This is a genomic window from Streptomyces sp. NPDC102360, assembly GCF_044766085.1.
In the GTDB taxonomy this organism is placed as follows: domain Bacteria; phylum Actinomycetota; class Actinomycetes; order Streptomycetales; family Streptomycetaceae; genus Streptomyces.
The window spans coordinates 27,388-69,942 of sequence record NZ_JBIWLG010000023.1 but is presented as its reverse complement, the minus strand read 5'-3'; the positions used below and the strand labels follow the sequence as shown (position 1 = coordinate 69,942).

35 protein-coding genes and 1 pseudogene are annotated in these 42,555 nt (G+C 71.4%); 15 read left to right on the top strand and 21 right to left on the bottom strand.

The window, feature by feature from the left end; translation table 11 throughout:
- Positions 1 to 149: 149 nt before the first annotated feature.
- Positions 150 to 1,064: a 3-methyl-2-oxobutanoate hydroxymethyltransferase gene (panB, locus tag ACIRHA_RS42370; protein WP_403857298.1), complete on the bottom strand. Its 915-nt coding sequence runs from the start codon at positions 1,062 to 1,064 to the stop codon at positions 150 to 152.
- A gap of 181 nt (positions 1,065 to 1,245) precedes the next feature.
- Here panB and ACIRHA_RS42365 point away from each other — a divergent pair, with 181 nt between their 5' ends.
- The 4 genes from ACIRHA_RS42365 (at position 1,246) to ACIRHA_RS42350 (ending at position 6,168) form a co-directional block, all read left to right on the top strand.
- On the top strand, positions 1,246 to 2,823 hold the full coding sequence (locus ACIRHA_RS42365; protein ID WP_403857295.1) for an MFS transporter: 1,578 nt from the start codon (positions 1,246 to 1,248) through the stop codon (positions 2,821 to 2,823).
- A gap of 84 nt (positions 2,824 to 2,907) precedes the next feature.
- Positions 2,908 to 3,588 (top strand): TetR/AcrR family transcriptional regulator, encoded by a 681-nt coding sequence (locus tag ACIRHA_RS42360; protein WP_403857292.1) that lies wholly within the window; start codon positions 2,908 to 2,910, stop codon positions 3,586 to 3,588.
- Between the two features lie 199 nt (positions 3,589 to 3,787).
- The gene (locus ACIRHA_RS42355; protein WP_403857289.1) at positions 3,788 to 4,807 is read left to right on the top strand and encodes an endonuclease/exonuclease/phosphatase family protein; all 1,020 of its coding nucleotides are present in this window, start codon (positions 3,788 to 3,790) and stop codon (positions 4,805 to 4,807) included.
- A 143-nt stretch (positions 4,808 to 4,950) separates the two neighbouring features.
- Entirely contained in the window at positions 4,951 to 6,168 is a 1,218-nt protein-coding gene (locus ACIRHA_RS42350) for an MFS transporter (protein WP_403857286.1), read from the top strand.
- Between the two features lie 52 nt (positions 6,169 to 6,220).
- On the opposite strand, the gene ACIRHA_RS42345 is transcribed toward ACIRHA_RS42350, so the two are convergent.
- On the bottom strand, positions 6,221 to 7,843 hold the full coding sequence (locus ACIRHA_RS42345; protein WP_403857283.1) for a multicopper oxidase family protein: 1,623 nt from the start codon (positions 7,841 to 7,843) through the stop codon (positions 6,221 to 6,223).
- Positions 7,844 to 7,912: 69 nt separating this feature from the next.
- Entirely contained in the window at positions 7,913 to 8,338 is a 426-nt protein-coding gene (locus ACIRHA_RS42340) for a DUF6153 family protein (protein ID WP_403857280.1), read from the bottom strand.
- Positions 8,339 to 8,408: 70 nt separating this feature from the next.
- On the opposite strand from ACIRHA_RS42340, the gene ACIRHA_RS42335 reads away from it, so the two are divergent.
- Positions 8,409 to 9,863, top strand: a complete 1,455-nt coding sequence (locus ACIRHA_RS42335; protein ID WP_403857277.1) for an APC family permease — start codon at positions 8,409 to 8,411, stop codon at positions 9,861 to 9,863.
- A 51-nt stretch (positions 9,864 to 9,914) separates the two neighbouring features.
- Here the strand turns inward: ACIRHA_RS42335 and ACIRHA_RS42330 are convergent, their stop codons facing one another.
- Positions 9,915 to 11,846 carry a protease pro-enzyme activation domain-containing protein gene (locus ACIRHA_RS42330; RefSeq protein WP_403857274.1) on the bottom strand — a complete coding sequence of 644 codons (1,932 nt, stop codon included), beginning with the start codon at positions 11,844 to 11,846 and terminating at the stop codon, positions 9,915 to 9,917.
- Between the two features lie 422 nt (positions 11,847 to 12,268).
- Between ACIRHA_RS42330 and ACIRHA_RS42325 the strand changes: the two genes are divergently transcribed.
- The 3 genes from ACIRHA_RS42325 (at position 12,269) to ACIRHA_RS42315 (ending at position 14,853) form a co-directional block, all read left to right on the top strand.
- The gene (locus ACIRHA_RS42325; RefSeq protein ID WP_403857271.1) at positions 12,269 to 13,630 is read left to right on the top strand and encodes a glutamine synthetase family protein; all 1,362 of its coding nucleotides are present in this window, start codon (positions 12,269 to 12,271) and stop codon (positions 13,628 to 13,630) included.
- Positions 13,631 to 14,034: 404 nt separating this feature from the next.
- On the top strand, positions 14,035 to 14,616 hold the full coding sequence (locus ACIRHA_RS42320; RefSeq protein ID WP_403857268.1) for a restriction endonuclease: 582 nt from the start codon (positions 14,035 to 14,037) through the stop codon (positions 14,614 to 14,616).
- A gap of 21 nt (positions 14,617 to 14,637) precedes the next feature.
- Positions 14,638 to 14,853, top strand: coding sequence for a hypothetical protein (locus ACIRHA_RS42315; protein ID WP_403857265.1), 216 nt, complete (start codon positions 14,638 to 14,640; stop codon positions 14,851 to 14,853).
- A gap of 3 nt (positions 14,854 to 14,856) precedes the next feature.
- Here the strand turns inward: ACIRHA_RS42315 and ACIRHA_RS42310 are convergent, their stop codons facing one another.
- Both ACIRHA_RS42310 and ACIRHA_RS42305 read right to left on the bottom strand, forming a co-directional pair.
- Positions 14,857 to 15,273 carry a VOC family protein gene (locus ACIRHA_RS42310; protein ID WP_403857262.1) on the bottom strand — a complete coding sequence of 139 codons (417 nt, stop codon included), beginning with the start codon at positions 15,271 to 15,273 and terminating at the stop codon, positions 14,857 to 14,859.
- Positions 15,274 to 15,326: 53 nt separating this feature from the next.
- Positions 15,327 to 15,854: a pyridoxamine 5'-phosphate oxidase family protein gene (locus ACIRHA_RS42305; RefSeq protein ID WP_403857259.1), complete on the bottom strand. Its 528-nt coding sequence runs from the start codon at positions 15,852 to 15,854 to the stop codon at positions 15,327 to 15,329.
- Positions 15,855 to 15,984: 130 nt separating this feature from the next.
- On the opposite strand from ACIRHA_RS42305, the gene ACIRHA_RS42300 reads away from it, so the two are divergent.
- Positions 15,985 to 19,005, top strand: a complete 3,021-nt coding sequence (locus ACIRHA_RS42300) for a bifunctional [glutamine synthetase] adenylyltransferase/[glutamine synthetase]-adenylyl-L-tyrosine phosphorylase (protein ID WP_403857256.1) — start codon at positions 15,985 to 15,987, stop codon at positions 19,003 to 19,005.
- Between the two features lie 162 nt (positions 19,006 to 19,167).
- Here the strand turns inward: ACIRHA_RS42300 and ACIRHA_RS42295 are convergent, their stop codons facing one another.
- Positions 19,168 to 19,359, bottom strand: a complete 192-nt coding sequence (locus ACIRHA_RS42295; protein WP_403857253.1) for a hypothetical protein — start codon at positions 19,357 to 19,359, stop codon at positions 19,168 to 19,170.
- A gap of 101 nt (positions 19,360 to 19,460) precedes the next feature.
- Positions 19,461 to 20,069 carry a TetR/AcrR family transcriptional regulator gene (locus ACIRHA_RS42290; RefSeq protein ID WP_403857250.1) on the bottom strand — a complete coding sequence of 203 codons (609 nt, stop codon included), beginning with the start codon at positions 20,067 to 20,069 and terminating at the stop codon, positions 19,461 to 19,463.
- Positions 20,070 to 20,215: 146 nt separating this feature from the next.
- Here ACIRHA_RS42290 and ACIRHA_RS42285 point away from each other — a divergent pair, with 146 nt between their 5' ends.
- Both ACIRHA_RS42285 and ACIRHA_RS42280 read left to right on the top strand, forming a co-directional pair.
- Complete coding sequence (locus tag ACIRHA_RS42285; protein ID WP_403857248.1) at positions 20,216 to 21,703, top strand: APC family permease; 1,488 nt, start codon at positions 20,216 to 20,218, stop codon at positions 21,701 to 21,703.
- A gap of 249 nt (positions 21,704 to 21,952) precedes the next feature.
- Positions 21,953 to 23,527: an amidohydrolase gene (locus ACIRHA_RS42280; RefSeq protein WP_403857245.1), complete on the top strand. Its 1,575-nt coding sequence runs from the start codon at positions 21,953 to 21,955 to the stop codon at positions 23,525 to 23,527.
- A 52-nt stretch (positions 23,528 to 23,579) separates the two neighbouring features.
- On the opposite strand, the gene ACIRHA_RS42275 is transcribed toward ACIRHA_RS42280, so the two are convergent.
- Both ACIRHA_RS42275 and ACIRHA_RS42270 read right to left on the bottom strand, forming a co-directional pair.
- Positions 23,580 to 24,416 (bottom strand): phosphatase PAP2 family protein, encoded by an 837-nt coding sequence (locus ACIRHA_RS42275; protein ID WP_403857242.1) that lies wholly within the window; start codon positions 24,414 to 24,416, stop codon positions 23,580 to 23,582.
- A gap of 75 nt (positions 24,417 to 24,491) precedes the next feature.
- On the bottom strand, positions 24,492 to 25,538 hold the full coding sequence (locus ACIRHA_RS42270; RefSeq protein ID WP_403857239.1) for a LacI family DNA-binding transcriptional regulator: 1,047 nt from the start codon (positions 25,536 to 25,538) through the stop codon (positions 24,492 to 24,494).
- A gap of 202 nt (positions 25,539 to 25,740) precedes the next feature.
- Here ACIRHA_RS42270 and ACIRHA_RS42265 point away from each other — a divergent pair, with 202 nt between their 5' ends.
- Together ACIRHA_RS42265 and ACIRHA_RS42260 are read left to right on the top strand one after the other, a co-directional pair.
- Entirely contained in the window at positions 25,741 to 27,348 is a 1,608-nt protein-coding gene (locus ACIRHA_RS42265) for a SpoIIE family protein phosphatase (protein ID WP_403857236.1), read from the top strand.
- A gap of 128 nt (positions 27,349 to 27,476) precedes the next feature.
- The gene (locus ACIRHA_RS42260; protein WP_403857233.1) at positions 27,477 to 27,824 is read left to right on the top strand and encodes a 5-carboxymethyl-2-hydroxymuconate Delta-isomerase; all 348 of its coding nucleotides are present in this window, start codon (positions 27,477 to 27,479) and stop codon (positions 27,822 to 27,824) included.
- Positions 27,825 to 28,268: 444 nt separating this feature from the next.
- Here ACIRHA_RS42260 and ACIRHA_RS42255 read toward each other — a convergent pair whose 3' ends face one another.
- The 6 genes from ACIRHA_RS42255 to ACIRHA_RS42230 form a co-directional block, all read right to left on the bottom strand.
- Complete coding sequence (locus ACIRHA_RS42255) at positions 28,269 to 28,967, bottom strand: TetR/AcrR family transcriptional regulator (RefSeq protein WP_403857230.1); 699 nt, start codon at positions 28,965 to 28,967, stop codon at positions 28,269 to 28,271.
- A 68-nt stretch (positions 28,968 to 29,035) separates the two neighbouring features.
- Positions 29,036 to 30,115: a PDR/VanB family oxidoreductase gene (locus tag ACIRHA_RS42250; RefSeq protein WP_403857227.1), complete on the bottom strand. Its 1,080-nt coding sequence runs from the start codon at positions 30,113 to 30,115 to the stop codon at positions 29,036 to 29,038.
- Positions 30,112 to 30,993, bottom strand: coding sequence for a metal-dependent hydrolase (locus ACIRHA_RS42245; protein ID WP_403857224.1), 882 nt, complete (start codon positions 30,991 to 30,993; stop codon positions 30,112 to 30,114). Before ACIRHA_RS42245 ends, ACIRHA_RS42250 begins: the two co-directional genes overlap by 4 nt.
- A 145-nt stretch (positions 30,994 to 31,138) precedes the next feature.
- Entirely contained in the window at positions 31,139 to 33,058 is a 1,920-nt protein-coding gene (locus ACIRHA_RS42240) for a hypothetical protein (protein ID WP_403857221.1), read from the bottom strand.
- Positions 33,059 to 33,126: 68 nt separating this feature from the next.
- Positions 33,127 to 33,660, bottom strand: coding sequence for a tetratricopeptide repeat protein (locus ACIRHA_RS42235; RefSeq protein ID WP_403857218.1), 534 nt, complete (start codon positions 33,658 to 33,660; stop codon positions 33,127 to 33,129).
- Between the two features lie 54 nt (positions 33,661 to 33,714).
- A complete protein-coding gene (locus ACIRHA_RS42230; protein ID WP_403857215.1) occupies positions 33,715 to 36,843 on the bottom strand; it encodes an alpha-N-acetylglucosaminidase in 3,129 nt (1,042 codons plus the stop codon).
- A 72-nt stretch (positions 36,844 to 36,915) separates the two neighbouring features.
- Between ACIRHA_RS42230 and ACIRHA_RS42225 the strand changes: the two genes are divergently transcribed.
- Positions 36,916 to 37,350, top strand: a complete 435-nt coding sequence (locus ACIRHA_RS42225) for a hypothetical protein (protein WP_403857212.1) — start codon at positions 36,916 to 36,918, stop codon at positions 37,348 to 37,350.
- Positions 37,351 to 37,411: 61 nt separating this feature from the next.
- Here ACIRHA_RS42225 and ACIRHA_RS42220 read toward each other — a convergent pair whose 3' ends face one another.
- The 5 genes and pseudogenes from ACIRHA_RS42220 to ACIRHA_RS42200 form a co-directional block, all read right to left on the bottom strand.
- Positions 37,412 to 38,947, bottom strand: coding sequence for a DUF1996 domain-containing protein (locus ACIRHA_RS42220; RefSeq protein WP_403857209.1), 1,536 nt, complete (start codon positions 38,945 to 38,947; stop codon positions 37,412 to 37,414).
- A 55-nt stretch (positions 38,948 to 39,002) separates the two neighbouring features.
- A pseudogene (locus ACIRHA_RS42215) lies at positions 39,003 to 39,278 on the bottom strand (winged helix-turn-helix domain-containing protein); the annotation flags it as partial.
- A 362-nt stretch (positions 39,279 to 39,640) separates the two neighbouring features.
- Positions 39,641 to 40,681, bottom strand: a complete 1,041-nt coding sequence (gene glnII, locus ACIRHA_RS42210; RefSeq protein ID WP_403857206.1) for a glutamine synthetase — start codon at positions 40,679 to 40,681, stop codon at positions 39,641 to 39,643.
- A 154-nt stretch (positions 40,682 to 40,835) separates the two neighbouring features.
- Complete coding sequence (locus ACIRHA_RS42205) at positions 40,836 to 41,459, bottom strand: hypothetical protein (protein WP_403857203.1); 624 nt, start codon at positions 41,457 to 41,459, stop codon at positions 40,836 to 40,838.
- 104 nt (positions 41,460 to 41,563) lie between these two features.
- Complete coding sequence (locus ACIRHA_RS42200) at positions 41,564 to 41,926, bottom strand: arsenate reductase family protein (RefSeq protein ID WP_403857200.1); 363 nt, start codon at positions 41,924 to 41,926, stop codon at positions 41,564 to 41,566.
- Between the two features lie 137 nt (positions 41,927 to 42,063).
- Between ACIRHA_RS42200 and ACIRHA_RS42195 the strand changes: the two genes are divergently transcribed.
- Entirely contained in the window at positions 42,064 to 42,345 is a 282-nt protein-coding gene (locus ACIRHA_RS42195; RefSeq protein ID WP_403857197.1) for a hypothetical protein, read from the top strand.
- Positions 42,346 to 42,555 lie beyond the last annotated feature (210 nt).

The window sequence follows — 42,555 nt, the reverse complement described above, 5'->3', positions numbered from 1 at the left end:
AGCCCCGCCGGCGTTTGAGGCGCGGGGTCCGGGGCGGAGCCCCGATCTTTTGAGCCCCGGGGCGCACCCCACCCACCCGTGAACCCGCGGAGCGCAACGCGGCCCGCCGACGGGGGAAGTTCGGCGGGCCGCGGTCGTACCGAATTGGCTCAGTGAACGGAGTGCTCCTCCTGAGGGAACGTTCCGCCGATGACGTCCTCCGCAAACGCCTTCGCCGCGTCGGACATCACGCCCCGCAGATCCGCGTACTGCTTGACGAAGCGTGGCATCTTGCCGCCGGTCAGGCCGAGCGCGTCCGTCCAGACCAGCACCTGCGCGTCCGTACCGGCCCCCGCCCCGATGCCGACGGTCGGGATGTGCAGGGTCCGCGTCACCTCGGCCGCGAGCTCCGCCGGAACCAGCTCCAGGACGACCGCGAACGCCCCCGCGTCCTGCACGGCCTTGGCATCGCGCAGCAACTGCTGCGCCGCCTCCTCGCCGCGCCCCTGGACCCGGTAACCCTGGGTGTTGACCGACTGCGGGGTCAGGCCGATGTGGGCCATGACCGGGATCCCGGCGTCGACGAGCAGCTTGATCTGGTCGTGCGAGCGCTCGCCGCCCTCCAGCTTGACGGCGCCCACCCCCGCTTCCTTCACCAGCCGCATCGCCGAGCGGAGCGCCTGCGTCGGCCCTTCCTGGTAGGACCCGAAGGGCAGATCGCCGACGATCATGGCGCGGGACGTGCCGCGTACCACCGCCGCCGACAGCATCACCATCTGGTCCACCGTCACCGGCACCGTCGTCTCGTACCCGAGGTGGCAGTTGCCCGCCGAGTCGCCGACCAGCATCACGGGGATGCCCGCCTCGTCGAAGACCGACGCCGTCATCGCGTCGTACGCGGTGAGCATGGGCCACTTCTCGCCCCGCTCCTTGGCGAGGCCGATGTCCCGGACCGAGACCCGCCGCGAACCCTTGCCCCCGTACAGCACGGTGGGCTTCTGGGCGTTCCGCGCGCTCTGGTCGCTGGATGCGCTCTGGTCGTTCGGTGTGTTCTGGGCAGCCGAAAGCTCTGTGGGTTGCGTCATCGCAACGGCTCCTTCATGTCGTCTCGAGGCGCCCTGACGGCGTCCCCGGATCGCCTCCATGGTGGCACCGCGTGCCGCTCCCGCGCCAGGCCCCCCGCATCCGGTAAAGCCTCGGCAAGGCTTTCCGTGAGACTTCCGATACGAGACGGTCCCGTATTGAAATGGGTCTAGGGTCGTTCCCATGACCACTCCCGTTCCCGAGTCCGTGCACCGCCGTCGCTGGGTGATCCTCGGCGTGCTCATGCTGAGCCTGCTGATCGTCGTCCTCGACAACTCGATCCTGAACGTCGCGATCAAGACGATCTCGACCCCCGAGCCCATCGGCATCGGGGCCTCGCAGAGCGAGCTCGAGTGGGCCATCAACGCGTACACGCTCGTCTTCGCGGGCCTGCTGTTCACGGCCGGACTGCTCGGCGACCGCATCGGGCGCAAGAAGGTCCTCATCGGCGGTCTCGTCGTCTTCGGCATCGGCTCCGCGCTCGCCGCCGAGTCCGGTACGCCGGTCCAGCTCATCGCGTTCCGCGCGGTGATGGGCCTCGGCGCCGCCTTCGTCATGCCGGCCACGCTCGCCGTCCTGATGAACGTCTTCGAGCGGGACGAGCAGCCGAAGGCCATCGGCATCTGGGCGGGCGGCGTGGGGCTCGCCATCGCGATCGGGCCGATCACCGGCGGACTGCTCCTCGACCACTTCTGGTGGGGCTCGGTCTTCCTCGTGAACGTGCCGATCGTGATCATCGCCGTGGTGCTGATGCTCGCGCTCGTGCCGGACTCCAGGGACCCGAAGCCCGGACGCGTCGACCTCGTCGGCGTCGTGCTGTCCATCGTCGGTCTCGTGCTGCTCGTCTACGGGATCATCAAGGGCGGCGACAAGGGCGACTTCACCAGCCCCCAGGTACTGGCCACCATCGCGGCAGGCCTCGCCGTCCTGGTCGCGTTCGTGCTGTACGAGAAGCGCAGCGACCACCCGTCGTTCGACATCGACTACTTCAAGAACAAGGTGTTCTCGGCGGCCATGGCCGGCATCGCGCTCGTCTTCTTCGCGATGATGGGTGTCACGTTCTTCGCGTCCTTCTACATCCAGAGCGTGCGCGGCTACTCGCCGTTGCAGACCGGTGCGTTCCTGCTGCCGCTCGCCGCCGCCCAGCTGATCTTCGCGCCGCGCGCCCGGCTCGTCGTCGACAGGCTCGGCGTCCGCGTCACCACGACCGGAGGCCTGGTGCTGCTCGCGGCCATGCTCGCCGCGTTCACGCTGCTCGACGAGGACAGCCCGATGTGGATCATGGAGGTCATCTTCTTCTTCATGGGCACGGGCATGGCCCACGTCATGACGCCGACCAGCGTCGTGATCATGCAGTCGCTGCCGCGCGAGAAGGCGGGTTCGGCCTCCGCGCTGAGTAATACGTTCCGCCAGGTCGGCGGCGCGCTCGGCATCGCCGTGCTCGGCTCGGTGCTGTCCACGGCGTACAAGAACGGGATCGAGGACAAGCTGATCCCGCTGCCCGCCGGTCTGCGCGACGCCGCGGGCGCGTCCATCGAGGCCACGCTCGGCGTCGCCGAGAAGCTCGGTTCGCGCGGCGAGGCCCTGGCCGGTGCGGCCAACGACTCCTTCGTGCACGCCATGCACATCACCGCGCTGTGCGGTGCGGGCGTCGCCGTGCTCAGCGCCGTCCTCACCGGCCTGTTCCTGCCGCGCAAGCCCAAGGACCCGCCGGCCGAGCAGAGCGGTGAGCAGCAGGAGAAGGTCGGCGCGGGCCACTGACCCGGCACTGACCTGCTGGTTGAGAGAATGCGCCGGGGTCGGCCACAGCGGCGGGGCCCGGGGCGCGGTGAAAGGCGGAGCGCGGTGGACGCGGGCACGGAACAGGCCGAGGGGCAGACGCGGCGGCGAAGGACTCCCGGTTCCCCGGCGCCCTCCGCCCCCGCGCGCGGTCGTCCGCGCAGCGAGGCCGTCGAGCAGGCGATCATCGAGGGCGTCATCGAACTCCTCGAACAGGGTGTGCCGCTCACCGAGTTGTCCATCGAGCGGATCGCCCGCACCGCCGGCGTCGGCAAGGCCACCATCTACCGGCGCTGGAGCGGCAAGGAAGCGCTCTTCGTCGACGTCGTCGCCTCCATCGAGGAACCGGACTCGGAACTGCCCGGCATCTCGATGCGCGACGACCTCGTCCGGATCCTCGAGCACATGCGCAGGCGCGGCCTCAGCATGCGCACATCCGCCCTGCTGCACAACGTCCTCGCGCAGATGAAGACCCTGCCCAGGCTCTGGGACGCGTACCACGAGCTCGTCGTGGAGCCCAGGCGGCGCGCGACGCACGACGTGGTGCGGCGCGGGGTCGCCGACGGGGAGCTGCCGGCCGGCACGGATGTCGAGTTCGCGGCGGATCTGTTCACCGGGCCGATGCTGCTGCGCACGGTCATGCGCTCCGACGCGCCGCTGGCGGAGGACCTGGCGGAGCGGATCGTCGACACGGTGCTGGCGGGGCTGCGGCCCCCTTCGAGCCACTCAAGCCCCTGCGGCGATTGAGCAGGCGGCTCCCGGGCCGAACCCCGGGGCTCCGCCCCGGACCCCGCTGGCTCTCGTTCGAACGGCGGGGCTTGATCGGGCTTGATCGTGGGAACCTCGGGCACCACTCCGTACGTCTCCGTGAGGAGAAAGCCGCTGCTCATCGCCTAGGGTTTGGGCGGAGGGCAGCGGGCACGGCAGGCAGTGAGGCGACGACGGCATGGCGCAGGCGTACAAGGGCGGCGAGGGCAGCGGAACCGGGACCACGGGACCGGGAGCCGGGCTCCGGCGTCAGGGCGGCCGACCGCTGGGCGACCGCGGTTACTGGCGGCGCGGCATCGTCCTCGCGGTGCTCGCGATCCTGCTCGCGCTCGTCATGCTGCTGCACGCGCAGATCCCCAACACCGTCGGCAACCTCGGCTCCCTGACCGAGACGTTCCTGCCGTGGCTCGGCGTCTTCATTCCGGTGCTGCTCGTCCTGGGCCTCGTACGGAAGTCGGCGACCGCGGTGATCGCGGTGCTGGCCCCGGCGATCGTCTGGTTCAACCTGTTCGGCGGGCTGCTCACCGACAAGACGGGCAGCGGCGGTGATCTGACCGTCGTCACGCACAACGTCAACGCGGAGAACTCCGACCCGGCCGGCACGGCGAAGGACGTCGCCGGGTCTGGCGCGCAGGTCATCGCCCTGGAAGAGGTGACGGCACAGGCGCTGCCGACGTACCGGGAGGCGCTCGCGGACGCCTACCCGTACCACACGGTCCAGGGCACGGTCGGGCTGTGGAGCAAGTACCCGCTCTCGGACGCCAAGGCCGTCGACATCAAGCTGGGCTGGAAGCGGGCGCTGCGCGCGACCGTCGCGACGCCGCAGGGCAAGGTCGCGGTGTACGTCGCCCACCTGCCGTCGGTGCGCGTGAAGCTCGACTCCGGGTTCACCGCCAGCCAGCGCGACAAGAGCGCGGACGCGCTCGGCGAGGCGATCAGCGACGAGCCGCTCGGCAAGGTCGTGCTCCTCGGTGATCTGAACGGCACCATGAACGACCGCGCCCTGAACGGCGTCACCGCGCAGATGCGGTCCACGCAGGGGGCGGCGGGCAGCGGCTTCGGGTTCAGCTGGCCGGCCGCGTTCCCGATGGCGCGCATCGACCAGATCATGGTCAAGGGTGTGGAACCGGTCACGTCGTGGACGCTGCCGAGGACCGGGAGCGACCATCTGCCGATCGCGGCGAAGGTCGACGTGTGACGGCAGACGGTTCACCGCTCGTCACGGAGTCTTAACCTCACGGAACGGTCGCGGAACAGTCGATGGGCGAGACTTTGTTCCGCAAGTAAACTTACGTACTCCACACTTTGCGTTCCTACGCGCCGCTACCCGAAAGTTCCCTCATGCCCCTCGCCCTGCTCGCGCTCGCCGTGGGCGCCTTCGGCATCGGCACGACCGAGTTCGTCATCATGGGCCTGCTGCCCAACGTCGCCGACGACCTGCACATATCGATCCCGGCCGCCGGACATCTGGTCTCCGCGTACGCGCTCGGCGTGGTCATCGGCGCGCCGCTGCTCGCCGCGGTCACGGCGCGGATGCCGCGCCGCCGCGTCCTCATCGGCCTGATGGCGCTGTTCGTCGTCGGCAACGCGGTCTCGGCGGCGGCCCCCGACTACCACTCGCTCATGCTCGCGCGCTTCGTCAGCGGGTTGCCGCACGGAGCGTTCTTCGGCGTCGGCGCGGTGGTGGCGACGTCCCTCGTCGCGCCGGAACGCAAGGCCCGCTCGGTCTCGCTCATGTTCCTCGGCCTGACCATCGCCAACGTCGTCGGCGTGCCCGCCGCGACGGCGATGGGGCAGCAGCTGGGCTGGCGTGCCACCTTCCTCGCGGTCAGCGCGATCGGGCTCGTCGCGATCGCGGCGCTGCTGGCGCTGGTCCCCGCGGACCACGGTCACGGCGAGACGGCCGCGGGTCTGCGGGGCGAACTGCGCGCCCTGAAGTCGCTCCCGGTCTGGCTCGCGCTCGGCACGACGGTCGCCGGTTTCGGCGCGCTCTTCGCCGCGTACAGCTACATCACGCCGATGCTCACCGACGCGGCGGGCTTCGCGGACGCGTCCGTCACCCTGCTCCTCGCCCTCTTCGGCGTCGGCGCCACCATCGGCAACCTCATGGGCGGCCGCCTCGCGGACCACTCCCTGCGCCGCACGCTCTTCGGCGGCCTGACGTCGCTGGCCGTGGTCCTCGCCCTCTTCCCGCTCCTCATGCGCGCGGAGTGGAGTGCGGCCCTCGCCGTCTTCCTCCTCGGCATGGCGGCGTTCACGACGGGCTCCCCGCTCCAGCTGATCGTGATGGAGAAGGCCTCCGCGGCCCCCTCCCTCGCCTCGTCCGCGAACCAGGCGGCCTTCAACCTGGCCAACGCCGGCGGCGCCTGGATCGGCGGCCTCGCGCTCGCCGCGGGCTTCGGAGTGACGTCCCCGGCACTCACGGGCGCGGCCCTGGCCGTACTCGGTGTGGGCGTCGCCTCGGTCGCCTACGCGGTGGACCGGGGCCGCGGCACGGCGACCCCGGGCCGCTTGGTCGCCTCGCACGTCCCGGCGGAACAGGAGACGGTGCGGCGCTGACCCCCTGGACGAGGGCGGGGCACACGCGTGCGCCCCGCCCTCCGCGGTGCGGTCAGCCCCGGTAGCCCAGGACTGTCATCATTCCCGCCTCCGAGTGGTACACGTTGTGGCAGTGGATCATCCACAGGCCGGGGTTGTCCGCGTCGAAGTCGGCCGTCACCGTGGCGTTCGGGAGGACGATCGCGGTGTCCTTGCGGGGGCCGCCCGCCGCGTTCGCCAGGGAGAACGTGTGGCCGTGCAGGTGGACCGGGTGCCACATCGACGTCGAGTTGGCGAAGACCAGGCGGACCCGTTCACCCGCCCGCACCGGATACCGCTGATCCGCGTCGTACGGCTTCTTGTTGAACGCCCAGTCGTACTTGGCCATCCCGCCGGTCAGTTGGAGCTTGATGGTGCGGTCCGGCTTGCGGGACTCCAGCGCGACCGAGTCGTCCGCGCGGAGCCTGTCCGCCGTGAGCAGGCGGCCGTCCAACTCCTTGGGGCGGGCCGAAGCGGTCGGCGCCGCACCCGAACCCGTACGCAGCACCGCCATCCCCGACGCCTTCTTGCCCTCCGCGAGCGCCGTCAGCGGGAACACCCCGTCGCCCGCCGTGACCAGCACGTCGTACCGCTCGCCCATCCCGAGCAGCAGCGCCTCCGTCTTCGCGTGGCGCACCGGGAAGCCGTCCGTGTGCGTCACCGTCATCTCGTGGCCGCCGAGCGCGACGCGGAACGCCGTGTCGCCGCCCGCGTTGATGAAACGGATCCGGATGCGGTCGCCGGGGCGGGCCTTGAACGACGAAGGGGCCTGTGGCGTACGGCCGTTGACCAGGTAGTGCGGGTATTTCACGTCACCAGCGTCGCCGCCCAGCAGATCGCTCTTCGCGCCCATCATCATGCGGGACGGACCAGCCGGTTTCTCCTCCGTACGCATGGACATGCCTTCCATCCCCGGCATGTCGTGGCCGGAGTGACCGCCGTCCGAACCACCGGAACCGCCCCCGTGGTCCATCCCCTTGCGGAGCTCCTTGAGCACCGCGTCCGGCGTCGAACCGGCCACCCCGTCGACCCAGTCGTCGAGGACGACCACCCACTCCTTGTCGTAGGAGAGCGGCTCCTTCGGGTCCTCCACGATCAGCGGCGCGTACAGGCCGCGGTCCTGCTGCGTACCGGAGTGCGGGTGGAACCAGTACGTGCCGGGGTGCGCCACCTTGAAGCGGTACGTGAAGTCGGCGCCCGGCGCGACGGACTTCTGGGTCAGGCCCGGTACGCCGTCCATGTCGTTGCGCAGCGCGATGCCGTGCCAGTGCATCGACGTGGGCTCGGGGAGGTGGTTGGCGAGCGTGAGGCCGAGCGTGTCGCCGGCTGTGACCCGGACCTCCTTGCCGGGCAGGTCGCCGCCGTACGACCAGGACTTGACGGTGCGCCCGCCCAGGTCGAGCCGGGTAGCGGCGGCCGTGAGCCGGACCTCGCGGACCCGGCCGTCGGCGCCGCGCCTCTTCTCGGCGGCGGCGACCTCCTTGCCGGCCGGGTCGATGTAGCCGCCGGGCGCGGCGCCGGAGCCGCCGTGGCCGCCATGGCCCGACGACGAACCGGACGAACCGGAACAGGCGGCCAGCGCTCCCGTACCCGCCACGGCGATCGCCGCGCCGAGCACGGTGCGACGAGTGGTGGCGCGCGGAGTTTCCTTGCGCATGCGTGTGTACCTCGCTGTCGATGAAGCTGCGGTGAAGGTGAATTCAGGCGTGCGAAATCGCGCGCAGGCCTAAATGCGCAGCACTGACAGTCGAGAAAGGAGTCTTCGGGGCGGGGGAGGGTTCGGACGCTGGGCGAACACCAGGCCCCGGGCGCGCGGCCCCGGCGCCACCGCCGTGAGCAACGGGCGCAGCACCGCCGCCGTCAGCAGCACGAGCAACGTGAACGAGCCGAGCACGGCCAGACACACGTTCAGCGGGTCCATGCCGCCGTGGCCGGGGGAGTCGGGGCGCTCGTGAACGGTGGCGGTGGTGCCGTGCGGGGCGCCGTGCCCGGCCATCGCGGCGTGCGCGCTCGGCATCGGCATCGCCCCGTCGTGCCCCGACCCATGCCCCGTCGGATGCCCCAACGTGTGCATCCCCACGACCCCGAGAAGCAGCGCCGCGAACAGCAGCATCCGCTGCCACCGCCCGGTGCCGCTCCGCGTCCTCGCCATGCCCCGCACCTTACCCCCGCCCGGTATCCGGCGACGTGCGGCCTCCCCGCCCTGCGTCGATCATGAGCCCATGACGACTGCGGACAATTCGGGGAGACCAGGGAAAAGAGATCAGATCGCGGGAGACGACGGCAACCGTCGCCAGTTCATTTCCTGGGTCACCCTCGGCCTGATGACCACGGCCTCCGTCGCCAGCCTGCGGCCCTCGCCCTCCATGGCGCTGTACGGACTCGCCGCGATCTTCCTCTACCTCCTCCCGGCCGTCGTCTTCCTGCTGCCGACCGCCCTCGTCGGCGCCGAACTGGCCTCCGGCTGGACCGGCGGCATCTACCGCTGGGTCAGCGAGGCGCTCGGCAAGCCGCTCGGGTTCATCGCCGTGTGGTGCCAGTTCGCCATGACCATCGCGTACTACCCGAGCCTGCTCGCCTACGTGGCGTCCACCTTCGCGTACGTCATCCACCCGAGCCTCGCCGAGAACGGCCTGTACGTCGCGATCTGCATCGTCGTCCTGTACTGGGCGGGTGTGTACGTGAGTTCGCGCGGGACGAAGACCATCGCCGGCCTGTCATCCCTCGGGCTCGTCATCGGCACGCTCATTCCGGGTGTCGTGCTCGTCGTGCTCGGGATCGTCTTCCTCGGGCAGGGCAATCCGTCCGCCGCCCCCATGGACGGGAGCCACTGGCTGCCGCCGTGGACGGGCCTCGCCAGCCTCGTGCTCATCGTCAACAACTTCCTGTCCTACGCGGGCATGGAGATGAACGGTGTGCACGTGTCCTCGCTGCGCAGCCCGCGCGCCGAGTACCCGCGTTCGATCTTCCTCGCCACCGGCCTCGTACTCCTGATCTTCATCCTCCCGGCCCTCGCGATCAGCTGGGTCATGCCGGCGAAGCAACTCAGCTTGACCGCAGGGCTCATGCAGGCGTTCCAGGCGTTCTTCGACCACTTCGGGGTGGGCTGGATGACGCGGATCGTCGGCGTGATGCTGGTGTGCGCGGCGCTCGGCGGGATGCTGACGTGGCTGGCCGGTCCCGCGAAGGGGCTCGTGCTCCTCTCCCGCCAGGAGGGGTATCTGCCGCCGTTCCTGCAGAAGTTCAACAAGTACGGCGTCCCGCAGAACGTGATGATCGCGCAGGGGGTTCTCACCACGCTCATCGGCGTGCTGTACGCCTTCAGCGACAACGTCTCCAGTCAGTACTGGATGTTCTCCGTCATCACGATCCAGATCTATCTGGTCGCGTATCTGCTGATGTTCGTGGCCGTGGTGCGGTTGCGGCGCTCGCAGCCGGACGTGCCGCGCGGCTTCGTCGTCCCGGCGGTCACCGCCGTCGCGGGAGTCGGGTTCGTGGCCTCGGTCCTCGCGCTGGTGATCGGCTTCGTACCGCCGGACCAGTACGACACCGGGCCGCTGTGGCGGTATCTGCTGATCGTCGGCGGCGGGCTGCTCGTGCTCGGCGTCGCGGCGCCGGTCGCGTTCCTCAAGTTCCGCAAGCCGAGCTGGATCCACCCGGACCACCGGGACGCCTGAGGCCCTGGTGGCCCGGGTGAGCGCCCACCCGGGCCACCAGGTGTCATCGGGTCAGCGGCGGTACGAGTTCACGTAACCCGGAGCCGGCGAGCCGACCCCCGTCACGTCGTCGTAGCCCCTGACGGCCTTCAGGGAGGCGTCCTTGCCGAGGCTGCGCACCGAGGTGAGCAGGCCCTCGGAGGAGTCGTAGCTGTTGGCGTAGTCGACGCGGACCACGGCGAGGTCCTTGCCGGTGGGCTTGTCGACCACGTCGTGGTACTTCGCCGAGCCGTACCGCTCGTAGATCGCCGGGTTCGCGAAGCCGAGCGGCTTGCCGCCGCCCGTCTGCTGCGCGAGCGCCTGCACACCCGCGACGACCGGTGCGGCGAGCGAGGTGCCGCCGATGCGGTACTCGTCGTAGCCGAGCGAGCCATCGGGCAGGGTCTGCGTCTGGCCGACCAGGAAGCCGGTGTTCGGGTCCGCGATGGCGGAGATGTCAGGGACGACACGGTTCTTGCCGCCGTTGGCACCGGCCAGCGCGTCCGGCACGACGCCCTTCTGGTAGTCGGGCTGCGCGACCGTCTTGCTGGTGCCGCCGCCCGCGCCCGAGGTGTACGCGCCCGGGAAGTCGGTCCAACTCTTGCTGTCCGCCGCCAAGTTGGACTTCAGGGTGCCCCAGCCGGTCTCCCACTGGTAGCGGTCACCCTTGCCGACGGCGAGGGAGGTGCCGCCCACGGCCGTCACCCACGCCGAGTTGGCAGGCGTGTCGACCTGCTTCGTACCCGTCGACGCGACGTTGTCGCCGTTGTCGCCGGAGGAGAAGTAGAAGCCGATGCCCTCGACGGCGCCCAGCTGGAACACCTGGTCGTAGGCGGCGGCCAGCTCGGGCGTCTGGTTGGCCTCGATGTCGCCCCAGGAGTTGGAGACGATGTCGGCCAGGTGGTTGTCGACGACCTTGCCGAGCGAGTCGAGGAGATCGTCGTCGTAGCAGGAGGCCGCGCCCACGTACGTGATGTCGGCGGCCGGGGCCGTCGCGTGCACGGCTTCGACGTCGAGGGTCTCCTCGCCGTACCAGCCGGCCGCGTCGCACTCCTTGGTCTTCGTGTACTTCTTCGGCAGCACCTGCTTCAGCTGCCCGGTGTTGTAGCCCGCGTCCCCGTGCTTCTTCGCGTACGTCGCCGCGTCCTTGGCGATGGTCGGCGAGGCGTACGCGTCGGTGATCGCGACCTTCGCGCCCTTGCCGGTCGCCTTCCCCGCGCCGTACGCGGCACGCAGCTGCTTGCCGGTGTAGCCCTTCGGGGCGTACGGGACCTTGCCGCCGTACGCGTCCGGGAGCGTGCTCGCGGTCTTGGAGCCGTAGTACGTGGAGAACGGTCCCGCGTTGCGGAACACGGCACTCGGCGGCGGCAGCTGGTCCTGCTTCGCCGCCTTGTGCGGGGCGCTGTCGAGGCCGGTGACCGTGAGCACGGCGCCGTCGAGGGAGGCGGGCACGGAGGCGGCGGCGGACGGGGCGCGGTAGGTGTGCCCGCCCTTGGTGTAGTCGTGCAGCTGCGTGCCGAAGGCCTTCTCGGTGGCGGCCACGTCGCCCGACACGGAGAGGTAGTGCGCGGTGGAGCCGGTCACGGTCAGGCCTGCGGACTTCAGCCAGGCCGTGACCTCGGCTATCTGCTCCTTCGTCGCGCCGAAGCGGCTGCGCGCCTCTTTGGCGCTCAGATACTTCTGGTACGTGGCCGACGACGGGTCGGCCACGGCCTTCGCGTACGCGGCGAGGCCCTTCGCGTCCCGGCCCGCCAGGTAGACGCGCGCGGAGACCTTGCCGCCGTCCGCCGTGTCGCCCTTGTCGGCGGAGCCGGTGGCCCACAGCGGCCTGGTGCCGGAGAGGGTGTCGCGGCTCGGCTGGGCGTGGGCGGGCGCGGCGAGGGCGAGGGCGCCGGCCAGCAGCGGAAGGGTGGCCGCGATGCTCAGGCCTGCCCGGGTGCGGCGTGCGCCGCGGTTGGATCTCATGTGGAACCCCCCTGGATAGAGGTGCTGAGAGCACGGTGCCGGGGGCACGGTGCCGATGTGCATGTGTAATGCACACGCAGAGAGGCCCACTCTTGCCAACAACCATTCACGCGGGGGAAATGAGACGATCAAGAAGGCGTCAAGTCGGCTCAACTCCGGTCGGGATAGGTTGATTTGGGCGCATCGGTGGCGCGGTGGAACCGGTCGTGCGATGCCCGCGTCGGTCATCCGGCGGCACGGCCCGTAGGGCGAGCACTATGACGCCGAGGGCTTCGGCAGGCACTATGAACACATCACCGGCCGAACAGTGACGATCAAGGTCGGCAACGCGTCGGAAACCGGCGTGTGGTGGGATGTGTCCAGGCCCTCTGGACGGCATGGGAGCAGTAGGCCTGACCAGCAAGGATGGGTGGAAGCGAGAGATGGACAAGCAGCAGGAGTTCGTGCTCCGTACCCTGGAGGAGCGCGACATCCGGTTCGTACGTCTGTGGTTCACGGACGTGCTGGGCTTCCTCAAGTCGGTGGCCGTGGCCCCGGCCGAGCTGGAACAGGCGTTTGACGAGGGCATCGGCTTCGACGGCTCGGCGATCGAGGGCTTCGCCCGCGTCTACGAGTCCGACATGATCGCCAAGCCGGACCCGGGCACGTTCCAGGTCCTGCCGTGGCGCGCGGAGGCCCCCGGTACGGCGCGGATGTTCTGCGACATCCTGATGCCCGACGGTTCGCCGTCCTTCGCCGACCCGCGCTACGTCCTGAAGCGGGCCCTGGCCAAGACCTCCGACCTCGGCTTCACCTTCTACACCCACCCCGAGATCGAGTTCTTCCTGCTCAAGGACAAGCCGCTGGACGGCACCCGCCCGGTGCCCGCCGACACCTCCGGCTACTTCGACCACACGCCGCAGAACGTGGGCATGGACTTCCGCCGGCAGGCGATCACGATGCTCGAGTCGATGGGCATCTCGGTCGAGTTCAGCCACCACGAGGGCGCGCCGGGCCAGCAGGAGATCGACCTCCGGTACGCGGACGCGCTCTCCACGGCGGACAACATCATGACGTTCCGCCTGGTCATGAAGCAGGTGGCGCTGGAACAAGGAGTCCAGGCCACCTTCATGCCCAAGCCGTTCTCGGAACACCCGGGCAGCGGCATGCACACGCACCTGTCCCTCTTCGAGGGCGACCGGAACGCGTTCTACGAGTCGGGCGCCGAGTACCAGCTGTCCAAGGTGGGCCGTTCCTTCATCGCGGGCCTGCTGCGCCACGCGGCGGAGATCTCCGCGGTCACCAACCAGTGGGTCAACTCCTACAAGCGCATCTGGGGTGGCTCGGAGCGCACGGCGGGCGCCGGCGGCGAGGCCCCGTCCTACATCTGCTGGGGCCACAACAACCGCTCGGCTCTCATCCGCGTCCCGATGTACAAGCCCGGCAAGACGGGCTCGGCCCGCGTCGAGGTCCGCTCCATCGACTCCGGCGCCAACCCGTACCTCACGTACGCGGTCCTCCTGGCGGCGGGCCTCAAGGGCATCGAAGAGGGCTACGAACTCCCTCCGGGTGCCGACGACGACGTCTGGGCCCTCTCCGACGCGGAACGCCGCGCGATGGGCATCGAGCCCCTCCCGCAGAACCTCGGCGAGGCGATCACCCTGATGGAACGCTCCGAACTGGTCGCGGAAACCCTCGGCGAGCACGTCTACGACTTCTTCCTGCGCAACAAGAAGCAGGAGTGGGAGGAGTACCGCTCGGAGGTCACGGCGTTCGAGCTGAGGAAGAACTTGCCGGTGCTGTAGGCGCAGGTCGGAGCGGTTTCGCACCGCACCAGGCTTCCAGGGCCGCCGGTCTGTGACCGGCGGCCCTGTTGTGCGTGGTGGGGGCTGGGCTGCACGGCATCGTGCTGGCTGAAACGGTGCTGCTCTCAGTGGTTGCACCCTTACGCCGTGTCAGTGGTCCGTGCTGTCATATGACTGGAGCAGGGGCGCGCCAACGCAGCTGACCTGAGGGGGAGTTCGGTCATGGGGGCACGGGGCGAGGGGTATGTGGATGGCGGAGTGAGGGCGCGGCCGGCGGTTGTGTTGCGGTGAGCGGTCGGCGCACGGCTCGGCGACCGGCGCGGCGTACGGCTCGGCGGCGGGTGAGGCGTCGACCCAGGAAGCAGGACGGGCGGATTGCCCTTCTGGGCTGTGGTGTCGTCGGGGTGGTCGCCGCTGTGCGGTGGGTGATCGGGCACTGGTGGCTGCTCGTCCTCATCGCCGTGATCGCCTCGGCCGTGGGCGGCCTCTGGTTCCAGCGGGGCCGGCAGCGGGCCGAGTGGCAACGGGTCCGCGCCCGGTCGCTACGGCTGCGTATCGCGGAGATGGACGCGCTGGATCACCGGGCGTTCGAGTTCGCCGTCCGGGACCTGATGCGTCGGGACGGCTGTACGGCCGAGCGGATCGGTGGCGCCGGCGACGACGCCTGTGACGTACGGGCCACCGATCCGGCCGGTCGTATCTGGGCGGTCCAGTGCAAGCACCGCCGCGACGGGGACCGTGGCCCGGCCGTCGGTGTGGGGGTGCTGCAGCAGGTCAACGGCACGGCCCGGCAGGTCCACGGGGCGGATGTCGCGGTCGTGCTCACCAACGGGCGGTTCTCCTCGAAGGCCGTCCCGTGGGGCCGGGAGCACCGCATTCACCTCGTCGACCGGCGCGTACTGGGCGAGTGGGCCGCAAGCTGCCGCCCGCTCTGGGAGCTACTCGATCGCATCCCGCCATCACGGCGACCGACGGCACGGTCCTGACCAGAAGGGGAGTTGGGCCAAGTGATCTTGACGCTCAACGTGGCGTTGCTGCTGGCCGTGATCATCTACTTCCGCATAGGCCGGTTGGGTCGGTTCCAGAGCAAGGCCAGTCAGTGGACGAACGTGTTCATCGTGCTGGTGCTCGGTGTGCTCATCGCGCCGACCGAGTTCGGACAGGCGATTCTCGCCGTTCTGGGCAACGTCGTGCAGAGCATCTCGGCCTCGGCCGGCCCATGAGGCCTACAACGCGTCCCGCAGCGGCACAGCCGCGCGTTTGCGGTATTCCTGGATGGCCCAGCCGTTGCCGTCCGGGTCCGTGAAGTACATGAAGGTGCCGCCGTCGTCGGGGGCGTACTGGACCGGTTCCGAGACGTCCAGGCCGCGGGCGCGGAGCTCCTCGTGGGCCGCCTTGATGTCGGTGACGACCAGTTGCAGGCCGTGGTACGTGCCGGGGGCCGCCGTGCCCGTCGGGCTCGGGAGGCCGACGGCGAGGGCGATCGAGCAGCCGGAGCCCGGCGGTGTGAGCTGGACGACGCGGGCGCCCGGCATCACCTCGCGGTCGACGTCACAGCGGAAACCGGCCTTGTCGACGTAGAAGGCCTTCGCGCGGTCGATGTCCGAGACCGGGAGGGGGATTACTTCGAGGGTCATCTCCATGGGGAAAAGATAGGGGCGAACGGTCGGTTCCGGGCCCGTGGTGCCGGTGGTGCTCACCCGAATCGCCAGCGCGTCTGCGTGAACTCCTCGCCCTTGCCGAAGCCGAAGACCGTGCGCGGCGGCACCGCGTAGACCAGGGACGGCCCCTCCTGGCCCTGGAACGCCCCGTCGGCGCGGACCTCGAAGTGCCAGGCCGGGCCGTACTTCTCCTCCCAGGCCTTGGCGAGGGCGTGCAGGCGCTCCGAGTCCGTGACCCGCGCCGCCCGCCCCTCGACCACCACGTCGAAGCCCGCCGCCCAGGCGTTCGTGCCGGTGGTGAGGGCGACCTCCGGGTTCTCCGCGAGGTTGAGCGACTTGCGTTCGCGGTCACCGGAGGTGAAGTGCAGGGCTCCGTCCTGCCAGAGGGCGAGGAGAGGGGTGACGTGGGGGCGTCCGTCGGGGCGGACCGTGGAGATCCAGAACAGTTCGGCGCCGGTCAGCAGCCGCTCGGCCGCCGCCCACGGAGTGGGCCCGGCGCCGGGGGAGCTGTAGCGCGGGTCGATCGACGTGTGCGGGGTGTCGGGGTGGTTGTGGTGCGGCATCGAGGGCGTCCCTTCGTCGTACGTGGCCACTCGTACACAGGTGGGGACCTCCCGCGGCCGCACAACTCATCGGTGCGGCCCGGAGCGCAGTAGGCTCAAGGCCACCGTTGATCGAACAGGAGGCCGGGCGATGATGTCGGTGCCGCACGAAGGGGGACGGTGGACGGGCGGCCGCAGGAGCAGCACCTTTACCCGGCTGCTGCGACTCGGCTTCACCGATCCGTCCACCGCCGAGCGACTGCTCGACGACCCCGCCCTGTCCGCCGTGCGCTCCGACCCGCTGCTCCTGGACGCGCTGGGCGCAGCCGCCGACCCGGATCTGGCACTCCTCGGCCTCGTCAGGCTGGTCGAGGCGCAGGAGGACGAGACGGCGCGGCGCGAGCTGCTCGACACGCTCGTCGCGGCGAAGCCCCTGCGCGACCGGCTGCTCGGTGTCCTCGGTTCCTCCGAGGCGCTCGCCGACCACCTCGCCCGGCACTCGAAGGACTGGCGGGCCCTGGTCACGTACGAGTCGAACGATCTGCACCCCGGTGTGGAGGAGTTCGAGCAGGGGCTCGCCGACGCCACCGACGAGTCGTCGCTGCGCGTCGCCTACCGGCGCTGCCTGCTCTCCATCGCCGCCCGCGACGTGTGCGGCACGACCGACATCACCCAGACCGCCGCCGAACTCGCCGACCTGGCGACGGCGACGCTGCGCGCGGCCCTCGCCATCGCCCGCACCGCGTCCCCCGCCGACGCCGCGCTCTGCCGGCTCGCCGTGATCGCGATGGGCAAGTGCGGTGGCCATGAGCTGAATTACATCTCCGACGTCGACGTCATTTTCGTCGGGGAGCCCGCCGACGGATCCGCCGACGAGGGCAAGGCGATCCAGGCAGCCACCCGGCTCGCCTCGCACATGATGCGGATCTGCTCCGATACGACCGTCGAGGGCACCATCTGGCCCGTCGACGCCAATCTGCGTCCCGAGGGGCGCAACGGGCCGCTCGTCCGGACGCTGTCCTCGCACCTCGCCTACTACCAGCGCTGGGCCAAGACCTGGGAGTTCCAGGCGCTGCTCAAGGCCCGCCCGGTCGCGGGCGACCCGGACCTCGGCGAGGAGTACGTCGCGGCCGTGTCGCCGATGGTGTGGCAGGTGTCCGAGCGGGACAACTTCGTGCCCGACGTGCAGAAGATGCGCAAGCGGGTCGTCGCGAACATCCCCGTCGGTGACGTGGACCGCGAGCTGAAGCTCGGACCCGGCGGCCTGCGCGACGTCGAATTCGCCGTGCAGCTGCTGCAGTTGGTGCATGGGCGCTCGGACACCGCGCTGCGCAGCGGGACGACCCTGAAGGCGCTCGCCGCGCTCGCCGACGGCGGATACGTGGGCCGCGTCGACTCCGTGCAGCTCGACGACGCCTACCGGTTCCTGCGCACGCTCGAACACCGCATCCAGCTCTACAAGTTGAGGCGCACCCACATGGTGCCCGAGGACGATGCCGACCTGCGCCGCATCGGCCGCTCGATGGGCATGCGCACGGAACCCATCACGGACCTCAAGCGGGCCTGGCGGCGGCACACGTCCGTCGTCCGCCGCCTGCACGAGAAGCTGTTCTACCGGCCGCTGCTCGACGCCGTCGCCCAACTGGCCCCCGGCGAGACCAGGTTGCGTGCCGACGCGGCCCGCGAGCGGCTCGTCGCGCTCGGCTACGCCGACCCGAGCGCCGCGATGCGCCACCTGGAGGCGCTGGCCTCCGGGGTCAGCCGCAAGGCCGCCATCCAGCGGACGCTGCTCCCGGTGCTGCTCGGCTGGTTCGCGGACTCCGCCGACCCGGACGCGGGGCTCCTCAACTTCCGCAAGGTGTCCGACGCGTTGGGCAAGACGCCCTGGTACCTGCGGCTACTGCGCGACGAAGGTGCGGCGGCCGAGAACCTCGCGCGGATCCTGTCGGCCGGCCGCCTCGCCCCCGACCTCCTGATGCGCGCCCCCGAAGCGGTGGCGCTGCTCGGCGACGAGCGGGGCCTGGAGCCGCGCGGGCACGCCCAGTTGGAACAGGAGGCGATCGCGGCGGTGCGGCGGGCGGACGGCGCCGAGCAGGCGGTCGCCTCGGCGCGCGCGGTGCGCCGCCGCGAGCTGCTGCGCACGGTGGCCGCAGACGTCATCGCCTCGTACGGCACCGAGGACACGCCCGCGGTCGCCGACCAGGGCGCGCTGGTGGACCAAGTGGGTTCCGCCGTATCGGACTTGACGGCCGCAACCCTCGGCGGGACGTTGCGGGCCGTGGTCCGTGAGGGCTGGGGTGACACCCTGCCCACCCGCTTCGCCATCATCGCCATGGGCCGCTTCGGCGGGCATGAGCTGAGCTACGGCTCCGACGCCGACGTGCTGTTCGTGCACGAGCCCCGTGCGGGCGTCGACGACCACGAGGCGGCGCGGGCCGCCAACAAGGTCGTCTCCGAGATGCGCCGACTGCTCGCCCTGCCGAGCGGGGATCCGCCGCTGCTCATCGACGCGGACCTGCGCCCCGAGGGCAAGTCGGGCCCGCTGGTGCGCACGCTCAAGTCCTACGAGGCGTACTACCGCCGCTGGTCCCTGGTGTGGGAGTCGCAGGCGCTGCTGCGGGCCCAACCCGTGGCCGGTGACGAGGAGTTGAGCCGCGCGTTCATCGATCTGATCGACCCGCTGCGCTATCCCGCGGAAGGCCTCGGCGACGATGCCGTACTGGAGATCCGCCGCCTCAAGGCCCGCATGGAGTCGGAGCGGCTGCCGCGCGGCGCCGACCCCACGCTCCACACCAAGCTGGGCCGCGGGGGCCTGTCCGACGTCGAGTGGACGGTGCAGCTGCTCCAGCTGCGGCACGGCTGGGTGGAACCGGGCCTGCGCACCACCCGTACCCGCGAGGCCCTCGCCGCCGCGTGTGCCGCCGAGCTGATCCCCGCCGAGGACGCGGCGATCCTCGACGAGGCGTGGGTCCTTGCCACGCGCGTGCGCAACGCGGTGATGCTGGTGCGCGGCAGGCCTGGCGACACGTTCCCCTCGGACGGGCGTGAACTCGGCGCCGTGGGCCGGTACTTGGGGTACGACCCCGGCCACGTGGGCGACATGCTGGACGACTACCGCCGCACCACGCGCCGCGCGCGAGCGGTGATGGAGGAGCGGTTCTACGGGGGGTGACCCGATCAAGCCCCTGCGGCGTTTGAGCAGCGGGGTCCGGGGCGGAGCCCCGTGGCGTGGAGGGGGCGGGGCCTCACGTAGCGCCTGCCCGGCGCCGGGGTGCCGCCTTGCCCACCCTGCCGCCCCTGGCGGCGGATTGCCCAAGGCGGCGGCCACCCGGCGTTACGCGACCTTCGCCGATGTCGTGTTCGCCAGCCACGGCAGACCGGAGGGCCCCCGGTGGGCCGCGGCCGTCCGCTCGTCGCCGGAGGCGTGTTCGCGGTGGAGCGCGCCGAAGGGGTGGGCGTCGTCGCCCGGAGCCGCCACCTTCGCGCCCGCCGAGCCCTTGCGTACCGTTGCCGTTGTCCTTGCCATGAAACCGACGATCCCCCCGGCCGGGCCCCGACGGCAGATGCCATCGGTCGTGAACGCGCGGGACGAAAGTCCCAAAGCCCTACACGGGCCCTACAGGGGCCCTACGCGTCGAGCAGCACCCGGCAACGCGCGACGAACCCGGTGAGCGCCAGCTCGAACGCCGCGTCCGTGCGGCCCTCGGGCCCGGCGGCCAGGGCCCGTTCGAGCAGCGGGGTCCGCCCCTCCTCCGTCGGCTCCCACATGGCGTCGGGCGCCGCCATGTCGAGCGCCGAGCCGAGCACCATGTTGTCCAGGGCGATGATCACCGGCATCACGTCGGGCAGCGCGAACCCGGCGTCGAGCAGCAGCGCCACCCCCAGCTCGTACTGGGCGAGGACCCGGGGCGCCCGGACCGGGTGGGTCGTCAGGAGCGGGATCGCCTTGGGGTGCGCGGCGAACGCGGCGCGGTAGGAGCGGGCCCATCCGGCGATCGCCTCGTCCCACGGGAGGCCCGAGGTCAGCGGCGTCTCGTCGATCGCCGAGCAGATCCGCTCGCGCAGCAGCTCCACGATGCCGTCGCGGCCGTCCACGTGGTGGTAGAGCGAGCCAGTCTGCACGCCCAGGTCGCGCGCCACCTGCGGGACGCTGAACTCGCCGTTCTCGTCGACGATGGCGAGCGCCGCCGTGGTGATCCGCTCCCGGTCGAGGAGGGGTGTACGCGGCCGCCCCATTCCGGTTCCTCCTCCGTGGCTGCAGTCGGCTGCGGAAATCGGGTCTTCCCGTATGCCCAACGGGAGGCTACATTGCGGAAACCAAAAGCCTTTAGATTTATGCCCGTCCGCAGTGCGGGCCTGCCGCCAGAAGGGCTTCCTTCCGCATGCCCGAGACCCCCTCGAAGACGAAGACCGAGACGAAGACCGAGACGAAGACCGCGACGAAGACCGGGAACGCGGCGCCGAGCACGCCACCCGGTCTGCGCACCGGCACCCTCGGCACATCGGACATCGCGTTCTTCGTGATCTCCGCCGCCGCCCCGCTCACCGTCATGGCGGGCGTCGCGCCCATCGCCATCTCCCTCGGCGGCGTCGGAGCACCCGCTGGCTACCTGCTCGCCGGCATCACCCTCGCCGTCTTCGCCGTCGGCTTCACCGCGATGAGCCGCCACGTCACCGGCGGCGGCGCCTTCTACTCGTACATCGCGCAGGGCCTCGGCAAACCAGCCGGAATCGGGGCGGCGCTGCTCGCGATGGTCGGCTACAACGGCATGGAGATCGGCGTCTACGGGCTCCTCGGCTCCGCCACGCAGGACACCGTCCACGCCCTGTTCGGCGCGGACGTGCCCTGGCTCCCGGTCTCCCTCGTGGGCCTGGTCCTGATCTGGTACGGCGGTTTCCGCTCGATCGACTTCGGCGCCAAGCTGCTCGGCGTCCTGCTGGTCGCGGAGACGGGCATCCTGATCCTGCTCGCCGGCGGGGTGCTCCTCAAGGGCGGCGCGCACGGCCTGTCCCTGGCCTCCTTCGCGCCCGGCAACGTCCTCGTGCCCGGCACGGCCGCCGTACTCGCCTTCGCGTTCGCCGCGTTCACCGGCTTCGAGTCGACCGTCATCTACCGGCGTGAGGCCCGCGACCCGGACCGTACGGTGCCGCGCGCCACGTACATCGCGGTCGCCTTCCTCGGCCTCTTCTACGCCTTCACCGTCTGGATCGCCATCCAGTCCTTCGGCGACGCGGCCGTCGTCAGGGCCGCGGGCGACGACCCGGCGAACCTGTTCTTCACCGCGATCACCACCTTCGTCGGCGGCTGGGCGGCGGACCTGATGCACGTCTTCATCGTCACCAGCGTCATCGCCTCGCTGCTCGCCTTCCACAACGCGATCAACCGGTACGCGCTCGCTCTCGCCGACGAGGGCGTCCTGCCGCGTGCCGTCGCCCGCATCCACCCCAAGCACCGTTCCCCCTACGTCGCCGGGCTCGCGCAGACCGTGCTCGGCACGGTCGTCGTGCTCGGGTTCTGGGCGGCGGGCGCGGACCCGTACGACCAGCTCCTGCTATGGGTCAACACCCCCGGAATGCTGGGCCTGATGGCCCTCCAGCTCCTCGCGGCGCTCGCCGTGCCGTTCTTCTTCCGGCGGATCACGCACCAGGAGGGTGTGGTGCGGACGGTCGTGGCGCCCGTCGCCGCGACGCTGCTCCTGGCCGTCGCGATCGGGTTGGTCGCCACGCACGTCGACCTCTTCACGGGGGCGTCCCCCTTGGTCAACTGGATCCTCCTGGCGGTCGCTCCCGCGGTCTTCGTGCTGGGCCTCGGCCTGGCGTGGCGGCTACGGCGTTCCCGCCCGGCCACGTATGAACGGTTCGGCCAGTAACGGGCCTACGCCACGGGGCTCCGCCCCGGACCCCGCGCCTCAATCGCCGGCGGGGCTGAAAGACCGGGGCTCCGCCCCGGCCCCCGCTGCTCAATCGCCGCAGGGGCTTGATTTGCCGACGTAGTCGGCACCTTCAGGGGCGCGGGGCTGAGTCCATATGCGGCTCCGCCGCGGGGCGCGAACCGGACCACAGCAGCACCGCACCCGCCGACGCGACCGAGACGACCAGAAACGGAGCGAACCGCACCGATGCCATCCGCCGACCTCCTCCTCACCAACACCCACATCCGCACCCTCGACCCCGCCCAGCCGGAGGCAACCGCTCTGGCGGTGGCCGGAGGCCGTATCGTCGCGGTCGGTGACACGCACGACCTCGTACGGGACTGGCAGGGACCGCGCACCGAACGGCTCGACCTCGTCGGCGCGCATGTCGTGCCAGGCCTCGTCGACTCCCACAGTCACCCCGTCTGGGGCCTGGAAATGGCGACCGGCGTCGACCTCAGCGGCGTGAGTGACCTGGACGGACTCCGCGCCGCCCTGCGCACGGCAGAACGGCTCGGCGGATGGGTCGTCGGGTGGGGGCTCGACCACAACGCCTTCGAGGGGCGGACCATCCACCGCGAACTCGTCGAGGACGTGCTCGGCGGCGCACCCGCCTTCCTGCGGCTGTACGACGGCCACTCCGCGCTGGTCAGCGGCCCCGCGCTCGACGCCGCGAGGATCACAGGACCGCGCTCCTTCGACCAGCGGGCCGAGATCGTCTGCGACGGCGACGGGCGGCCCACCGGATACCTCGTCGAGCACGCCGCCATGGACCTCGTGTACGAGGTCGCGCCCCGGGCCTCGGATCAGGACCGCCGCGCCGGACTCGTCGAGCTGCTGAGCACCATGGCCGCCACCGGTCTCACCGGGGCCCATGTGATGGACGGCTCGGGGCTCGATCTGCTCGCCGCCGTGGAGGAGGACGCCGAGCTGCCGCTGCGGCTCACCGTCTCGCCCTGGTGCATGCCGGGCGTCGACCGGGCCGGGCTCGACGAGCTCGTCGCACTGCAGAAGCGGGGCGGGCGCCGCTGGCGGGTCGGAGGCGTCAAGTTCTTCATGGACGGCACCGTCGAGGGCGGCACCGCCTGGCTGGAGCACGCCGACTGCCACGGGCAGGGGACGGACGCGTTCTGGCCGGACCCGGCCGCGTACAGCGAAGCCGTACGGCACCTGCACGCGGCCGGCGTACGCACCGCGACGCACGCCATCGGCGACGCCGCCGTCCGGCACGCCCTCGACACCATCGAGGCGCTCGGGGAGAGCGGCCGGAACGCGCACCGGATCGAGCACATCGAGTCCGTGCCCGACGACACGGTCCCGCGGTTCGCCGCGCTCGGCGTCGCCGCGTCGATGCAGCCGCCGCACACCGCGTACACGAAGGGCGACCACAGCGACGAGTGGTCCAAGCGGCTCGGTGACGCGCGCGCCGCCCGCGCCTGGCGCACCCGTGACCTGCGGGACGCGGGCGCCGTGCTCGCGCTCGGCTCGGACTGGCCCATCGCCCACTACGACGCCCGGAAGGTGCTCGCCATGGCGCGCGTGCCGGAGGGGGCCGCGGGTCCCGCGCAGGGGCTCACCGGCCTCGAAGCGCTGGAGGGTGTCACCTCGCACGCGGCGATCGCCGCAGGTCAGGCGGCGGAAGGCGGCCGGATCGCGGTCGGACTGCGCGCCGACCTCACCGTGTTCGGCCTCGACCCGGTCACGGCCCCCGCGGACGAGGTCGCCGAGACCCCCGTCGTCCTCACCGTGACGGACGGCCGGATCACGCACCGGGAAGCCTGAGACGGAAGGGGCGGCACCGTACGGTGCCGCCCCTTCCGTCTCAGACCTACGCCTAGGCCTTGGCCGGCATGAGTGGTGGGGTCACCAGGCGTGGCAGCTGGTACGGCAGTGCCCCGTACCAGGCCCGCACCACCGCGAACCCGAACGCCAGGCACAGCATGCCGCCCACGGCGTCCAGCCAGAAGTGGTTCGCGGTCGCCACGATGACCGCCAGGGTCAGCACCGGGTAGAGGAGTCCGAGGACCCGTACCCACGGCACCGAGGCGAGCGCGAAGATCGTCATGCCGCACCACAGCGACCAGCCGATGTGCATCGACGGCATCGCCGCGTACTGGTTCGACATGTTCTTCAGGTTGCCCGAGGCCATCGAGCCCCAGGTCTGGTGCGCCGCGACGGTGTCGACGAAGCCGCCGCCGTTCATCAGCCGCGGTGGCGCCAGTGGATAGAAGTAGTAACCGACGAGGGCGACCGCCGTCGTCGCGAACAGCGCGAGACGGGTCGCCGCGTAGCGGCCGGGATGGCAGCGGAACAGCCACACCAGCACGCCCAACGTGATGACGAAGTGCAGTGTCGCGTAGTAGTAGTTCATGCCGACGATGAGCCAACTCACCGAATTCGCGGCATGGTTGACGGTCTGCTCGACGGCGATCCCGAGGCTGTGCTCCGCCTGCCAGATCCAGTCGGCATTGCGCAGCGCCTGAGCCTTCTGCTCCGGGACCGCGTTACGGATCAGGGAGTACGTGTAGTAACTCACCGCGATCAGCAGGATCTCGAACCAGAGGCGCGGGCGCCGCGGCGCCCGAAGGCGACGCCCGGCGCGGACTTCCGCGATGGGTGAGGGTGTGGCCCCTTTTCGGCCTTCACGTGTCGTCACGGTCATTTCACCCATAGGCACAGAGTCTGCCAGATCACGACCCCCCGACCGATCATCCCTCGGGCGGGTCATGGACGCACCCGCTACGCCCTACGGACGAGGCCGAACCCCTACGCATACCGCTGCTGACGCGGCCGTGGACCCCCGCACCACCAGCTCCGGCATGAACACGAATTCGCATCGGGGCGCGGGCGTGCCGCCGACCTCCTCCAGCAGCGTGTGCACCGCCGCCTGACCCATCGCGTGCACCGGCTTGCGGATCGTGGTCAGCGGCGGATCGGTGAAGGCGATCAGCGGAGAGTCGTCGAAACCGACCACGGAGACGTCCTCCGGCACGTCAAGGCCGCGCTCGCGCACCGCCCTGATCGCACCGAGCGCCATCATGTCGCTCGCGCAGACCACCGCCGTGCACCCACGGTCGAGCAGCGCCGACGTCGCCGCCTGCCCGCCCTCCAAGGTGTAGAGGGAGTGCTGGACGAAATCGCGCTCGATCTCGTCCTCGGGCAGGTCGAGCCGCTCCGCCATCGTGCGTACGAAGCCCTCGATCTTCCGCTGTACGGGGACGAAGCGGCGCGGCCCCACGGCCAGCCCGATCCGGGTGTGGCCGAGCGAGGCGAGGTGCGTCACCGCGAGCCGGGACGCGGCCCGGTCGTCCGGAGAGATGAAGGGCGCCGCGATCGCCGGCGCGTATCCGTCGACGAGTACGAAGGGGACGCCCTGGCCGCGCAGCCGCTCGTAGCGCTGCGGGTCCGACGTGGTGTCGGCGTGCAGCCCGGACACGTAGATGATGCCGCTGACGTCGCGGTCGACGAGCATCTCCGTGAGCTCGTCCTCGGTGGAGCCGCCGGGGGTCTGGGTGGCAAGGACCGGGGTGTAACCCTGCCTGGTCAGGGCCTGCACCACGACCTGGGCGAGCGCGGGGAAGATCGGGTTCTCGAGTTCCGGCGTGATCAGGCCGACGAGGCCCGCGCTGCGCTGCTTGAGACGCACGGGGCGCTCGTAGCCGAGCACGTCGAGGGCGGCGAGGACGGACTGACGGGTGGCCGCGGCGACCCCCGCCTTCCCGTTGAGCACACGGCTGACGGTCGCTTCGCTGACCCCCGCTTGTGCTGCGATGTCGGCTAGGCGTGCGGTCACGGGACGCGACCTTACCCGTCACTCGCCGCATTGCCCACCGAACGGGAAGTGCCGGGCGGGCAAGCCGGGTTGGGCCGTGCCACCCGGAACGGTGAACCGGAGGAAGGGCAGGCCGCCGCACGGGTGTCCGGCGGTAGTTTGGTGCGACGGGCCGAGGGGGCTCGCACCGCTCCGTTTCCTGAGGGGCCTTCTCGTGAACACCATGGTTCAGAGATCCGGGACCGACATCGGGTGCACCATCCTGGTGGTCGACGACAGCGCCGCAAGCCGGTACGCCCTGGGCGCCGTCCTGAGCCGGGCGGGCCATGTCGTCATCCCGGTCGGCTCCGCGGGCGAGGCCCTCATCGAGCTCGACGTGCGGCTGCGCGCGGGGGCGCTGCCCGACGTGGCGCTCGTGGACGTGGGCCTTCCCGACCTCAGCGGGTTCGAGCTGTGCCGCAGGGTCAAGGCACTGCCCTCGCTCGCCGGGATCCCCGTCGTGCACTTCTCCGCCCGCCCCTCCGTTCCGGCGGACCGCTGCCGGGCGCTCGACGCGGGCGGCGAGGCCTATCTGACGGTGCCCGCCGAACCGGAGGAGATCCGCGCCGTGGTGCGCGCCGCGCTCCGCGGAGCCCGCGAACTCACCGACACGCAGGCCCAGTTCGACCACCTCACCCTGCTCTCGCGGGCCGTCGTCGACGTGCAGGGCGCCCGCGACCTCGCCGAACTCGCCCGGACGGCGGCCGCGGCGACGGCCCGGCTCACCGGGGGCGACGCCGCGGTCTTCGTCCTCGGCGACCACGGCGCGGTGCACACGGGCCTGTCCCGGAGCGCGGCGGCGCCCGCGGGGCCGGACGCCGCGGCGCGCGAGCGGGCCGTCGAGCTGGTGCGGCAGATCAGCTGCGGGCCCGGTGGTGTGCGCACCGCGCTGCGGCACGGGTCCGCCTGGCCGCAGGAGTACTTCGGGCCCGGCGGCGCGCGGCTCACCCTCTCCCGCACCCGCGACGGCCGGCTCCCCGTGTGCCTCGCCACGCCGGACTTCGCCGACCCGGACGGCAGGACGGGGCCGCTCCTCGCCCAGCTCGCCCGCGCGACCGCGCTCGCCGCGGAACCCCTCGTCCTGTACGAGCAGGAGCGGCATGTCGCCCACACGCTGCAACACAACTTCCTGCCCAGCGAGTTGCCCCCCTTCGCCGGCCTTGACATCGACTTCCGCTACGAGCCCGCCTCCCAGGAGGCCGAGATGGGCGGCGACTTCTACGCGGCGCTGCCCACCCCGGAGGGCGTGCTCGTCGGTGTCGGTGACGTCGTGGGGCACTCGCTCGACGCGGCCACGGTGATGGTCGAGCTCCGGCACGCGCTGCGCGCGTACTGCCTGGAGGACCCGCGCCCCGCCCGCCTCGTGACCCGGCTCGACCGGCTGCTCCAGCACTACCACCCGCAGCTCACCGCCACGTTGTGCCTGGCCCTCGTCGACCCCGTGACCGGCCGTACGCAGGTGGCCAACGCGGGGCACATTCCGCCGCTCGTCGTGCCGGGCGGCGGCGCGGCCCGGTACGTGGAGGCGGCGGGGCCGTTGCTCGGGCTCCGGCTGCCGCATCCCGAACCCACCGTGCTCGACCTCGCGCCCGGTGCCCGCCTCCTGATGGTCACCGACGGCCTCGTCGAGGCCCGCGGCATCGATCTGTCCGTGTCCCTGGAGGAGCTGCGTCGCGCCGCCGCGGCCGCGCCAGCGTCGCCCGGCGAGCTGTGCGACGCGCTTCTCGCCCGCTTCGGCCGTGACCGTGCCGACGACATCGCGCTTCTGGCGGTGCGGCGGGCTCCGCGGTGACCGGGTGACGGGGCGTCCGCTGGGCGGGACGTGATTGTGCGGTCGGGCGTTTCCGGGTGAAGGTTGGCGCCGACACGCGTGCGCGCGCTCGTCCGCCCGCACGCACCACGACACGCTCGGAGGGCTCCATGCCGCAGATCACCGTCGACCACTCCGCGGATCTCGACGACCGCCTCGACCGGGTGGGGCTCGCCGGGGCCGTGCATCAGGCCGCCGTCGACATCGTGGCGGCGCGGGTTCCCGCGTGCAAGACGCGGTTCCGCGGGGTCGGGAGCACGGTGGTGGGGGACGGGGCCGCGTCCCTCGTGCACGTGGAGATCGCGTTGCTCGCGGGGCGGACGGAGGAGGCGAAGACGGCGCTTGCGGAGGCCGTGCTGGCGGCCTTGCCGGCCCACATCAAGGAGCCGGCCGGTGTGCACCTCTCCGCGGAGGTCCGGGACCTGGCCCCGTCCTACCGCTCAGCCGTCGCCGACTGACCCGGCCCGTTCCTCCGCCACGGGGCTCCGCCCCGGACCCCGCGCCTCAAACGCCGGCGGGGCTGGAATGGCTCAAGCGTCGGCCGGGCTGGGATGGCTGAAGCGTCGGCGGGCCGGAAAGCCGGGGCTCCGCCCCGGACCCCGCTGCTCAATCGCCGCAGGGGCTTGATTTTGCCCGCCTCCCCGCAGGTAATCGCCCGGGTGCCCCGCCCACCACCCGCCCCCTCCGGGGGGCGTCGGCCCGACGGGGTGCCGGCCGCCGCCTTGGGCAATCTGCCGCCTTGGGCGGCAGGGTGGGCAAGGCGGCACCACGGTGCGGGCCACACGCGCGTCAGGGCTCGGCCCCGGTGCAGCGGGCAGGCACCCCCTCGGCCCGGCGCAGCCCTACGCGCCTACCGGCGACGGCGACGCGCAGCGGCCAGGCACCCTCGGCCCGGCGCAGCCCTACGCGGTTACCGGTGTCAGTGCCGCCAGCCGGGTGATGAGGGTGGCGAAGGGGCCGTCCGGGGGCTCGTCCGCGAGGATGTGGCGGAGGAGGGCCGCCATCTCCTCGTCGTACGCCGCGCTCACCGCGGCCAACGCCGCGAAGTCGTGGACGAGTTGGAGCTGAAGCTCCTCGCGCGGAACCCGCCGGCCGTCCAGCCAGATCAGCGCCGTCGACTCGGCGAGCGAGATCCAGGACCGGACGACGAGTTCGAGGCGGGCGGACGGCGCCGCCACCCCCAGATGCGCCAGGATCTGGACGTACGCCACCTGCCGGACGGAGTCGATCAGCGCGTTGGTGGCCGACGAGCCGACGGCCGGGCCACCGCGCATCAACGCGGAGAACCCCGGCCCGTGCTCGTCCACGAAGTCGAAGAACCGCCCCATCACGCGCAGCAGCCGCGCCCCGAGCGGCCCCTCCCTCGGCTCCTCGAACCGCTCACCCAGATCCTGCGCCGCCCGCCTCAACGCGGCCTCGTACAGGCTGAGTTTGCCCGGGAAGTAGTGGTAGACCAGCGGCCGCGAGATGCCCGCGGCGGCCGCTATCTCGTCGATGGAGACCTCGTCGGGGGAGCGGTGGCTGAACAGTTCGAGTGCGACCCCGATCAACTGCCGCCGCCGCTCCTCGACTCCCATCCTGCGCCGCACCCCGGTAGTCATGCCGAACACTCTACCGAGCGATTCCGGCCTGCCAACCGGCCCCCGTGCCCCGCCCTCTCGCGGTGTCACTAAAGGTCGAGAACCAGACGCTCGCCACGGGCCCGCGAAACGCAGATCAGCATCGAGCCGGCGCGCTCGGCGTCCGTGAGCAACTCGTCGCGATGCTCGATCTCCCCTTCCAGGACGCGCTGTTGGCACGTTCCGCAGAAACCCTGCTCGCAGGAGTACGGGACCGCGGGCACCTCGGAACGGACCGCCGCGAGCACCGTCGTGTCGGCGGGAACGTCCACGATCCTGCCGCTGCGCCGCAGCTCGACCTCGAACGGGCCGTTGCCCTCGGCCGAATTGCGTGGCGTGAACCGTTCGCTGTGCAGCGTGCGGTGCTCGGGCAGCGCCGCCGCCACGGCCGCCATGAGCCCCTCGGGCCCGCAGCAGTACACGGCCGTGCCGGGCGCGGTGTCCGCGAGCGTGGCGGCGAGATCGGGGCGCCCGTGCTCGTCCTCGGCCACGACCGTCACTCGGCCCGCGCCCGCGCCGCCCAGCTTCTCCACGTCCTCCACGAACGGCATCGAGGCCCGCGACCTGCCCCCGTACAGCAGCTTCCAGTCGGCGCCCCGCGCCGCGGCCTCCCGCAGCATGGGCAGGATCGGGGTGATGCCGATGCCACCGGCCACGAACACGTACGCGGGCGCCGTCGCGTCGAGCGGGAAGCGGTTGCGCGGTCCGCGCACCTCGACCTCCATGCCCTCCCGCACCTGCTCGTGCACCTCGCGCGACCCGCCGCGGCCGCCCTCGTCCGCCGGGATGAGCCGCGTGGCGACGGTGTACGACGACGTGTCCTCGGGATCGCCGCACAGCGAGTACTGCCGTATCAGCCCGGAAGGGAGCACGAGGTCGAGGTGTGCGCCCGGCCGCCAGGCGGGCAAGTCGGGGCCCTCCAGGCGTAGTTGGACCACCCCCTCGGCCACCTGCTCGTGCCGCGTGACGAGCAGGTTCAGCGCGCGGGCCCGCGGCCGCCCCGACGTCGGCTCCTCCAGTGCGGGCAGCGGCCACAGGGGCGAGCCCTGCACGCGCCGCCGCACGGCGCGCCGCACGACGTACGCGGCGCCTGCGACGATCGCGGCCCTGCGCAGTGTACGGGCGTTCATCGGGCGGCTCCGGTGCGGGCTTCGGCCGCGGTCGCGGCGGGCGAGGACGCGAGGTAGGCGACTGCCTGCTCGGTGTCGCCCTCCTGGTCGGGGTGGTAACCGCGGCTCAGATAGCGGGGGATGGACCGCGCCATGGCGCCGGCCGACGGCAGGACGCCCGCCTTCCCGCTCCGGTAGAAGTCCTTCCACGCGGCCTTGCCGTCGACCAGCGTCGGATCGTTCTCCATGAAGAACCGCGCGCCGCGCTGCCACAGGAAGACGAGTGCGGTGAAGGCGGTGGCCCAGGTGCGCACCCGGCGCCGGTAACTCCCGTCCAGATGCTCGAACAACTCGAAGGCCACGGCCCGGTGCTCGACCTCCTCCGCGCCGTGCCAGCGCAGCAGGTCCAGCATCGTCGGGTCGGCGCCGCGCCGGTCCAGCTCCTCGGCGTTCAGCACCCAGTTGCCGAGGAACGCCGTGTAGTGCTCGATCGCCGCGATCAGCGCCACCCGCTCCATCAGCCACCACTGCCGCGCCTTGCCCGGCGGCAGCGTCCGGTCTCCCAGCAACTTCTCGAAGAACCAGTCCACTTGGGCCGTGTACGGCGTCGGGTCCAGGCCCTGCTCCCGCAGGTGCGGCAGTACCTCGTCGTGCGCCTGCGAGTGCATGGCCTCCTGGCCGATGAACCCGATGACGTCCTCGCGCAGCCGCTCATCCGTGATGTACGGCAGCACCTGCTTGTAGACGTGCACGAACCAGCGTTCGCCGGCCGGCAGCAGGAGGTGCAGGACGTTGATGGTGTGCGTGCTGAACGGGTCGTCCGGCAGCCAGTGCAGGGGCGTCTTGTCCCAGGCGAACGACACCTGGCGTGCCTTCAACGGGACGCGCGTATTAGACATGGCGTCAATGTACTGACGGGTAGCCGCCATGGACACCCCTCGTGCACCACTTTTGTCATTCAGCCCCGCGCCCCGGTCGAGCCAATCAAGCCCCGCACTTTCGACGAGAGCCCGCGGGGTCCGGGGCAGAGCCCCGCGACCGGGCTCACCTCAGAGGCTGAACCTTCGCCCCCCGGGCCGTCCGTCCGGACAACGAAACCTGCGCGCCCCGCGCGAGCGGAACCGCCAACATCCGCCCAGAGTCCGACCGCCCCGACGCGGTCACCCGATTCACCCCCTCGCTGCCCGCGGCAACCAGGTACCACGCCCCCTCCCGCGACTTCCACCGCACACCCGCAAGCACCTGCGGATCGCGCGAGCCACACGCGGGCGACGACTGCGACTTCGCCGCGACGACCGCCGCGTCCGCCCCCGGCGCCCGGAACAACGCGAGCGTGCGCGGCCCGCCACCCCGCCACGTGTCGGCCCGCGTGCACCACCACTCGGCCGTCCCGTTCGCCTCCGGCAGCGGCTGGCGCGCGTACGCCCAGGAGTTGACGGAGCGCACTCCGTGCGAGCGCGCCGCCGAGAGTGAGCACGCGGTCGTCGCCCAGTCCGCGGGCCGCGCCTCGCGGGGCGCGGCGGGGCTGCCGGACGTGAGGTGCGCGGGCACGAGCTCACCGAGGTCGGTGGTGAGCCGGGTGCCCGTCGAGTCGGTCAGCGCCAGCGCGTTCCACGACGTGCAGGACGTCGCGAGCGCCGGGCTCGGGAACGGCGCCGTCACCCCGTCCTTCGTACGCGACAGGGCCCGCGCCCCCGCCGACGGCTTCAGGAGATCGCGGGTGCCGGCCCTGGCCACCCAAGGCGCGGTCAGATAGCGGACGTTGCCGTCGGCCCGGTCCATCACCACGGCGCTCGACTGCGCGTCCGCCGCACCGTCGACCCGCGCGAAGTCGAGCGCGGCGCCGCTCGTGCCGCTCTTCGGCTCGGCGTAGCGCACGATGCGCAACCCGTCGTAGAGCAGCACGACGCGGGCCTGGTCGAGCTCGCCCGCGTAGAGCAGCTGCGGCGGTCCGGGCGGCGCGCCCGCCGGGGTGCCCGGTGTCGCCGACACCTTTACCGAGCCGCCGGGCCGCGCCCACACGGCGAGCGCCCTGCGCAGCAGCTCCTTGTCCCCGGTGAGGGAGCCGCGCGCGGGCCACACCGAGAAGTCGGTGCGGGCCGACGTCTTCCACGTGTCCGGCGCGACCTTGCGCAGCTTGGCCGGGTTCAGGGCCGCCTGGCCCGCCGGGTTCTTCGCGTACGGCGGGGCCGCCGCGCCGTCCGGGGTCCAGCCCTCGCCCGGCAGGCCGAGCAGCGCGCCGCACACGAGGGTCGCCGCGACCGCCGCGATCGCCGCCTTCAGGTGCTGGCGGCGGCGCATCAGGTCGGTGGGCCGCGCGTGCAGGGAGCACGGGTCGAACTCGGGGGACTCGAGGAGCCCCGTACCGGCTCCGGCGTCGGACGCCATGCCGCGCGCCTCTGCGAGGGCCGCGGCCGCGTCCTCCTGCGTGCAGCCCGCCTCGGTGAGGACCGCGCGGACGGCGGCGTCGTCGAGGCGCTCCAGGCCGCGCAGTACGTACGCCGCGCGGGCGGGGCCGCTCAGCGCGGAAAGCTGCTGGTCCAGGGCGAGTTCATCGGCGCCGCCGGACTTCGGGAACAGCCTGAGACCCCACACCTGCGGCAGCAGCGGCGGCAGCTGCGCCCGCTTGGGCCAGGCCATGCGCCGCAGCGGAAGGCCCGCCTCCAGGGCGCTGCGCAGCACCTTCAGGCGTACGTAGGCGAAGCCGGGGTCGCCGGTGCGGCCGGCGGAGTCGCGCTGGGCCGGGATCGGGGCGGGCGCGTCCGCGGTACGGCCGCGGGGGAGCGCCCGCTGGACGACCGAGTGGGCGGTCAGCACGCGGCGGTTGCGGCCGAGGCCCGGCGGCAGCACGAGGTAGGCGAGCCGTACCAGTCGTGGGTAGTGCTCGACCAGGGCGGCCTCGGCCTGCTCGACGTCGATGACGGCGGCCGGCGCTGCGGACGGGGGCGTGGATTGCTGCTGCACCTTTGACTGCACGTTCAGCTGAACGAGCGAATCGTGGGATGGTCACAGCCGTCACTCCCCGCACGGGCCTATTCGGACACGACCAGCGCCTTCGCGTAGTTCGCCATCGACCGCTGGTATCGGGGCAGATGGGGCGCCAGCGCGCCGAGCACCAGGGCGAGGCCCTCCCTGTCGCGGCCGAGGCTCGACAGGCACAGCGCCAGGCACGCCCGCACCGCGTCGTCCAACTCGTCGCCAGGAGCGGTCAATTCCGGTTCGAGCAGCGCGACACCCTCCTCCGGGCGCCCCATGTTCCGCAGTGAACTGGCCAGTTGAATCTTCGTACGCCGGGCCCGGTAGCCGCTCAGGCCGAGCCGCAGCGCCTCCTGGTACAGCGGGACGGCCTTGTCGGAGTGGCCGGTCGAGTCGAAGGCCGAGGCCCGCTCGAACGCGGCGACGGGGCTGTCGGCGGGCAACTCGGCGGCGAGCCCGTCGACGAGCGCGCGGAACTCCCCCGCGCTCGCCTCGTCGTAAGAGTCGATCGTCGCCCACGCGGCCGCGATCCGCTCTTCCCAGTCGCTGCTGCCGCTGCCGCTGCCGCTGTCACTGCTCTCGATGGTCACCGGGGCACTCTCACACAGCGGCGCCCCGGTGTCACCGGAGTTGCGGGGACCGGATCAGCTCAGCTTCCAGCCGCTGAACTCCACCGTGCCCCGCGTACCGTTCCCGCCGTTCGTCGCGCTCATGAACATGCCCACGCCCTGCGCCGAGGCGAGCCGCGGCGCCGGCACCGTCGCGACGGTGCGCCACGTGGCGCCGTCGTCCGTCGAGCACTCCCCGGTGTACGAGTCGCCCGCCCGGGACAGCCGCAGCAGCACCGGCGCCTTGATCCCGGTGATCCGCTTGTACGTGTCGAGGGTGCCGTCCCCGGTGGAGTCGTAGGAGAGGACGACGCCGTTGGCGGGCGTGACGGACAGGTTCGCGAAGCCCAGGGATCCCGAGCCGCCGATGGAGTCGCTCACCATGATCCCGGCGCGCGCCCACGGGCCCGTCACCGCCTGCGCGTCCACCCGCACCACCGCCACCGAACCGTCCCGGAACGCGTTCGCGCGGTACAGCGCGCCGAACTCCGCCGTGCCCTTCCACAGGTCGGCGCCGCCGCCGTCGATCGCGAACCGCTCGTCGAGCTGCCCGAAGACCGCCGCGTTGTCGCTGTACGTCCGCCAGCCCTCGGCCACCGGCCCGGCCTCGAACAGCGTGCCCTTGTGGACGTAGGTGATCCGCTCCTCGCCGGCCGGACCGTACTGGACGTCGATCGTGTAGGGGAGCGGGCGCAGCGGCTTGTCGAGCGGGGTGCCGGGCGCGCTCGCCTGCCAGACCACCGTGCCCTCCCCGGCCGGCGCCACGCCCGGCAGCGACGTGGCACCGGCCGGCTCGGCGGTGATGCCCTTGAGCTCGAAGTCGACGCGGCCCGTCGCGCGCAGCCCGTTGACATTGCGGAACGTGGCCGCCACGCGCGCGTGCCCGCCCGGCGGGAAGGCGGCCGGCTCGGCGGTGACCTTCACCGAACCCTGGTACGGGGCGCGGGCGAGGACATCACGCACCTTCGCGGCCGTCCGGTACGGGTCGCCGTACGCCCGCAGCGGATAGTCCTTGCGCTCGCGCGTCCAGGGTTCCTCGAACGCGAACCAGTCGACCTTCGCGGGCTCCCGGCCCGCGGCCAGCGCGTCGGACAGCTCGTCCAGCCACTTCTGCCAGCGCGGCAGGTAGAAGTCCGCGATCAGGCCGTGCCAGTCGCGGTTGGCGTACTCGTGGAGGTTGCCCGGGTCGGACGTGGCCCGGTCGCCCCACACCGTGATCAGCACCTTCGCGCAGCGCTCGAACTCGGCGCGCTCGGCGTCGTTCGTGGCGAGATTCCGGGCATCCCGGATCCACGGCCCGAGCAGGAACGCCCCGTTGGTGCCCGTCACGTCGTCCGAGAGCCGCATCAGCTTCAGCCACAGCGTCGAAAGTGCCGTGAAGGCGGCCCGGTCCTTGTCGGCGTAGGCCGCCTTCAGCTGCGGCAGGAGCTGGCGGCTGCGGTGCGCGAGGGCCTGCCGCGCCACGTCCACGAGGTCGTACTTGTAGGCCGCGCTGCGTCTCAACTTCCCTTCCACGCCCAGGAGTCCGGAGAGCGCCGCGTCGAAGCGGCCCGGGTCGTAGGCGAGGGCGCGCGGCGCATAGACGGAGGCGCGGTCGGCCGCCAGGTCGGGGCGGGCAGCGAAGAGCGAGTCGTGCGGGTCCGAGCGCTCGGTCGCCGTGTGCTGGTACGCCGTGTCGTGCAGCGCCTGCCAGGCGGCGCGGGCGTCCTTGTCGCGGCGCCCGTAGCGGAAGTCGGCGTACGAGGCGAACCAGGCGGCCCGGTCCACCTTCCCGTCCATCCAGGCGAGTTCAGACCACAGCTCGAACGCCGCCGGGTCCCGGTCGGTGCCCTCCGGCAGGTACGCCGTACCTGCCAGCGCGCTGTCCGGCTTGTCGCGCCACGCGAAGAACTTCTGCTCCCAGATGTGCGCGCGGGCCCCTATCGTCGTACGCCCGCCGAAGTTGGGGATCGTGCCGAACGCGTACGGGGTGCCGCCCCAGTCCTTCTCGCGGTCGGTGACGGACGTGAACCGGTCGGAGACCCCGTCCACGATCAGCATCTTCTTCTTGTCGATCGCGTCGATCAGCTCGGGCAGCGGGTTCGCCTCCCAGCCGAGGATCACCCACGTCGCGCCGGGACGGTTCTTCTGGAGCGCCTTCTCGACGCCGCGCGCCGCGTCCGGGACCGGCACGTCACCGGCCGTACCGCCCTCGTGCAGCAGGTCCATCTTGAAGGCGCCGATCTCGCCGAACAGGTCCTTCTGGTGCCCGTAGAACGCCTCCGCCACCTGCGCGAAGGCGTCGGTGCGCGGGTCGAGCCAGTCGGGGCGCTCGAAGCCGTGCCACGTGCCCTGCGGGACGACGTGCGCGTCCCCGCCGTTGCGTGCCACGAACTCCTTCGGTACGTGCCCGTAGTAGCCGGGCATCACCGGTTTCATCCCGAGCGCGCGCAGCCGGTCGACGATTCTCCGCCCCAACTCCGCCCGCCGCTCGATCAGTTCGGGCGACAGTGGACCGCCGTACGAGGAGAGGTTCTGCAGCAGCCACCACGGCTGGTGGGACGGGGCGGGCAGCCAGGCCCGGGACTCCTCGTCGCTGTAGCCGAAGTCCTTGAGGAGGCGGTGGTAGACGGCCTCCATGCCGGCGATGACCAGCACCTCGTTGCAGCCGTGCAGCGCGAGGATGTCGATCTCGCGCTCCCAGTACGACCAGTCGGCGAAGGGTGCCGTATAGCCGTCGTTGGTGTCGTTGAGCGCGAAGCGGTGGGGGAGCGGGGTGCTGCGCTCCAGTGTCTTCGAGGGGGCCGGGAGGCGGTCGGGGAGGTCCAGCTGGGAGCCGTTCCAGGCGATGTGCGCCCCGCATTCGTACTTCAGAAAACAGTGGACCCCGGCGAGCAGCGTCGCCGGGGTCGTCGCGTACACCGTGATGCGGCCCTGCGTCCCGGTCACCCGGAAACGGTCCTCCGTGCCGCTCGCGGCCAGCAGTCTGAGACGGAACTGGTCCGCGTGGTGCGGCAGTTGACGGTTGAGTGCCGCGCGCGCCTCAGCCGTATCAAGAACGGGCACCTCCCTCGCGGCCACGGGCCGCGGAGCCGCCTGGGCGGCCGGGGCACCGGCCCCCAGGGCCGTGCCGAGGCCGATGGCGGCCGTCGTGCCGAGAACAGTGCGTCGCGATGGTGCGGACATACGTGTACCCCCCTTGCGTCGCGGTTGGTGCGGCGCACGGTAGCAACGGAACGTACGGGACAGGAGAGCGCAATGAGGAAAATGCTGGTGGCGACGGCCGTGCTGCTCGCGGCCGCGACCGGGTGCGGCTCGGGCGGCTCCGGCGGGGCCCCGAAGGACGACACGCCGAAGATCCCCCGTACGGCCTCCGGGAGCCTGGAGCACCTCGCGAAGGAGGTGGGCTGCCGCCCCGACATCCAGACCGACGCGGCCGATATCCGGCAGGCCAACTGCGGTTCGGGGGACGGCCGTTACATCCTCGCCACCTTCACCACCGATACGGGCCAGGCCCAGTGGTTCGACGAGGCCAACGACTACGGCGGCGTCTACCTCGTCGGACCCAAGTGGATCGCGGTCGGCGGCGCCGCACAGCTCACGAAGCTGCGCGGCCGGCTCGGCGGGACCCTGGAGAGGCCCGACTCGCACCACACGGGGAGTAGCGGTGGTGGGGGTCACGAGGCGGGGTAGCTCTCCGGGTACGAGGTTCGCCGCTGAGCCGGCCACGCAGCGGCCGGGGTGGGGCGATCGCTCAGGTGCAGCGATCGCCCTTGTTGATGCAGTCCACGACCTTCCGCATGGTCTGGTCGTCGAAGACGTTGATGAAGTCGTCATGATCCGTGATCGGCTTGTGCAGCTGCTCGGGGAAGCCGTCCACCGCGAACGGGTTCTTCACCTGCCCGTTCTCGATCGTCGGCGTCTGCACGTCGTACACCAGGCGCATCTTCAGCTGCGGGATGGCCTTGAAATTCTGCGGGCAGTTGCCGGCCTGGTCGGCGAATGCCACGTGAGTGCGATGGTTGGCACTGTCGATGTTCTGCCCGTCCCAGCAGCTCTGGAACGCGAAGCTGCGTACCACCTTCGAACCGTCGGGGCACAGCGGGTACTTGTCCGTCAACTGGCGGTCCTCGAAACCGGTGCAGCTCCAGTGCGCGTTCGCGTTCGCCGTGCCGTTGGTGAAGGCCTTGGCGTCGCCGGTGATGATGCGCAGGAACTTCGGCATGGCGACGACCTCGCTCTGCGGGCTCCCGACGAACTTGATGCTCGCCTTCTGGGCCTGCAGGATCTTGCCGACGTTGCCTTCCTTGCCGCCGCCGTCCTTGTCGGCGTCGAAGTCCTTCGAGCCGTCCTGTACGCGGACGACCGGCCAGTAGTACGTCGACTTGTCGCCCTGGTTCCGGCAGCTGGTGCCGGCGTTCGCCAGGTCGTCGTTGCTGGAGAAGGCGTCGTTGTCCTGGTTGCCCACGTAGTCGTGCAAGTGGTGCGCGCCGTTGGTCACGCCGGGCGCCACGATGAGGTTGTCGGTGTTGAACTTCTTGTTCTCGTTCTGGCCGCAGCGGGTGGTGAAGGTGCCGGTGGAGGCGTTGTCGCCGTTCTGGGGCTTCTGGACGTTGGGCTGGACTTTGGTGATGTCGGCGAAGTCGTCGGCGACGGGCCCGTTGCCGGCCTGTCCGCCGTTGCCCTGCTGCTGGTCGCCGCCGGCCTGATCGCCACCGCTCTGGTCGCCACCGGCCTGGTCCCCGCCGCCTTGATCCGAGCCGTCGCCCTGGTTTCCGCCGTCGGCCGGGGGTTGCTCGCCCTCCTTCGGCTGAGCGGTGCACTCGGCCATGTCGTTCATGCCGTCGGGTGCCTGCCCGCCGCGGCGCTCCATCTCCAGGCGGATCCGCTCAAGGATGGTGCTCCGGTTCTTCTTCAGCGGATCCATGATGCTGTTCTGTACGAACCGCGGGTCCCGCGCGGCCGCGTCCCGCGTCGAGGAGAGCCGCTGGTAGGCCTGCGTGATCTGGGTGTCCAGGGTGGCGAGTTCACCGTCGACCTCGTCGCGGGCGCCGCCCGGCACGTCGGACAGCTGCGCGCCGACGTCCGGACAGTCGATGGTGGCCACTTGTTGCGTCTGCTGTGTCTGTTGCGTCCCGCTGCCCGCGTCCTGCCCGTTGGCGGAGTCCTCGTGGGCCGACGCGTACACGTTGACCGCGACCAGCCCACCTCCGCCCAGGAGCAGTGCGGCCGACGCGATGGTCATGCGCGTCGCCAGCGATGAGCGCCGTTTCCGTGAGGTGCGTCCCATGGGACTACGTACGCAACGGGGGCCGACCCTGTTCAATCGGCCCCCGGAATTCACCTCAACTGGTGGTGGGCGGCGTGTACTTGTAGCCGACGCGGCGCACCGTACGGATGGTGTCCCGGTACTCGGCGCCCAGCTTCCGGCGCAGCCGGGCGACATGGACGTCGACGGTGCGGCCGTCGCCCACATGCCCGTATCCCCACACGGTGTGGACGAGGGTGTCGCGGGTGTGCACGCGGTGCGGGTGCCCGACGAGGTGGGCGAGCAGCTCGAACTCCAGGTAGGTGAGGTCGAGTTGGCGGCCCGCGACGTGCACCGTGCGGCAGGCGGTGTCGACGGAGATGAGCGGGTCGGTCAGCAGGGCGTGCGGCATGGTCGACTCTTTCGCGCGAGGGGACGTCGGGGAGAAGGACGTACGTCGTGCGCGCGGACCGAAGGCCGTGACGGTCGGGTCAACGGCTTTAGAGGGCCCGCGCGTTCCTCACGCGGCGACACACACGGTCGAAATCGTGGTGCTGGCGGGACGGCCAGAACGGCTCGAGGTCGTGCCGACGACCCCACGAGCTGCTGTTCCGGTAATGGCTGGCCATGACTTCATTGAAACAGATGCGTCACGGATGCGAGAGGGCGCCCACACAATGTGGACACCCTCCCGAAGCGGATGGCCGGATCCCGATCAGGACCAGGCCGGAACCGTCAGACCTGGCCGGCCTTCTCCAGGGCGGCGCAGCAGGTGTCGACGAGCAGTCGCGTCACGACGTACGGGTCGACGTTGGCGTTCGGGCGGCGGTCCTCGATGTAGCCCTTGCGGTCCCGCTCGACCTGCCAGGGGATGCGGACCGAGGCGCCGCGGTCGGAGACGCCGTACTTGTACTCGTCCCACGGGGCGGTCTCGTGCAGACCGGTGAGGCGGTCGTCGATGCCGGCGCCGTAGTTCTTCACGTGGTCGAGGGGCTTGGAGCCCTCGCCGAGCGACTCGCACGCGGTGATGATCGCGTCGTAGCCTTCGCGCATCGCCTTCGTGGAGAAGTTGGTGTGCGCGCCCGCACCGTTCCAGTCGCCCTTGACCGGCTTGGGGTCGAGGGTCGCGGAGACCTTGAAGTCCTCGGCGGTGCGGTAGAGCAGCCAGCGGGCGATCCACAGCTGGTCGGAGACCTCCAGCGGGCTGACGGGGCCGACCTGGAACTCCCACTGGCCCGGCATGACCTCGGCGTTGATGCCGGAGATTGCGAGACCCGCCGTCAGGCAGTTCTCGAGGTGGGCCTCGACGACGTCACGGCCGTGGATCTCGTCGGTGCCGACGCCGCAGTAGTAGCCGCCCTGCGCGGCGGGGAAGCCGCCGACCGGGAAGCCGAGCGGGCGGTCGCCCTCGAAGAAGGTGTACTCCTGCTCGATGCCGAAGATCGGCTCCTGGGAGCCGAACTGCGCCTCGGTCTCGGCGAGCGCGGCACGCGTGTTGGAGGAGTGCGGCGTCATGTCGATGTTCAGGACCTCGCACATGACGAGGATGTCGTCACCGCCGCGGATCGGGTCCGGGTACTGGGCGACCGGCTTCAGCACGAGGTCGGAGGCGTGGCCCTCGGCCTGGTTGGTGGAGGACCCGTCGAAGCCCCAGAGGGGGAGCGTGTCGAGTCCCCCCGACGACGCGGCGGAGCCCGCCATGACCTTCGTCTTCGAACGCAGCTTGGCCGTCGGCTGGGTGCCGTCGATCCATATGTACTCAGCCTTGAAGGTCACGGGCCACATCCTCATTCACGCGGGTCTCGAACTAGCGGGAGCCTGTCACCAGGGGATTTCCCGACCGTTGCCCGTTTGTGAACCCCGTGTTACCTGAGTGTCGCGGGGCGGGATGTGGCCCGTGCCCCTGTATGCGATGTGCGCGGTGTGCCGGTTACCCCACCTTTTCGATGCGGGCGTTGCGGATCAGGAACTTGCCGGGCTCCCGCACCTGCTCGAAAGCGGCGTTGTTGAGCAGGGCGCAGGACCCGGACGTGGAGGTGACCTCGACGGTCGTGGACTTGTCGTTGTCGAGGTTGGTCACCTTCAGCTGCGTGCCCGCCGGGAACTGGTCGCTTGACGCGGCCGGCGCCCCACCCTCCCCGGAGAGCGTCACCTGCTGCCCGGCACAGACCTGGTCACCGGAGGCGGAGGCGGAAGCGTCGGCCGACGGGGTGCTCGCGTCCGCGGCGGACCCGCCCCCCGCCCCCGTATCGCAGCCGGAGGCCTCCTGTTTCCGCTTGATCTCCGCGAGCACCGCTTCGCGGTTGGCGATGCGGGCCTCGGACTGGGCGTCGGGGTTCGCCTTCTGCCCGTCGATGAACTTCTGGTTGTTGGCGAGCGCGGTGCTCAGTCCCTCGCACACGGCCGAGCTCTGCGCCCCGCCCTGGGCGCCCTGATCGACCTGCGACGCGTTGCTGGTGGCCGCGAGGGCGAACGCCCCGCCGCCCGCGACCACCGCCGCGGCCGCCGTGAGGGCGAGCCGCTTCGTCGGGCCCAGAGTTCTCCTGCGTGACATGCGCGCCTCCTGTCGTGAGATGCACGTTGTTGCGCACGCCGTTACGTACGAGTGGCCGAACCTGTCCGCTCAAGTAACGTGGCTCACACAGGAGTTGGCGGAACTCAGCCCCGGCCGAGCACCTCCCGTACCGCCTCCTCGCTGCGGCCCACCACCGCCGTGCCGTCCTCGGCCGTGATGATCGGGCGCTGGATCAGCTTCGGGTGCGCGGCGAGCGCCTCGATCCACTGCTCACGGCTGTCCGCGTCGCGCGCCCAGTCCTTCAGCCCGAGCTCCTTCGCGTCGGCCTCCTGGGTGCGCGTGATGTCCCACGGTTCGAGGCCGAGCCGGCCGAGCACGGCGCGGATCTCGTCGGGAGCGGGCACGTCCTCCAGGTAGCGGCGCACCGTGTAGTCGGCGCCCTCCGCGTCGAGCAGGGTGAGCGCGCTGCGGCACTTCGAACAGGCCGGGTTGATCCAGATCTCCATGGGGACGACGGTACGCGAGTGAAGCCGTGCGGCGGGCCTCAAGTCGGCCCTGGCCAGCGGCTTTTGTCAGTGGTCGGCAGTAGAATAGAAGCAGTGTTCGAGGGCTACGGGGGCTCTCGGACGTTCGCGACAGGAGGATGCCTGTGCCCGCTGCCGCCGCTCCGATGCTGATCGATCTGCCGTACACGCCACTCGCGAAGAGGCCGCTCCCCGCGGGACGCCCGCGCGACTGGTACATCACTCACAACCGCCGCCTGAAGGCCATGCGCCTGGCGATAGCCCTGCTCGACTCCGGCGTCTACGTCCCCAGCCAGGCCCACAACCACAAGATCCGCGCCACGGCCGACATGGTCGGAATCCATCCCCCGTCCGACACGACGTGCCACATGGTGCGGGCGTTGATGCGCTACAGCCGGTAGCCAATCAAGCCCGGCCGGCAAATTTGAGCCCCTGCGGCGATTGAGCAGCGGGGTCCGGGGCGGAGCCCCGTGGCGTGGGAAGCCACCCCGGCCGGGGGGGGGGGGGGGGGGGGGGGGGGGGGGGGGGGGGGGGGGGGCCGCGGCCGGGCGGCCCCGGCCGGGGGGGGGGGCGCCCCCCCCCCCCGCGGGGCCGGGGGGGCGCGCGGCGCC

Bases quoted from the DNA above. Each gene is read 5' to 3' on its own strand.
- ACIRHA_RS42230 (WP_403857215.1), bottom strand. From the start codon at position 36,843: ATGTCCGCACCATCGCGACGCACTGTTCTCGGCACGACGGCCGCCATC.
- ACIRHA_RS42290 (WP_403857250.1), bottom strand. From the start codon at position 20,069: ATGGGGCGGCCGCGTACACCCCTCCTCGACCGGGAGCGGATCACCACG.
- ACIRHA_RS42350 (WP_403857286.1), top strand. From the start codon at position 4,951: ATGCCCCTCGCCCTGCTCGCGCTCGCCGTGGGCGCCTTCGGCATCGGC.
- ACIRHA_RS42335 (WP_403857277.1), top strand. From the start codon at position 8,409: ATGACGACTGCGGACAATTCGGGGAGACCAGGGAAAAGAGATCAGATC.
- ACIRHA_RS42305 (WP_403857259.1), bottom strand. From the start codon at position 15,854: ATGCCGCACCACAACCACCCCGACACCCCGCACACGTCGATCGACCCG.
- ACIRHA_RS42250 (WP_403857227.1), bottom strand. From the start codon at position 30,115: ATGAACGCCCGTACACTGCGCAGGGCCGCGATCGTCGCAGGCGCCGCG.
- ACIRHA_RS42300 (WP_403857256.1), top strand. From the start codon at position 15,985: ATGATGTCGGTGCCGCACGAAGGGGGACGGTGGACGGGCGGCCGCAGG.
- ACIRHA_RS42265 (WP_403857236.1), top strand. From the start codon at position 25,741: ATGGTTCAGAGATCCGGGACCGACATCGGGTGCACCATCCTGGTGGTC.
- ACIRHA_RS42330 (WP_403857274.1), bottom strand. From the start codon at position 11,846: ATGAGATCCAACCGCGGCGCACGCCGCACCCGGGCAGGCCTGAGCATC.
- panB (WP_403857298.1), bottom strand. From the start codon at position 1,064: ATGACGCAACCCACAGAGCTTTCGGCTGCCCAGAACACACCGAACGAC.
- ACIRHA_RS42365 (WP_403857295.1), top strand. From the start codon at position 1,246: ATGACCACTCCCGTTCCCGAGTCCGTGCACCGCCGTCGCTGGGTGATC.
- ACIRHA_RS42295 (WP_403857253.1), bottom strand. From the start codon at position 19,359: ATGGCAAGGACAACGGCAACGGTACGCAAGGGCTCGGCGGGCGCGAAG.
- ACIRHA_RS42195 (WP_403857197.1), top strand. From the start codon at position 42,064: ATGCCTGTGCCCGCTGCCGCCGCTCCGATGCTGATCGATCTGCCGTAC.
- ACIRHA_RS42255 (WP_403857230.1), bottom strand. From the start codon at position 28,967: ATGACTACCGGGGTGCGGCGCAGGATGGGAGTCGAGGAGCGGCGGCGG.
- ACIRHA_RS42355 (WP_403857289.1), top strand. From the start codon at position 3,788: ATGGCGCAGGCGTACAAGGGCGGCGAGGGCAGCGGAACCGGGACCACG.
- ACIRHA_RS42310 (WP_403857262.1), bottom strand. From the start codon at position 15,273: ATGGAGATGACCCTCGAAGTAATCCCCCTCCCGGTCTCGGACATCGAC.
- ACIRHA_RS42325 (WP_403857271.1), top strand. From the start codon at position 12,269: ATGGACAAGCAGCAGGAGTTCGTGCTCCGTACCCTGGAGGAGCGCGAC.
- ACIRHA_RS42345 (WP_403857283.1), bottom strand. From the start codon at position 7,843: ATGCGCAAGGAAACTCCGCGCGCCACCACTCGTCGCACCGTGCTCGGC.
- ACIRHA_RS42275 (WP_403857242.1), bottom strand. From the start codon at position 24,416: ATGGGTGAAATGACCGTGACGACACGTGAAGGCCGAAAAGGGGCCACA.
- ACIRHA_RS42220 (WP_403857209.1), bottom strand. From the start codon at position 38,947: ATGGGACGCACCTCACGGAAACGGCGCTCATCGCTGGCGACGCGCATG.
- ACIRHA_RS42340 (WP_403857280.1), bottom strand. From the start codon at position 8,338: ATGGCGAGGACGCGGAGCGGCACCGGGCGGTGGCAGCGGATGCTGCTG.
- ACIRHA_RS42245 (WP_403857224.1), bottom strand. From the start codon at position 30,993: ATGTCTAATACGCGCGTCCCGTTGAAGGCACGCCAGGTGTCGTTCGCC.
- ACIRHA_RS42225 (WP_403857212.1), top strand. From the start codon at position 36,916: ATGAGGAAAATGCTGGTGGCGACGGCCGTGCTGCTCGCGGCCGCGACC.
- ACIRHA_RS42200 (WP_403857200.1), bottom strand. From the start codon at position 41,926: ATGGAGATCTGGATCAACCCGGCCTGTTCGAAGTGCCGCAGCGCGCTC.
- ACIRHA_RS42280 (WP_403857245.1), top strand. From the start codon at position 21,953: ATGCCATCCGCCGACCTCCTCCTCACCAACACCCACATCCGCACCCTC.
- ACIRHA_RS42205 (WP_403857203.1), bottom strand. From the start codon at position 41,459: ATGTCACGCAGGAGAACTCTGGGCCCGACGAAGCGGCTCGCCCTCACG.
- ACIRHA_RS42260 (WP_403857233.1), top strand. From the start codon at position 27,477: ATGCCGCAGATCACCGTCGACCACTCCGCGGATCTCGACGACCGCCTC.
- ACIRHA_RS42285 (WP_403857248.1), top strand. From the start codon at position 20,216: ATGCCCGAGACCCCCTCGAAGACGAAGACCGAGACGAAGACCGAGACG.